General features: G+C 72.7%; 51 protein-coding genes (1 of these 51 only partly in view). 26 read left to right on the forward strand and 25 right to left on the reverse strand.

Going from position 1 to position 56,253, the window contains the following annotated elements; genetic code table 11:
• The first annotated feature begins 126 nt into the window (after positions 1-126).
• Positions 127-732, forward strand: coding sequence for a GTP cyclohydrolase I FolE (gene folE / locus ACZ4V1_RS31565; RefSeq protein WP_468343084.1), 606 nt, complete (start codon positions 127-129; stop codon positions 730-732).
• Positions 733-746: 14 nt separating this feature from the next.
• Here folE and ACZ4V1_RS31570 read toward each other — a convergent pair whose 3' ends face one another.
• The 6 genes from ACZ4V1_RS31570 to ACZ4V1_RS31595 all read right to left on the reverse strand — a co-directional run bounded on the left by ACZ4V1_RS31570 (position 747) and on the right by ACZ4V1_RS31595 (position 5,783).
• Positions 747-1,235, reverse strand: coding sequence for a DUF3180 domain-containing protein (locus tag ACZ4V1_RS31570; RefSeq protein WP_468343087.1), 489 nt, complete (start codon positions 1,233-1,235; stop codon positions 747-749).
• A gap of 59 nt (positions 1,236-1,294) precedes the next feature.
• A complete protein-coding gene (gene folK, locus ACZ4V1_RS31575; protein WP_468343090.1) occupies positions 1,295-1,906 on the reverse strand; it encodes a 2-amino-4-hydroxy-6-hydroxymethyldihydropteridine diphosphokinase in 612 nt (203 codons plus the stop codon).
• Positions 1,903-2,262, reverse strand: coding sequence for a dihydroneopterin aldolase (gene folB / locus ACZ4V1_RS31580; RefSeq protein ID WP_055418628.1), 360 nt, complete (start codon positions 2,260-2,262; stop codon positions 1,903-1,905). The genes folK and folB overlap by 4 nt, the downstream gene beginning before the upstream one ends.
• A 248-nt stretch (positions 2,263-2,510) precedes the next feature.
• A complete protein-coding gene (locus ACZ4V1_RS31585) occupies positions 2,511-3,014 on the reverse strand; it encodes a nuclear transport factor 2 family protein (RefSeq protein WP_468343093.1) in 504 nt (167 codons plus the stop codon).
• Entirely contained in the window at positions 3,011-3,901 is an 891-nt protein-coding gene (gene folP / locus ACZ4V1_RS31590) for a dihydropteroate synthase (protein ID WP_468343096.1), read from the reverse strand. The genes ACZ4V1_RS31585 and folP overlap by 4 nt, the downstream gene beginning before the upstream one ends.
• 70 nt (positions 3,902-3,971) lie before the next feature.
• The gene (locus ACZ4V1_RS31595; RefSeq protein WP_468343099.1) at positions 3,972-5,783 is read right to left on the reverse strand and encodes a phosphatidylglycerol lysyltransferase domain-containing protein; all 1,812 of its coding nucleotides are present in this window, start codon (positions 5,781-5,783) and stop codon (positions 3,972-3,974) included.
• A gap of 231 nt (positions 5,784-6,014) precedes the next feature.
• On the opposite strand from ACZ4V1_RS31595, the gene ACZ4V1_RS31600 reads away from it, so the two are divergent.
• Positions 6,015-7,211 (forward strand): alpha/beta hydrolase, encoded by a 1,197-nt coding sequence (locus ACZ4V1_RS31600; RefSeq protein WP_468343102.1) that lies wholly within the window; start codon positions 6,015-6,017, stop codon positions 7,209-7,211.
• Positions 7,212-7,378: 167 nt separating this feature from the next.
• The gene (locus ACZ4V1_RS31605) at positions 7,379-8,668 is read left to right on the forward strand and encodes a hypothetical protein (RefSeq protein ID WP_468343105.1); all 1,290 of its coding nucleotides are present in this window, start codon (positions 7,379-7,381) and stop codon (positions 8,666-8,668) included.
• Between the two features lie 39 nt (positions 8,669-8,707).
• Here the strand turns inward: ACZ4V1_RS31605 and ACZ4V1_RS31610 are convergent, their stop codons facing one another.
• Positions 8,708-9,982, reverse strand: a complete 1,275-nt coding sequence (locus tag ACZ4V1_RS31610; RefSeq protein ID WP_468343108.1) for a PH domain-containing protein — start codon at positions 9,980-9,982, stop codon at positions 8,708-8,710.
• Between the two features lie 302 nt (positions 9,983-10,284).
• Positions 10,285-10,815, reverse strand: coding sequence for a PH domain-containing protein (locus tag ACZ4V1_RS31615; protein WP_468343111.1), 531 nt, complete (start codon positions 10,813-10,815; stop codon positions 10,285-10,287).
• A gap of 31 nt (positions 10,816-10,846) precedes the next feature.
• Between ACZ4V1_RS31615 and ACZ4V1_RS31620 the strand changes: the two genes are divergently transcribed.
• A complete protein-coding gene (locus ACZ4V1_RS31620) occupies positions 10,847-11,998 on the forward strand; it encodes an NADH-quinone oxidoreductase subunit D (RefSeq protein ID WP_468343114.1) in 1,152 nt (383 codons plus the stop codon).
• Here the strand turns inward: ACZ4V1_RS31620 and ACZ4V1_RS31625 are convergent.
• Positions 11,963-13,051 carry an SAM-dependent methyltransferase gene (locus tag ACZ4V1_RS31625; RefSeq protein ID WP_468343117.1) on the reverse strand — a complete coding sequence of 363 codons (1,089 nt, stop codon included), beginning with the start codon at positions 13,049-13,051 and terminating at the stop codon, positions 11,963-11,965. The two genes, ACZ4V1_RS31620 and ACZ4V1_RS31625, sit on opposite strands and share 36 nt — an antisense overlap.
• A gap of 118 nt (positions 13,052-13,169) precedes the next feature.
• Between ACZ4V1_RS31625 and ACZ4V1_RS31630 the strand changes: the two genes are divergently transcribed.
• The 3 genes from ACZ4V1_RS31630 to ACZ4V1_RS31640 are packed head-to-tail and all read left to right on the forward strand — an operon-like array spanning position 13,170 to position 15,800.
• Entirely contained in the window at positions 13,170-14,372 is a 1,203-nt protein-coding gene (locus ACZ4V1_RS31630) for a sensor histidine kinase (protein WP_468343119.1), read from the forward strand.
• 53 nt (positions 14,373-14,425) lie between these two features.
• Entirely contained in the window at positions 14,426-15,100 is a 675-nt protein-coding gene (locus ACZ4V1_RS31635) for a response regulator transcription factor (RefSeq protein WP_310871979.1), read from the forward strand.
• Positions 15,101-15,140: 40 nt separating this feature from the next.
• Positions 15,141-15,800, forward strand: coding sequence for an AAA family ATPase (locus ACZ4V1_RS31640; protein ID WP_468343122.1), 660 nt, complete (start codon positions 15,141-15,143; stop codon positions 15,798-15,800).
• Positions 15,801-15,873: 73 nt separating this feature from the next.
• On the opposite strand, the gene ACZ4V1_RS31645 is transcribed toward ACZ4V1_RS31640, so the two are convergent.
• Positions 15,874-16,980 (reverse strand): DUF5937 family protein, encoded by a 1,107-nt coding sequence (locus tag ACZ4V1_RS31645; RefSeq protein ID WP_468343125.1) that lies wholly within the window; start codon positions 16,978-16,980, stop codon positions 15,874-15,876.
• 161 nt (positions 16,981-17,141) lie between these two features.
• Here ACZ4V1_RS31645 and ACZ4V1_RS31650 point away from each other — a divergent pair, with 161 nt between their 5' ends.
• Entirely contained in the window at positions 17,142-17,357 is a 216-nt protein-coding gene (locus tag ACZ4V1_RS31650) for a hypothetical protein (protein ID WP_468343128.1), read from the forward strand.
• A 41-nt stretch (positions 17,358-17,398) separates the two neighbouring features.
• On the opposite strand, the gene ACZ4V1_RS31655 is transcribed toward ACZ4V1_RS31650, so the two are convergent.
• Complete coding sequence (locus ACZ4V1_RS31655; protein ID WP_468343259.1) at positions 17,399-18,574, reverse strand: threonine aldolase family protein; 1,176 nt, start codon at positions 18,572-18,574, stop codon at positions 17,399-17,401.
• A gap of 249 nt (positions 18,575-18,823) precedes the next feature.
• Between ACZ4V1_RS31655 and ACZ4V1_RS31660 the strand changes: the two genes are divergently transcribed.
• The 10 genes from ACZ4V1_RS31660 to ACZ4V1_RS31705 all read left to right on the forward strand — a co-directional run bounded on the left by ACZ4V1_RS31660 (position 18,824) and on the right by ACZ4V1_RS31705 (position 27,235).
• A complete protein-coding gene (locus tag ACZ4V1_RS31660) occupies positions 18,824-19,888 on the forward strand; it encodes a Rossmann-like and DUF2520 domain-containing protein (RefSeq protein WP_468343131.1) in 1,065 nt (354 codons plus the stop codon).
• On the forward strand, positions 19,885-20,886 hold the full coding sequence (gene panC / locus ACZ4V1_RS31665; RefSeq protein ID WP_468343134.1) for a pantoate--beta-alanine ligase: 1,002 nt from the start codon (positions 19,885-19,887) through the stop codon (positions 20,884-20,886). The genes ACZ4V1_RS31660 and panC overlap by 4 nt, the downstream gene beginning before the upstream one ends.
• Positions 20,883-22,616, forward strand: a complete 1,734-nt coding sequence (locus ACZ4V1_RS31670; protein ID WP_468343137.1) for an L-aspartate oxidase — start codon at positions 20,883-20,885, stop codon at positions 22,614-22,616. Before panC ends, ACZ4V1_RS31670 begins: the two co-directional genes overlap by 4 nt.
• A 5-nt stretch (positions 22,617-22,621) precedes the next feature.
• On the forward strand, positions 22,622-23,602 hold the full coding sequence (gene nadC, locus ACZ4V1_RS31675; protein ID WP_468343262.1) for a carboxylating nicotinate-nucleotide diphosphorylase: 981 nt from the start codon (positions 22,622-22,624) through the stop codon (positions 23,600-23,602).
• 5 nt (positions 23,603-23,607) lie between these two features.
• On the forward strand, positions 23,608-24,405 hold the full coding sequence (locus ACZ4V1_RS31680; protein WP_468343140.1) for a type III pantothenate kinase: 798 nt from the start codon (positions 23,608-23,610) through the stop codon (positions 24,403-24,405).
• 328 nt (positions 24,406-24,733) lie between these two features.
• Positions 24,734-25,348 carry a hypothetical protein gene (locus tag ACZ4V1_RS31685; RefSeq protein WP_468343143.1) on the forward strand — a complete coding sequence of 205 codons (615 nt, stop codon included), beginning with the start codon at positions 24,734-24,736 and terminating at the stop codon, positions 25,346-25,348.
• 23 nt (positions 25,349-25,371) lie between these two features.
• Positions 25,372-25,551, forward strand: a complete 180-nt coding sequence (locus ACZ4V1_RS31690) for a hypothetical protein (protein ID WP_055418607.1) — start codon at positions 25,372-25,374, stop codon at positions 25,549-25,551.
• Between the two features lie 144 nt (positions 25,552-25,695).
• On the forward strand, positions 25,696-26,106 hold the full coding sequence (locus ACZ4V1_RS31695; protein WP_375920559.1) for a BlaI/MecI/CopY family transcriptional regulator: 411 nt from the start codon (positions 25,696-25,698) through the stop codon (positions 26,104-26,106).
• A gap of 9 nt (positions 26,107-26,115) precedes the next feature.
• Positions 26,116-26,625: an amino-acid N-acetyltransferase gene (locus ACZ4V1_RS31700; protein WP_468343148.1), complete on the forward strand. Its 510-nt coding sequence runs from the start codon at positions 26,116-26,118 to the stop codon at positions 26,623-26,625.
• Positions 26,626-26,899: 274 nt separating this feature from the next.
• Positions 26,900-27,235: a histone-like nucleoid-structuring protein Lsr2 gene (locus ACZ4V1_RS31705; protein WP_055418604.1), complete on the forward strand. Its 336-nt coding sequence runs from the start codon at positions 26,900-26,902 to the stop codon at positions 27,233-27,235.
• A 56-nt stretch (positions 27,236-27,291) separates the two neighbouring features.
• Here the strand turns inward: ACZ4V1_RS31705 and ACZ4V1_RS31710 are convergent, their stop codons facing one another.
• Positions 27,292-28,050 carry an SCO3374 family protein gene (locus ACZ4V1_RS31710; RefSeq protein ID WP_468343152.1) on the reverse strand — a complete coding sequence of 253 codons (759 nt, stop codon included), beginning with the start codon at positions 28,048-28,050 and terminating at the stop codon, positions 27,292-27,294.
• Positions 28,051-28,480: 430 nt separating this feature from the next.
• Between ACZ4V1_RS31710 and ACZ4V1_RS31715 the strand changes: the two genes are divergently transcribed.
• Positions 28,481-31,006 (forward strand): ATP-dependent Clp protease ATP-binding subunit, encoded by a 2,526-nt coding sequence (locus ACZ4V1_RS31715; RefSeq protein WP_468343155.1) that lies wholly within the window; start codon positions 28,481-28,483, stop codon positions 31,004-31,006.
• A gap of 73 nt (positions 31,007-31,079) precedes the next feature.
• On the opposite strand, the gene ACZ4V1_RS31720 is transcribed toward ACZ4V1_RS31715, so the two are convergent.
• From ACZ4V1_RS31720 to ACZ4V1_RS31730, 3 genes are all read right to left on the reverse strand, one after another.
• On the reverse strand, positions 31,080-34,118 hold the full coding sequence (locus tag ACZ4V1_RS31720; protein WP_468343158.1) for an NACHT domain-containing protein: 3,039 nt from the start codon (positions 34,116-34,118) through the stop codon (positions 31,080-31,082).
• A gap of 43 nt (positions 34,119-34,161) precedes the next feature.
• Positions 34,162-34,857: an HAD family acid phosphatase gene (locus ACZ4V1_RS31725; protein ID WP_468343162.1), complete on the reverse strand. Its 696-nt coding sequence runs from the start codon at positions 34,855-34,857 to the stop codon at positions 34,162-34,164.
• A gap of 133 nt (positions 34,858-34,990) precedes the next feature.
• Entirely contained in the window at positions 34,991-37,897 is a 2,907-nt protein-coding gene (locus tag ACZ4V1_RS31730; protein ID WP_468343165.1) for an NACHT domain-containing protein, read from the reverse strand.
• 399 nt (positions 37,898-38,296) lie between these two features.
• On the opposite strand from ACZ4V1_RS31730, the gene ACZ4V1_RS31735 reads away from it, so the two are divergent.
• On the forward strand, positions 38,297-38,977 hold the full coding sequence (locus tag ACZ4V1_RS31735; RefSeq protein ID WP_468343168.1) for a M23 family metallopeptidase: 681 nt from the start codon (positions 38,297-38,299) through the stop codon (positions 38,975-38,977).
• Here ACZ4V1_RS31735 and ACZ4V1_RS31740 read toward each other — a convergent pair.
• A complete protein-coding gene (locus tag ACZ4V1_RS31740) occupies positions 38,974-39,588 on the reverse strand; it encodes a TetR/AcrR family transcriptional regulator (protein WP_468343171.1) in 615 nt (204 codons plus the stop codon). The two genes, ACZ4V1_RS31735 and ACZ4V1_RS31740, sit on opposite strands and share 4 nt — an antisense overlap.
• Before the next feature lie 170 nt (positions 39,589-39,758).
• Here ACZ4V1_RS31740 and ACZ4V1_RS31745 point away from each other — a divergent pair, with 170 nt between their 5' ends.
• The gene (locus ACZ4V1_RS31745; RefSeq protein WP_468343174.1) at positions 39,759-41,441 is read left to right on the forward strand and encodes an MDR family MFS transporter; all 1,683 of its coding nucleotides are present in this window, start codon (positions 39,759-39,761) and stop codon (positions 41,439-41,441) included.
• Between the two features lie 93 nt (positions 41,442-41,534).
• Here ACZ4V1_RS31745 and ACZ4V1_RS31750 read toward each other — a convergent pair whose 3' ends face one another.
• Positions 41,535-42,302 carry a methyltransferase domain-containing protein gene (locus ACZ4V1_RS31750; protein WP_468343176.1) on the reverse strand — a complete coding sequence of 256 codons (768 nt, stop codon included), beginning with the start codon at positions 42,300-42,302 and terminating at the stop codon, positions 41,535-41,537.
• Positions 42,303-42,413: 111 nt separating this feature from the next.
• Here ACZ4V1_RS31750 and ACZ4V1_RS31755 point away from each other — a divergent pair, with 111 nt between their 5' ends.
• The gene (locus ACZ4V1_RS31755; protein WP_468343179.1) at positions 42,414-42,923 is read left to right on the forward strand and encodes a hypothetical protein; all 510 of its coding nucleotides are present in this window, start codon (positions 42,414-42,416) and stop codon (positions 42,921-42,923) included.
• 328 nt (positions 42,924-43,251) lie between these two features.
• Here ACZ4V1_RS31755 and cseC read toward each other — a convergent pair whose 3' ends face one another.
• From cseC to ACZ4V1_RS31780, 5 genes are all read right to left on the reverse strand, one after another.
• The gene (gene cseC, locus ACZ4V1_RS31760) at positions 43,252-44,727 is read right to left on the reverse strand and encodes a two-component system sensor histidine kinase CseC (protein WP_468343182.1); all 1,476 of its coding nucleotides are present in this window, start codon (positions 44,725-44,727) and stop codon (positions 43,252-43,254) included.
• A gap of 23 nt (positions 44,728-44,750) precedes the next feature.
• Complete coding sequence (gene cseB / locus ACZ4V1_RS31765) at positions 44,751-45,455, reverse strand: two-component system response regulator CseB (protein ID WP_468343185.1); 705 nt, start codon at positions 45,453-45,455, stop codon at positions 44,751-44,753.
• A 164-nt stretch (positions 45,456-45,619) separates the two neighbouring features.
• Entirely contained in the window at positions 45,620-46,285 is a 666-nt protein-coding gene (locus ACZ4V1_RS31770) for a hypothetical protein (RefSeq protein ID WP_468343188.1), read from the reverse strand.
• A complete protein-coding gene (locus tag ACZ4V1_RS31775; protein WP_468343191.1) occupies positions 46,273-46,806 on the reverse strand; it encodes a SigE family RNA polymerase sigma factor in 534 nt (177 codons plus the stop codon). Before ACZ4V1_RS31775 ends, ACZ4V1_RS31770 begins: the two co-directional genes overlap by 13 nt.
• Before the next feature lie 360 nt (positions 46,807-47,166).
• Complete coding sequence (locus ACZ4V1_RS31780) at positions 47,167-48,135, reverse strand: HhH-GPD family protein (protein ID WP_468343194.1); 969 nt, start codon at positions 48,133-48,135, stop codon at positions 47,167-47,169.
• Between the two features lie 119 nt (positions 48,136-48,254).
• Between ACZ4V1_RS31780 and ACZ4V1_RS31785 the strand changes: the two genes are divergently transcribed.
• Positions 48,255-49,967: a sensor histidine kinase gene (locus ACZ4V1_RS31785; RefSeq protein WP_468343197.1), complete on the forward strand. Its 1,713-nt coding sequence runs from the start codon at positions 48,255-48,257 to the stop codon at positions 49,965-49,967.
• Complete coding sequence (locus ACZ4V1_RS31790) at positions 49,964-50,635, forward strand: response regulator transcription factor (RefSeq protein ID WP_468343200.1); 672 nt, start codon at positions 49,964-49,966, stop codon at positions 50,633-50,635. Before ACZ4V1_RS31785 ends, ACZ4V1_RS31790 begins: the two co-directional genes overlap by 4 nt.
• A gap of 6 nt (positions 50,636-50,641) precedes the next feature.
• Here the strand turns inward: ACZ4V1_RS31790 and ACZ4V1_RS31795 are convergent, their stop codons facing one another.
• Complete coding sequence (locus ACZ4V1_RS31795; protein ID WP_468343203.1) at positions 50,642-51,292, reverse strand: phosphatase PAP2 family protein; 651 nt, start codon at positions 51,290-51,292, stop codon at positions 50,642-50,644.
• Positions 51,293-51,466: 174 nt separating this feature from the next.
• Here ACZ4V1_RS31795 and ACZ4V1_RS31800 point away from each other — a divergent pair, with 174 nt between their 5' ends.
• Positions 51,467-52,324, forward strand: coding sequence for a hypothetical protein (locus ACZ4V1_RS31800; protein ID WP_468343206.1), 858 nt, complete (start codon positions 51,467-51,469; stop codon positions 52,322-52,324).
• Between the two features lie 99 nt (positions 52,325-52,423).
• On the opposite strand, the gene disA is transcribed toward ACZ4V1_RS31800, so the two are convergent.
• Both disA and radA read right to left on the reverse strand, forming a co-directional pair.
• The gene (gene disA, locus ACZ4V1_RS31805) at positions 52,424-53,548 is read right to left on the reverse strand and encodes a DNA integrity scanning diadenylate cyclase DisA (protein ID WP_121748391.1); all 1,125 of its coding nucleotides are present in this window, start codon (positions 53,546-53,548) and stop codon (positions 52,424-52,426) included.
• Between the two features lie 81 nt (positions 53,549-53,629).
• Entirely contained in the window at positions 53,630-55,039 is a 1,410-nt protein-coding gene (gene radA, locus ACZ4V1_RS31810) for a DNA repair protein RadA (protein ID WP_468343210.1), read from the reverse strand.
• Between the two features lie 348 nt (positions 55,040-55,387).
• Between radA and ACZ4V1_RS31815 the strand changes: the two genes are divergently transcribed.
• Positions 55,388-56,253, forward strand: partial view of a BACON domain-containing protein gene (locus tag ACZ4V1_RS31815; RefSeq protein WP_468343213.1) — the start only. 958 nt of this gene lie beyond the right edge of the window; 866 of the gene's 1,824 nt are visible here — the first part of the coding sequence; it begins with the start codon at positions 55,388-55,390; its stop codon lies off the right edge, out of view.

Below are 56,253 nucleotides of genomic sequence, written 5' to 3' on the forward strand. Positions count from 1 at the left end.
GCTCCGGCCCCGGCTCCGGAACGAGCCCCGGAGGACCGCCCGGAGAGCTGACTCAGCCCCTCCCGGTGGCCCCACCAGGCCCGGAATGTATGCCGACCGCAGGACAGTACAGGAACGAGGCATCAGATGACCGACCCCGTGACGCTGGACGGCGAGGGCCAGATCGGCGAGTTCGACGAGAAGCGGGCCGAGAACGCCGTACGCGAACTGCTCATCGCGGTCGGTGAGGACCCGGACCGCGAGGGCCTGAGGGAGACGCCGGCGCGGGTGGCGCGGGCGTATCGGGAGATATTCGCGGGGTTGTGGCAGGAGCCGGGGGACGTGCTGACGACGACGTTCGACCTCGGACACGACGAGATGGTCCTGGTGAAGGACATCGAGGTTTTCTCGACCTGCGAGCACCACCTCGTCCCCTTCAGGGGTGTCGCGCACGTCGGCTACATCCCGTCGACCAACGGCAAGATCACCGGCCTGTCCAAGCTGGCTCGCCTGGTGGACGTCTACGCCCGCCGCCCGCAGGTGCAGGAACGTCTCACCACGCAGGTCGCGGACTCCCTGATGGAGATCCTGGAGCCGCGTGGCGTGATCGTCGTCGTGGAGTGCGAGCACATGTGCATGTCGATGCGCGGTATCCGCAAGCCCGGCGCGAAGACCATCACGTCGGCGGTGCGCGGCCAGTTGCGGGACGTCGCCACGCGCAACGAGGCGATGAGCCTGATCATGGCGCGCTGACGCCCGTCGGCGGGTCAGGCCGCCGTGGCCGCGCCCGGGTGGTCGTCGTCCTCGTCCTCCGGAAGCTTGCAGACGCGTTCCAGGAAGATCGCGGCCGCTATCACGCCGATGCCCGCCACGACCGAGAGGCCGGCGTAGACGGCCTGGTCGCGGCGGGCCGGGATGTCGAGGTACTCCAGCAGGAAGACGCCCGTGCCGCCGTACATACCGGCGACCAGGGCGGCCACCAGGGCGCTGGCCTGGCCGAAGACGACCGCCCGGGCCGCCATCATCGGGTCGACGCCCTTGGCGTCCGGGACACGGTCTCGCTGGGCCTTCAGGCGGGCGCGGATCGACAGCGCCGTCGCCAGCAGGATCACGGCGATCAGCGCGAGGACGATGGGGGCGGCCAGGGGAACGCTCGGGAGAGTCCCGATCGAGTTCCACAGGCGGGCGCCCGCCCAGGACAGGATCCCGGCGACGACGAACACGGCGGCCAGCACCCTGATGCGCAACTCTTTCACGGTGTCCCGGTGTCCCTTCGGTTCCCTGCGCGGCCGTCTGACCCTGTCGACCTTAACGACTACTCGGGCAGCCGGAGTTCCAGGTCGGCGCGGGGCGCGACGCCGGCCCGCGTGACGGCGTCCAGGAGGTCGGCGACCGGGCCGTGTCCCGGCAGGTGGGCCCCGGGGTCCACGTCGTGCCAGGGGGCGAGCACGAAGGCGCGTTCGTGGGCGCGCGGGTGGGGCAGGGTGAGCTGCGGGTCGTCGGAGACCACGTCGGCGTAGGCGACGATGTCGACGTCGAGGGTGCGGGGGCCCCAGCGCTCGTCGCGGACGCGGTGGAAGGCCTCCTCCACGGCGTGCGCCCGCTCCAGCAGGGAGGACGGGGGCAGGGTGGTCTTGAGGACCACGACCGCGTTGAAGTACGACGGCTGGCTGCCGGGGTCGACGCCCCACGGCTCCGTCTCGTACACCGGCGAGACGCCCTTGACGCGCACGCCCGGAGTGTCCTCCAGGGCGTCGATGGCGCCCTGGAGGGTCTCCAGGCGGTTGCCGAGGTTGGCGCCGAGGGCGATCACCGCGCGCTTGGGGTTGGACAGCGTGATGTCCGCGGCGTCGACCTTCTCGATGACGGAGGCGGGCACCGGCTGTACGGTCGGGTCGCTGGGACCCCTGGTGAACGGGGCGCTCATACACGGCTCCGGATGATGGTGACGGTCACGTCGTCGAAGGGGACGGTGATCGGTGCGTCCGGCTTGTGGACGCAGACCTCGACCTCCTCGACCCCTTCGTGCTTCAGACAGACCTGGGCGATGCGCTCGGCGAGCGTCTCGACCAGGTTGACGGGCTCGCCCTCGACCACGGCCACGACCTCCTCGGCCACGATGCCGTAGTGCACGGTCTTCGCCAGGTCGTCGTCGGCCGCGGCCGGTCGGGTGTCCAGGCCGAGGACGATGTCCACGAGGAAGGTCTGGCCCTCCGCGCGTTCCTTGGGGAACACACCGTGGTGCCCGCGGGCCTTCAGGCCGCGCAGCGCGACACGATCCACGCGAATCACTCCTGCAGTCGTCGGTCTCGGCCGGTCCTCACCACGTGCGGGCGGTAGGCCGGCCTCAGTCGAATCTACCCGCGGGCACCGACAGCGCCGGGCCACGGGGGGTGTGGGGCGGGGCGGAGGCCAGGAGGTTTCACCGTGCGTTTTCCCTGGCGGCCCCGGTGGATCACGGGTTGGTAGCCGCCCATACCCGGCGGCCCGTGATTCCAACCACTTCTTGGCCCCCCGGATACCTCCCCGGTTCAGGGAGGGGTGTCCTCGCCCTCCTCGTCCTCGGTCTCGGCCAGCACGGGGGAGGCGTGGTGCGACCAGAGCTTCCAGCCGGAGGGCGTGCGCCGGAAGGCGTTGGTGGCGACCACGAGCTGGCCGACGAGCGGACCGAGCTCGTCGCCGCCCTCGGGGGCGGGGCCACCGCTGAGGATGTTCTCGGTGCAGGTCACCACGGCGGTGTCGCCGGTCACGGAGACGTGCACGTCGGTGAGGAAGAACTGGATGTAGTCCGTGTTCGCCATGATCAGCGCGTAGGAGCGGAGGACCTCGCCGCGGCCGGTGAGCACCGGCCAGCCCGGGTGCACGCAGGAGACCACGCCGGCGTCGGCCGGGTCGTGGTACGACTCGTCGATGCCGAGGTCGGACGGGGTGAGCCAGAACTCGGACACCTTTTCGAAGTCGCCCTGTTCCAGTGCCTCGTAGAAGGCGGTGTTGGCGGCCTCGACCTGTTCGACGTCGAGGTGGGGCGCGTTCACCGGGCTCCTTCCGGTCCGCTGTCCGCCGTCCGCGCCCCTTCGACGGCGCGCGCGACCCGTACGGCGTCGGCGGTGGCGCGTACCTCGTGCACGCGTACGGCCCACGCGCCGGCGTGCGCCGCGAGCGCGGAGACGGCGGCCGTGGCCGCGTCGCGCTCGCGTGCGGGCGGCGGAGCGGCCCCCGGTCCGGCGAGGACCCGGCCGAGGAACCGCTTGCGGGAGGCGGCGACGAGCAGCGGGTGGCCGAGGCCGTGGAGGCGGTCGAGGTGGGCCAGCAGCACCAGGTCGTGCTCGGCGTCCTTGGAGAATCCGAGCCCCGGGTCGACGACGACGCGGTCGGGGGCGACGCCGCCCTCGACGACCGCCTGCACGCGCGCGTGGAGCTCGTCCACGACCTCGGTGACGACGTCGTCGTAGGCGCCCCTGACGTTGCCGCCCTCCAGGAGGCCACGCCAGTGCATGACGACGAAGGGCGCGTCGGCGTCGGCGACGACGGGGATCATCCGGGGGTCGGCGAGGCCGCCGCTGACGTCGTTGACCAGGGCGGCGCCCGCCGCGAGGGCCTGCTCGGCGACCGAGGCGCGCATCGTGTCGACGGAGATCGTGACGCCCTCGGAGGCCAGGCCGCGCACGACCGGGACCACGCGCCTGAGCTCCTCGTCCTCGTCGACGCGGGTCGCGCCGGGACGGGTGGACTCGCCGCCGACGTCCACCAGGTCGGCGCCTTCGGCGACCAGGTCGAGGCCGTGCTTGATGGCCGCGGTGGTGTCGAAGAAGCGGCCGCCGTCGGAGAAGGAGTCGGGGGTCACGTTGACGACCCCCATGACCGCGCAGCGGTCCCATGCGGTCAGTCCCGCCAGGTGGCGGCGGCCGGTCTGCTTGCTCATGTGTTCAGCGTAGGCCCCGCAGGTGGCGGCCTTCCCGCGCGGCCCGGCCCCGGGGTGCGGACGGGTTTCCTCACGCCGTCCGGGCGTCCTGCTCCACCACCCGGTGGGCGCACGGGCGGCGCGTGCCGGTGCGGCGGCGCAGGAAGCGGGGGAGGGGCGGGGCGAGGGTGACGAAGCCCTCGGCCTGCATGGCGGCGAAGCCGATGCGCGGCAGGTCGGCGGAGGCGCGGTAGACCACGAACCGGGGCTCCCACCGGGGGCGGAACTTGGCGTTGAACTTGTACAGGGACTCGATCTGGAACCACCGGGAGAGGAACACCAGCAGTCCGCGCCAGGCCCGCAGCACCGGCCCCGCGCCGATCTTCTCGCCGCGGGCGAGCGCCGCGCGGAACATGGCGAAGTTCAGCGAGACGCGCGCGATGCCGAGCTTCGGGGCGCCCTGGAGCGCGGCCACGATCAGCAGTTCGTTCATGCCGGGGTCGGCCGAGCGGTCGCGCCGCATCAGGTCGAGCGACACCCCGTCGGTGCCCCAGGGCACGAAGTGCAGGATCGCCTTCAGGTCGCCGTACTCGCCGGGCTCGGCGTCCTGCTTGTGCGCGGTGGCTATCAGGCAGTCCCCGTCGGAGGGGTCGCCGATGCGGCCCAGCGCCATGGAGAAGCCCCGCTCGGTGTCGGTGCCGCGCCAGCCGTCGGCGGCGCGGCGCACGCGGTCCAGCTCGGCGTCGCCGAGGTCAGCCACGCGCCGTACCCGGGTCTCGTAACCGGCGCGCTCGATGCGCTTGACCATCTGGCGCACGTTGCGCATCGCGCGGCCGGCGAGGGAGAAATCCGCGACGTCCACCACCGCCTCGTCCCCCAGTTCGAGGGCGTCGAGCCCCGTCTCGCGGGTCCACACCTCGCCGCCGGTCTCGGAGCAGCCCATGACGGCGGGCGTCCAGGAGTGGGCGCGGGCCTCGTCCATGAAGCGTTCGATGGCGCCGGGCCAGGCCTCGACGTCGCCGATCGGGTCGCCGCTGGCCAGCATCACCCCGGAGACGACGCGGTAGGTGACGGCGGCCTTGCCGCTGGGGGAGAAGACCACGGCCTTGTCGCGGCGCAGCGCGAAGTGGCCGAGGGAGTCGCGGCGGCCGTGTCTGGCGAGCAGGGCGCGCAGGCGGGTCTCGTCGTCCTCGGTGAGGCGCGCGGCTGGGTGTTCGGGGCGGAAGGCCAGGTAGATGGTGGTGATGGCGGTGATCAGACCGAGCGCGCCGAGGGAGAAGGCCACCGTCCAGGAGGTGTTGCCGCGGTAGCCGACCGGGCCCTCGACGCCGAACAGGCCGTAGAGGACGTGGGTGATGCGGTCGGCCAGGCTCGGGGCGCCGACCATGCGGTGCGGGTGGGCGTTGACGACGAGGAGCCCGAGGGCGAGGGAACCGGCGCCCATGAGGACGAAGTTGGTGAGCGCCCGCCACCGGCTGCGCGGGTCGGGCAGCGCCGCGAACTGGTCCCGGTGCCGGAGCAGGGGCAGGAGCAGCGCGAGGGAGATCAGCACCCCGACGAGGGAGTGCCGGTACGTGAACTGCGCGACGGCGCCGAGCGGGAGCAGGGCCACGGCCGCCCGCCACGCCCGGCGTTTTCGGCGCTTGAGTCCGTGGGCGAGCAGCAGCAACAGCACTCCGGCGCTGAGCGAGAGCGCCGCCGCGAACGGACCGAGCGCGCCGGGCAGTACCTCGGCGAGGGAGTGCATGCGGCTGTGCCGGAACCGTGGGAAGACGCCGGCGGCGATGTCCAGCAGGCCCACGAGCGCGCAGGCGCGGCCGACGAGGAGGGGCACGGCCTCCGGACGAGGGCCGCGCGGCAACCGACGTACGCTGGTGGGCTTCGTCGGAACCCCACCCGACATTTCCTCATCTGTCCTGACAGACATCGCACCCGTAGTTCTGCGAGAGACCGTGGATCCGGGCCCGTTTCGGGCATCCGGCGACATTGCGCCCTCTAGGACGGTCTCTTGGCGGGAGAGGTTCACTCCGCCCGATCGGAAAGCCCGCGGGGGCGCGACGGGGGTGCGAACGGTTGGTGGTCCGGGCGGACGGTCCGCACGGACGCATGGAAAACGCAGGGCGGGTAGCAACGCATGGGTCTCACAAGCAACACGGTGCTGGCGCTGGCGGTCCTGTCCGGCGTGCTGCTCTTCACCGGCACGGTGTGGCTGTGGCCGCGGCTGGCCGGGCGGACCTGGCGGGCGGTCCTCGGGCGGGTGGGTCTGCTGTTCGCCACCCAGTCGGCGGTCTTCGCCGCGGTCGGCCTGGTCGCCAACCAGTCCTTCGGCTTCTACGCCAGCTGGGCGGACCTGTTCGGCCGGGAGAACGGCCGTGGCGTGGTCGTCGACCACTCGGCCGACGAGGCCGACGGTCCGCTGCGGGTCGTCGGCGACCGTCGGGTCACCCGGACGGGCGGGGCGCGGCCGGAGGTCACCGGCCGGATCCAGGAGATACGGGTCGTCGGCCGTACGACACGGATCGCGTCGCCCGCCTACGTGTATCTGCCGCCGGAGTACTTCCAGGCGCGGCACCGCGCCCGTACGTTCCCCGCGGCCGTCGTCCTGACCGGGTACCCGGGCACGGCGTCAGCGCTGGTGGACAAGCTCGAGTACCCGCGTACGGCGCTCGACCTGGCCGGGGCGGGCCGGATGCGCCCGATGATCCTGGTGATGCTGCGGCCCACGGTGGCGCCGCCGCGGGACACGGAGTGCGTGGACGTGCCGGGCGGTCCGCAGACGGAGTCGTTCTTCGCCGAGGACCTGCCCGAGGCCGTGAGCGCCCACTACCGCGTGGACCGCGGGCCGGGCGGCTGGGGCGTCGTCGGCAACTCGACCGGCGGCTACTGCGCCCTGAAACTCGCCATGCACCATCCCGAGGTGTACGGCGCGGGGGCCGGGCTCTCCGCCTACTACGACGCGCCCAGCGATCCCACCACGGGCGATCTCTTCCAGGGCGACGAGGGACGGCGGAACCGGGCCGACCTGTGGTGGTGCCTCGAGAACACGCCCGCGCCCGACACTTCACTGCTCGTCACCAGCAGCAGGTCCGGCGAGACGAACTACAAGGACACGCTGAAGTTCATCGAGCGAGTGAAGGACAAGAAGCCGACGCGCATCTCGTCGATCATCCTGGAAAGCGGCGGGCACAACTTCAATACGTGGCGGCGCGAGATTCCCGCGACCCTGGAGTGGCTCGGCGAGCGGCTCGGCGAGCGGCTCGACGGGCGTCCCCAAGGGCGTCCCGATGAGCGTCCCCACGAGCGCCCCGATGGGCGTCCCGACGGGCGGTGACGGACGGCGTGGTGGGTGGTGGCGGGCGGTTCACTGGAAATGATCTTGGAGTAATTCGCTTGCCGCCGGGCATGTGGATTCCTGACGCCGTGTGAATGCGCCGGAGATGGCTGTGTTTTTACGGGGCGGGGCGCCAAGATTCGCCTACGCGCGGTAAGTTTCTGGCCATGCCACGTGGACGTCACCGCCATTCCCCGCCCCTGCACAGGCTGCTTCCTCCGTCGGCGATCGCAGGCGTCTCCGTCGTCTGCGCCCTCGGCCCCTGGGTGTTCAGCGAAGCGATGATCCTGCGCTCACTGGCCGCGGCCGCCGCGGTGACGGCCGTCGTCGGCGCGGTCGTCATGCGGCATTGGGACGCGCAGGCGGGCAGGCGGGTTGCCGACCTCACGCGCGCGCGGGCGAGCGACGAGTGGCGCTACGAGGAACGGGTCGCCGAACTGGAGTCCGACCTGGAGGAGTCGCGCGAGCTGCGCGTGAAGCTGGAGCACCGGCTGCGTGCGAAGCGCACCGAACTGGCGGGACTGCGCAACGAGCACGCCGCCCTGCTGCGGCGCTACGCCACGGCGGAGACCGAGCGGGCCACCGCGCTGGAGGGCCGCCGCCTGCTGGAGATAGAGGCCGTGCCGCAGGCGCCCGCGCTGCCGGCGGCACGCACGGCAGCGGTGGAGGAGACGCTCCCCGAAGGCGCCGCGACCGCCGGGGAGGCCCCCGAGGAGGCCGCTGCGACCACGGAGACCACGGAGACCACGGAGACCACCGAGGCTGACGAGGAGGCCCCCGCGGTCTTCTCTCCCGAGGGCTCCCGGCTGTTCCTGCGGGCGAGCGCGGCACTGGCGCGTTTCGACGAGGACCCGCCCGCCGCACCGGACGGCGGCGACCGTGACGGCGGCGCGGGCCCCGACGGCGGCGGTGACTCCGACGACGACGGTGGCGGCGGCAACGGCGGCGGCGAGAGCGTGGAGGCGGCCGAGTCCGCGCGGGAGGGCGAGGCGCAGGGGCGGCCCGAGGCGGCCGGCGAGCACGAGCAGCCCGCCGCCTCCCCGACGACTCGGTCCGGTCGGTCCGGCCAACCCGGTCGGCCCGACCAGGCCCACGAGCGGCCCGCGCAGCCCACCCAGGCCACCCGGCAGGCCGCCGGGCACTTCACGGTGCCGACCGCGGTGGCCGTCGCACCGACGGCTCCCGCGCGGCGTCCGACGGCCGAGGGCGGCTTCGACTTCTTCGGCACGAAGAACGCCGAGGACGGCACGTCGCCCGACGTCCTGGAGGCCGTGCAGAACGAGGACCTCGCCGACGTGGTCGGCCAGGAGGCCCTCGCCCTGCACAAGGCCGAGGCGGAGGCGGCCTTCAAGCCGGCCGGCGAGGAGTCCCGCGGCGTGGGCCAGGTGATCGACCTGACGGCCCACGACGAGACGGAGCAGATCGACGTACAGCGGCTGCGCAGCGCGGTGTCCTGACGACGGCCGGCTCCCCGGCCGGCTCCGGTCGGCCGGGCCTCAGGCCATCCACCGGTCCGGCAGCGCGTCCCGCCGTCCGGTCCGGGACCGCTCCGCCTGCGCCCGCAGCAGCCGAGCCGCCTCGTCGGCGTCGCGCAGCCGCGCGGTCACGGTCTTGTTCGCCCCCGTGTCCACCCGTACGTCGGCCAGCCGCAGCGCTCGCTGCCACGGCCCCTGGGTGAGCCGGACACTTTGCACCTTGGCGTGCGGCACCAGCGCCAGGCTGCGGCGCAGCAGCCCGTACCGGGCGGCGAAGACCGCGTCGGTGACGGCGAGCCCGTAGCCGCGCCACCACAGCGGCCGGCAACGCGCCGCCCGCCGCGGCGGGCGCGACAGCACCGCGTCCGCCGGCACGGTCACCCCGGGCAGCACGCGCGCCACGACCGACTCGGCGATCTCGCGCGGGGCCACCGGCAGCAGCACGGAGTTCGACGACCCGGCCACGTCCAGCTCCACCCGCACCCACCCGCGCCGCCGCCACAGCACCGGCTCCACGATCCGCACGGTCTGCACCCGGCCCGGCGGCACGGTCTCGTGGGCGCGGTCCAGCAGCCCGTGGTCGAGGCGCAGCCCGTCCGGGGACTCGGCCACCGTCCAGTCGTACTCCCCGACGAACCGGCCCGCGCTGCTCGCGCCCGCCGCGCCCAGCAGGGGCAGGGCGGTCGCCAGGACTGTCCACAGGTTGTGGGTGGCCAGCCACAGCAGCGTCGGTACGACGACGGCGGCGATCAGCGTGCCCCAGGTCGCGCCGGTCAGCAGCAGTGAGACGGCGAGGACGCCGGGCGGCACGCGCAGCAACTGCCGCGAGGGTGCCTCGCCGACCTCGTGCGCGGTCTCGGGCGCGAGTCCGGCGGCGCGCGCGAGCAGCTCGGCCCGTAGCGCGCGTGCCTCGTCCGCGCCCAGGAAGGCCAGTTCGTCCTTCTTGCCGGTGCCTATGACGTCGAGTTTCAGCTTGGCGACCCCCGCGACGCGGGCGAGCAGCGGCTGGGTGACGTCGACGGCCTGGATGCGTTCGAGCCGGATGTGCGCGGTGCGCCGGAACAGCAGGCCGGTACGGATGCGCAGTTCGGTGTCGGTCACCGCGAAGTGCGTGAACCACCAGGTCAGGAAGCCGTACAGGGCGGCGGCCGGGATCAGCACGGCGAGCCCGATCAGCAGCGTGGTCGTGGTCAGCCGCGACAGCTGGCGCTGCGCCTGATCGGGGTCGTGCACGGCCCACCCGACGATCACGGCGACCGGCGCCCACGCTCGGCGCAACGGTGTGACGGGGTGCAACCGCCGTTCGACGACACCGCTTCCGGGCCCGGTGCCACCGTTTCCGGGCCCGGTGCCACCGTTTCCGGGCCCGGTGCCACCGTTTCCGGATCCGATGCCACCCTTTCCGGGCCCGGCGACGTCCTTCTCGGCCCCGTTCACGCGCTCCTCTGTCCGGCTCCCGCCCCCGCTCGTGCCGTCCCCGCCCCCGCTCGTGCCGTCCCTGGCCCCGCTCGTGCCGTTCCCCGCCCCGGCAACGCGGTCCTCTGCCCCGGTCGCGGTGTCTCCGGTCCCCGCCGGGCCGTCCGCGGCCCCGGGCCCCGTCACAGCCCCGCCGATCGGGCCTCGCCCAGCTCGGTGAGCCGGTCGCGGAGGCGTTCCGCCTCGGCCGGGTCGAGGCCGGGGATGGTCGCGTCGGTCGCCGCGGCGGCCGTGTGGAGCTGCACGCTGGCCAGGCCGAAGTGGCGCTCGACCGGGCCCGAGGTCACCTCGACCAGCTGCATCCGCCCGTACGGGACGACGGTCTCCTCCTGCCACAGCACGCCTCGGCTGATCAGCAGGTCGTCGGCGCGCTCGGCGTACCGCCAGGATCGCCAGTTGCGCTCCAGCATCATCCAGCCCCACGCCAGCAGGGCCGCCGGCAGCAGCGCCAGGGCCGCCCAGAAGGGGCCCAGGAACAGTCCGGGCAGCAGACCCGCGGCGAGCGTCAGCAGGCCCAGCCACACCACCAGCGACAGCCGCCGCATGCGTAGCAGCCCCGGCGGCAGGCCGGTCCACACCGGCTGGTCCCGCACCGGCTCCGTCGGCTCCGTCGGCTCCGCCGTGCCCGTGTCGTCAGGGCTCCCCGTCTCCATGGAGCCAGCGTACGTAGGGGACACTGTGCGCATGACTCCTACGACGGAGACCACGGTCGGTATCGGCGGTGCCGCGGAGAGCACCGACATGGTGCTCAACATCGGGCCCCAGCATCCGTCCACGCACGGCGTGCTGCGGCTGCGGCTCGTCCTGGACGGCGAGCGCATCACGAGCGCGGAGCCCGTGATCGGCTACATGCACCGCGGCGCGGAGAAGCTGTTCGAGGCCCGTGACTACCGTCAGATCATCGTGCTCGCCAACCGCCACGACTGGCTCTCGGCGTTCTCCAACGAGCTGGGCGTGGTCCTCGCGGTGGAGCGGATGCTCGGCATGGAGGTCCCCACGCGCGCCGTGTGGACGCGGACGCTGCTCGCGGAGCTGAACCGGGTCCTCAACCACCTGATGTTCCTCGGGTCGTACCCGCTGGAACTGGGCGGCATCACCCCGGTCTTCTACGCCTTCCGGGAGCGGGAGGTCCTCCAGAACGTCATGGAGGAGGTCTCCGGCGGGCGCATGCACTACATGTTCAACCGCGTCGGCGGCCTCAAGGAGGACCTGCCGGCCGGCTGGCCCACGCGCGCGCGGGGCGCCGTCGCCGCCGTGCGTTCGCGCATGGACGTCTTCGACGACCTGGTGCTCGGCAACGAGATCTTCCGGGGGCGCACACGCGGGGTCGGTGCCCTGTCGCCCGAGGCCGTGCACGCCTACGGCGTCAGCGGGCCGATCGCCCGCGCCTCGGGCGTCGACTTCGACCTGCGCCGCGACGAGCCGTACCTCGCCTACGGCGAACTCCAGGACACCCTGAAGGTCGTCACCCGCACCGACGGCGACTGCCTCGCCCGCTTCGAGTGCCTCCTGGAGCAGACGCACAACGCCCTCGCCCTGGCCGACGCCTGCCTGGACCGCCTGGCCGAGCTGCCGCCCGGGCCGGTCAACCAGCGGCTCCCGAAGGTGCTGAAGGCGCCCGAGGGCCACACGTACGCGTGGACCGAGAACCCACTCGGCATCAACGGCTACTACCTGGTCAGCAAGGGCGAGAAGACCCCGTACCGGCTCAAGCTCCGCTCGGCGTCGTACAACAACATCCAGGCGCTCGCGGAGCTGCTGCCCGGGACGCTCGTCTCGGACATGGTGGCGATCCTCGGCTCACTCTTCTTCGTGGTCGGGGACATCGACAAGTAGTGCGGCGGCGTCGACGGGGCCCACCGGCTGGAGCAGCCACACGAAGTCGCCCAACCCGCCCGGCGCGAGCAGTTCGGCGGCCTGCGAGGCGCCCGCGAGAGCGCGTACGTACGCCGCCGGGTCGGTGGAGGCCAGCGCGAGCGGGGGGCGTGCGCCCGTGACACCCAGGGCGCGCAGGGCATCGCGCTGGGGGCGCAGCAGCGCAGCCGGGGGCGTGTGCTCCGGAGCGCACCTCGCCGCGTGGGCCGCCGCGCACGCGTCCAGCGCGACGTGCGCGGTGATGTCGCACGACCCGTCCGGCACCGGTGCCGTCTCCCGCCCCTCGCGGAAGCCGGTGAGCGTCCCGAACGGCGGGCGGGTGTCCACGGTGTGGGCGTAGTCGGCGGCCACGGCCAGTCCCTCGTCCAGGGCCGACACGGCGGACGCCCAGGCGGCGTCCCTGGGGAGCCCGATCTCGGCCCGCAGTCCCGCCTCTGCGGGCAGCGGCCACCACCGCGCCAGCCACTCGGCCTCCGCCCCGTCCACCGGGTCCCCGAGCCGTTCGGACCCGTCGTCCCGGACGAGGATCCGCCGCGCCACGCCCGCGGAGTCCACCTCCGCCACCTCCACCGGTACGTTGTCCAGCCACTCGTTGGCGAAGAGCAGTCCCGTCAGCCCGCCGCCCGGCGGCTCGGCGAGCCACTCGATCCGGTGATCCAGCCCTTCCGGGCGGCCGGCCACCTCGACGGCGTACGCGCGCGTGCGGGCGGCCACGTCGGCGGGCAGCACGGCCAGTACGCCGGTGACGAGCTCCCCCCGGCCGGCCGCCATGTCCACGAAGTCCAGCGAGGCGGGCCGCCCCAGCGCCTCGTCGACCCGGCACAGCAGCCGTGCCACGGCTCCGGCGAACAGCGGCGACGCGTGCACGGACGTCCGGAAGTGCCCGGCCGGCCCCTCGGACGCGCGGTAGAAACCGGCCGGTCCGTAGAGGGCGTCGTGCGTCGCTTCCCTCCAACCCCGCCAGTCCTGCTGCGCCCCTGAAGCCCCTCTGACCCCTCTTGTCCCTCGTCTCACAGGGCCAGGCTAGGCGCACGGGAGAACGGAGCCTCCACCTTGCGGAGTATGCGCGGAGGATGCGGATCGGCCCTCCGGTTGACCCCTGCACCTATCTCCCTTCCCTACGCTTGGTTACGTGCAGCGCCTCTACGACTTCCTCCGCAGACACCCGATCGGGGTCGACTGCTTCTGGGCCCTCGTCCTGCTCGGGGTCTCCGTCATGTCCATGGCTCCGCAGGAGGAAGCGCGGGGGACGGACGCGACGCCGCTGATCGTTCCCTTCGTCCTGCTGCTGTGCGTGGTGATCGCGCTGCGCAGGCTGATGCCGGAGAAGATGCTGCTGCTGGCCGCCGCGCTGGGCCTGGGGCAGCTGGTGCTGGACGTGTCGACCATGCCGGCCGACTTCGCCCTCCTGGTGATCGTCTACACCGTGGCCGCGACCGGCGCCCGCTGGGCCTCCCGGACCGCGCTGGCCACGGGGCTGTGCGCCGCCCCCGTCGCCCAGCTCCGCTGGCCCATGGAGGACGCGGGCATAGCGAGCAATATCGCCGTAACGGTCTTCCAGGCGGTGCCCTTCGCCCTCGCCTGGGTCCTCGGCGACTCCATCCGCACCCGCCGCGCCTACTTCGCGCAGCTGGAGGAACGGGCCGCGCGGCTGGAGAGGGAACGCGAGGCGCAGTCCAAGGTCGCGGTCGCCGCGGAACGCGCCCGGATCGCGCGCGAGCTGCACGACGTCGTCGCGCACAACGTCTCGGTGATGGTGGTCCAGGCCGACGGCGCCGCCTACGTCCTGGACGCCGCCCCCGACCAGGCGAAGAAGGCACTGGAGACCATCTCCTCCACCGGCCGCCAGGCCCTCGCCGAGATGCGCCGCCTGCTTGGCGTGCTCCGTACCGGCGAGCACCAGGAGGCCGGCGAGTACGTCCCGCAGCCCGACGTCCGGCAGATCGAGGACCTCGTCGAGGAATGCCGCGGCTCCGGGCTCCCCGTCGACTTCAAGGTCGAGGGCACCCCGCGCGAGCTGCCCAGCGGTGTCGAGCTCACCGCGTACCGGATCGTGCAGGAGGCGCTGACCAACACGCGCAAGCACGGCGGCCCCAACGCGGGCGCGAGCGTGCGCCTGGTCTACTTCGACGACGGGCTCGGGCTGCTCATCGAGGACGACGGCAAGGGCGCCCCGCACGAGCTCTACGAGGAGGGCGGCTTCGACGGCCAGGGCCACGGCCTGATCGGCATGCGCGAGCGGGTCGGCATGGTCGGCGGCACCCTGGACGCGGGCCCGCGGCAGGGCGGAGGATTCCGCATCAGTGCGCTGCTGCCCCTGAAACCCGCACACTGACACCCGCCCCCATACGCACGTACCGCGTTGACACCTGTAAGGAAGAGGCCCCGATGGCTATCCGCGTAATGCTCGTCGACGACCAGGTGCTGCTGCGCACCGGGTTCCGGATGGTGCTGGCGGCCCAGCCGGACATGGAGGTCGTCGCGGAGGCGGGGGACGGTGTCGAGGCCCTCCAGGTACTGCGGTCCACAGCGGTGGACGTCGTCCTGATGGACGTCCGCATGCCCAAGCTCGACGGCGTCGAGACCACCAGCCGGATCTGCGTGGACCCGGCCGCGCCCAAGGTGCTGATCCTGACCACCTTCGACCTCGACGAGTACGCCTTCTCGGCGCTGAAGGCGGGTGCCTCCGGCTTCATGCTCAAGGACGTGCCGCCGGGCGAACTGCTCGCCGCGATCCGCTCCGTGCACAGCGGCGACGCGGTGGTCGCCCCCTCGACCACCCGCCGGCTCCTGGACCGGTTCGCGCCGATGCTGCCGGCCACTGGCCAGGAGCCCCGGCACAAGGAGCTCCAGCGGCTCACCGAGCGCGAGCGCGAGGTGATGGTGCTGGTCGCGCAGGGCCTGTCCAACGGGGAGATCGCGGCCCGGCTCGTGCTGTCGGAGGCGACCGTCAAGACGCACGTGGGCCGCATCCTGACCAAGCTCGGGCTGCGGGACCGGGTGCAGGTGGTGGTCCTCGCCTACGAGACCGGACTGGTGCGGGCGGGCGGCGGACAGGGCTGACCGCGCCCCGTGACGGGCCCGCGTCGGTAAGGTGCCCCGCATGCTCCTGTGGATCAACGGCCCCTTCGGGGGCGGCAAGACACAGACCGCACACGAGATACGGCGCCGGCTCCCCGGCAGTGTGATCTGCGACCCCGAGCACGCCGGCTTCGGCCTGCGCCGCGTGCTGCCGCCCGAGCTGCGCGGGGCCCGCGGGCGGAGCCCGCTGATAGACGACTTCCAGGATCTGGCCTCCTGGCGGCAGGGCGTGGTGGAGGTCCTCGACCTGGCCCTCACCCGGCAGGACGGTGTGGTGATCGCACCCATGACGGTGACGGACTCCGGCTATTTCGCCGAGACCGTCGGCCGGCTGCGCGAACTGGGCCACGACGTCCGCCATTTCACCCTCCTCGCGGAACGCGAGACCGTACTGCGACGGCTGCACGAGCGGGGTCTCGGACAGGTCCTGCGGTACGTCGCCGGGAAGGACGCCGGACTGCGCCGCGAGAGCTGGGCCGTGCGGCGGCTCGACCACTGCCTGGAGCGGCTGGCCGAGCCGGAGTTCGCCGAGCACCTGTGGACGGACCACGCCACCGTCCCGAAGACCGCTGACCGGATCGCCGTGCTGGCGGGGCTCACCCTCGAGCCCAACCGCGAGGGCGCGCTGCGGACACGGCTGCGGCAGGCGGGCGTGGGGCTGCGCCACATCCGTTTCGACTGACCGCGTTCCCGCGGTGGTTCAGCGGTGGTTCAGCGATGGTTCAGCGGTGGTTCAGCGGTGGTTGTGCGGTGGGTCAGCGGAGTATGCCCTCCAGGAAGTCGCTGCCCAGCCGGGCCACCACCGTCACGTCCAACTGGTGCAGGACGTACCGGCCGCGGCGGCGGGTGGTGATCAGACCCGCCTTCTTCAGCACGCCCAGGTGCCGGGATATCTCCGGGGGCGTCACGCCGTGCGCCTGCGCCAGCTCGCTGGTGGTGTACGCGCTGCGGGCCAGGTGGCGGCAGATCCGCATCCGCACCGGGTGGGACAGCGCGGTCATCCGCAGCGTGAGCTGCTCGACCGACGGCGGTGAGGCCAGCTCGGGAGAGCCGACGGGGTAGTGCAGCACCGGCTGCCAGTCGTGCCGGTGCAGGACCATCAGATGCGGCCAGCCCAGGCTCGTCGGGACGAGCAGCAGCCCGCCGTCCGCCGTCGCCGAACGGCCGTCGCCCAGCTTGTCGACCGTGATCCGCGCGGCGCCCTCGTCCAGCGTGACCGCCGGGGACACGGCGGCCAGCGCCTCGGCGAGGCCCTTGCGGTGCAGCAGGTCCGTCTTGTGGCGGGCGTCCGCCGTGAGCTGGTGGCGCAGGCGCGCCCAGGCCTCCGCGAAGAACGCGTCGTCGCAGTCCCGCGCGAACTGCCGCAGCCAGCCCCGGATGAGCGGCGGGTCGGCCAGCAGCCGCTCGCTGAAGCGCAGTTGCTGCGGTCCGCGCGCGGCGGCCAGGTCCAGTGCGCGCCGGCGCACCTCGGCGTCGGTGAGCGCGGAGGTGCCACCGGTGCTGTACGGCAGGGCGCAGGTGAACTCCAGCGCCGCGTCCACGAACTGCTCGTCGGACAGTTTGTCGAGCAGGTCCAGATCCTCGGCGAGGGTGGCGCCGGGCAGCGTGCTGCGGCCCGGCACGCCGGCGAACGGCATGAACAGGTCCGAGAAGGTCGTCCGCCACAGGAAGTCGGCCTCGCACATCCGGTCGGCCAGATGCGAGTCCAGCCGGGCGGTCACGCCCGTCGCCCAGCCCTGCAGGCCCGGGTGGTGTCCCGGCTCGGACAGCGCGTGCAGCGCCATGCCCAGCTCGGCCAGCGGTGAGGGCACGACGGCGATCCTCTCCGGCCGCAGCCCCGTGATGTCGATGCGCACGCTCATGTCCTCATGGTGCACCCCGCCACCGACAACGCCGCCGCCGATTGACCGTCGCCGTCAATCGGCGCGACCGCGGAGCCGTACCGGAGCAGCCTGGAGTCACCAGGGCAGCCGCGGAGCCCGTTCCCTCTTCAGCCGCTACGTCTCCCGAGAAGGCGATCCCCATGAGCATCACGCAGCAGTACCTCCTCGACACCTACCGTGCCCGGCAGCTCGGCGAGCAGGCGCCGCCCGCACCCGGCGCCAACGACTGGCAGGTCGTGCGCGAGTGGCACGACCGCCGCCAGTTCCAGGCCGCGCTCGCCGGCCGCCCGGCGCACGGGCGCGTGCGGCGGGCCCTGCACCGGTGGCGGTCCCTCCGGCCGCGGGCTCTCGGCTGACACGAGCCGTTGGCCGGGGCGGGCGGCCGGCGCGCTGCCGTTCAGCCCGCCAGCCGGGCCGCGAAGTCGGCGACCGCCGCCTTGACGTCGTCGGACGTCCAGTCCAGGCCCGCCTCGTCCACCCCGACCTCGGTGACGGCGAGCCCGGGGCCGGGGGTGTCCCACCCCCGCGAGAAGAGCAGGGTCCCCGTCTCCTCGCCCTGCCGGACCGCGGCCTCGCCGACGACCTCGGCGTCGTACGGCAGCCAGACCTGGAACTCGTGGGTGTGCGGCTCCTCGGGGTGCACCCGCGCCCACGGCAGCCCGGCCGCCGCGAAGCCCTCCCGCAGCGCGGCGGCCACCACACGCGCGTGCGCCACGTACTCCGGCAGCCGGGGCAGCTCGCGCTCCAGGCCGGCCAGGGCCGACAGCACCGTGGGGAACTGCTGGAACACCGCGCCGCCGTACCGGTGCCGCCAGGCCTTCGTCTCCTCGATCAGCGTCCGGGGGCCGGCCAGGGCGGCGCCGCCGTAGCCCTTGAGGGACTTGTAGAACGAGACGTACACGCTGTCCGCCAGGCCCGCGATCGGGGCCAGTGGACGGCCGAAGTGGACGGTGGTCTCCCACAGGCGGGCCCCGTCGAAGTGGACCACCGCGTCGCGCTCCCGCGCGGCCTCGACGACCTCGGTGAGCTCCTCCCAGGTGGGCAGTACGAAACCGGCCTCCCTGAGCGGCAGCTCCAGCATCAGCGCCCCGAACGGCTCGTCGAAGTCGCGCACCTCGTCGGCGGTCGGCAGCCGGGGCTCGCTGGTCACCCGCACCGGGCGCAGCCCGCTGACCAGGCTGAAGGCGTCGCGCTCGTGCAGCTCGGGATGGCTGAGCCCGTGCAGGGCGACGACCGGGTTGCCGGTGCGGCCCGCCCAGCAGCGCAGGGCCACCTGCTGGGCCATGGTGCCGGTCGGGAAGAAGGCGGCGGCCTCGGCGCCGAGCAGGGCGGCGACCTTCTCCTCCAGCGCCTCCACGACACCGTTGCCGTACACGTCGGCCGGCGCGGCGAGGTCGTACAGCTCGGCGGCCCCGTCCAGCAGGGCGAGCCGTTCGCGCAGGGTGGTGGCGAACCCCGGGCCGACGAGTACGCGCCGGGCGCCGCGGTGGGCGGTCACGCGCCGCTCCCGGAGCCGCCCGGCGCGCTCCTGGGCCGATTCCGCTTGCTCTGCTTGCTCTGCCGTATCGCTCATGCCGGTGTCGCTCATGCCGGGATCATGCCGTGCGGACGCCGGCGCGGGCACCCGGGTTTCCCCACAGGTTCCGCCACCGGTTCCGCCACGCGTTCCCGCGCGCGGTGAACGCGTGGTGAAGGTGTGCCGCGCCCCCGCACGGAAACCCACAGCCTGTGGACGACCGGACGTCCCCCGAACCAATCGCGTTAACATGACGAGAAATCGTCCGGTACCCCGAGCGGACTGGAACGGGAAGGCCGCCGTCGCGTGAACACAACCCCACAGCCAGACCCCAAGGACCGCCCCGCGCGGCTCACCGTAGGCGTCGTCGGCGCCGGACGCGTGGGCCCCGCGCTGGCCGCGTCCCTCCAGCTCGCCGGGCACCGCCCGGTGGCCGTCTCCGGCGTCTCCGACGCCTCGAGACGGCGCGCCGCGGCGCTCCTGCCCGACGTGCCGCTCATGCGGCCCGCCGAGGTCCTCGAGCGCGCCGAGCTGGTGCTGCTGACGGTCCCGGACGACGCCCTGCCCGGCCTGGTGACCGGGCTCGCCGAGACCGGCGCGGTGCGGCCGGGCCAGCTGCTCGTGCACACCTCCGGGCGGTACGGCGCGAGGGTCCTGGACCCCGCGCTGCGGGCCGGCGCCCTGCCGCTGGCCCTGCACCCGGCGATGACCTTCACCGGTACCCCCGTGGACGTCCAGCGCCTGGCCGGCTGCTCCTTCGGCGTCACCGCGCCCGAGGAACTGAGGCTGGCCGCCGAGGCCCTGGTCATCGAGATGGGCGGCGAGCCGGAATGGATCGCCGAGGACAAGCGCCCGCTCTACCACGCCGCGCTCGCCCTGGGCGCCAACCACCTGGTCACCCTGGTCGCCCAGTCCATGGAGCTGCTGCGCACGGCCGGCGTCGAGGCCCCCGACCGGATGCTCGGCCCGCTGCTGGGCGCCTCCCTCGACAACGCCCTGCGCTCTGGTGACGCGGCCCTCACCGGCCCCGTCGCGCGCGGGGACGCGGGCACGGTCGCCGCGCACATCGTGGAACTGCGGGCCCACGCCCCGCAGGCCGTCGCCGGCTACCTGGCGATGGCCCGCGCGACCGCCGACCGGGCACTGGACCACGGGCTGCTGAAAGCCGAACTCGCCGAGGACCTGCTCGGAGTGCTCGCCGACGGCACGGGGGGCGCGGGCGGCACGGGTGCCACCGGCGGCGGCCACCGCACGGACCGCACAGACCGCACGGACCGCTCGGACCGCTCGGACGGCCCCGATGGCACGAACGGCACCGACGGCACCGACGGCACCGACGGCACCGACGGCCCCGGGGGAGACGCCCGATGACCACCGCCCCGCCCGCCCTGCTGCGCACCGCCGACGAGCTGCACGCACGCGTGCGTCACGGCCGCCGGGCCGTCGTGATGACCATGGGCGCCCTGCACGAGGGCCACGCCACCCTGATCCGCACGGCCCGCGACCTCGCCGGCCCGGACGGCGAGGTCGTCGTCACCGTCTTCGTCAACCCGCTCCAGTTCGGCGCCGGCGAGGACCTCGACCGCTACCCGCGCACTCTGGACGCCGACCTGAGGATCGCCGGACAGGCGGGCGCGGACGCCGTCTTCGCCCCTGCCGTCGACGAGGTCTACCCGGGCGGCGAACCCCAGGTGCGCGTCACGGCGGGCCCCATGGGCGAACGCCTGGAGGGCGCATCCCGCCCCGGCCACTTCGACGGCATGCTCACCGTCGTCGCCAAGCTGCTGCACCTCACCCGCCCCGACCTCGCCCTCTACGGCCAGAAGGACGCCCAGCAGCTAGCCCTGATCCGCCGCATGGTCCGCGACCTGAACTTCGGCGTGGAGATCGTCGGCGTCCCCACCGTCCGGGAGGAGGACGGCCTGGCCCTGTCCAGCCGCAACCGCTACCTCTCCACCCGGGAGCGCCGCACCGCCCTCGCGCTCTCCCAGGCGCTGTTCGCCGGGCTGGACCGGCACGCCGCCCAGGAGGCGCTGCGCGCGCGGGCCCGCGAGGTACCCGCCACGCACGAGCGTGCCGAGGCGCTCAGCGCCCTGGGCGAGTCCCGCGCGGCGGCCGACGCCCACGCCGTCGCCACGTCCGCTCCGGGCAGCGTCACGGCCGTCCGGGCCGCCGCCCGCCTGGTGCTGGACGACGCGGCCCGCGCCAATCCGCCGCTGGAGCTGGACTACCTCGCCCTGGTGGACCCGTCCGACTTCACCGAGGTCGGCGACGACCACACCGGCGAGGCCGTCCTCGCCGTCGCCGCCCGGGTCGGCGCGACCCGGCTGATCGACAACGTCCCCCTCACCTTCGGAGCCGCCTCGTGACCAGCACAGGCATACGACTGCACGCACCCGCGCCCGGCTGGGCCATCGCCGCGGACGTGGTGGTCGTCGGCTCCGGCGTCGCCGGCCTCACCGCCGCCCTGCGCTGCGAGGCGGCCGGCCTGCGGACGGTCGTCGTCACCAAGGCCCGCCTCGACGACGGTTCCACCCGCTGGGCCCAGGGCGGCATCGCGGCGGCCCTCGGCGAGGGCGACACCCCCGCGCAGCACCTGGACGACACCCTGGTCGCGGGCGCGGGCCTGTGCGACGAGGAAGCGGTCCGCATCCTGGTCACGGAGGGCCCCGACGCCGTACGCCGCCTCATCGCGACCGGCGCGCACTTCGACGAGTCCACCGAGGGCGGCCTGGCCCTCACCCGCGAGGGCGGCCACCACCGCCGCCGCATCGCCCACGCCGGAGGCGACGCCACGGGCGCGGAGATCTCCCGTGCCCTGGTCGAGGCGGTACGCGCACGCGGCATCCGCACCGTCGAGAACGCCCTCGTCCTCGACCTCCTCACGGACACCGACGGCCGCACCGCCGGCGTCACCCTGCACGTCATGGGAGAGGGCCAGCACGACGGTGTCGGGGCGGTGCACGCCCCGGCCGTCGTCCTCGCCACCGGCGGTATGGGGCAGGTCTTCTCGGCGACGACGAACCCGTCCGTCTCCACGGGCGACGGCGTCGCGCTCGCCCTGCGCGCGGGCGCCGAGGTGAGCGACCTCGAATTCGTCCAGTTCCACCCCACCGTCCTCTTCCTCGGCCCGGACGCCGAGGGCCAGCAGCCCCTGGTCTCGGAGGCGGTACGAGGCGAGGGCGCCCACCTGGTGGACGCCGACGGCGTGCGCTTCATGCAAGGTCAGCACGAACTCGCGGAACTCGCCCCCCGGGACATCGTCGCCAAGGGCATCACGCGCCGCATGCAGGAGCGGGACGCCGAGCACATGTACCTGGACGCCCGCCACTTCGGCGCGGCGATGTGGGAGCACCGCTTCCCCACGATCCTCGCCGCCTGCCGGGCGCACGGCATCGACCCGGTCACCGAGCCCGTCCCGGTCGCCCCGGCCGCCCACTACGCCTCCGGCGGCGTCCGCACCGACGCCCGCGGCCGTACGACGGTCCCGGGCCTGTACGCGTGCGGCGAGGTCGCCTGCACCGGCGTACACGGCGCCAACCGCCTGGCCTCGAACTCACTCCTCGAAGGCCTGGTCTACGCCGAACGCATCGCCACCGACGTCGCTGCGGGCCACGCGGACGGCACCCTCCACGCGCGCGTGCCCGCGCCGCTCCCGCAACCCGCCCACCCGGCACACCCCCTGCTCCCGCCCGAGTCCCGCCTCACCATCCAGCGGATCATGACCGAGGGCGCCGGCGTCCTGCGCTCCGCGAGCTCCCTCACCCGGGCCGCCGACCAGCTCCACCGCCTGCACACCGAGGCCCGCGAAGCCCTGCACGAGAACGGCAAGACGTCCGAGCCGGGCGTCGACACCTGGGAGGCCACCAATCTCCTCTGTGTGGCCCGCGTCCTGGTGGCCGCGGCGGCACAGCGCGAGGAGACCCGCGGCTGCCACTGGCGCGAGGACCACGCGGACCGCGACGACACGGCGTGGCGCCGCCACATCGTCGTACGCCTGAACCCGGACCGATCCCTCGCCGTGCACACCACGGACACGCCAGAATTCCCCCCGACCACCCACGGCCCCCAGCCGGCGCAGCGTCCCCAGGAGCAGTGACAGCAGTGAACACCCCCGACCTTCCCCTCGCCTCCACCGGAGGCTGCGGCGACGGCTGCGCCTGCGGCGCGGACACCGAAGAAGAGGCCTTCATGGAGTGCGGTCTCGATCCCGCGCTCGCGGCCCTGATGCTGGACTCCGGACTCGACCCCGTGGAGGTCGAGGACCTCGCGAACCTCGCCATCCAGGAGGACCTGGCGGGCGGCGTGGACGTGACGACGGTCGCGACCATTCCCGAGGAGGCCGTGGCCACCGCCGACTTCACCGCGCGCGAGGCGGGCGTGGTGGCCGGCCTCAGGGTCGCCGAGGCGGTGATGTCGGTCGTCTGCACGGACGAGTTCGAGGTGGAACGCCACGTGGAGGACGGCGACCGCGTCGAAACCGGCCAGAAGCTCCTCTCCGTCACCACCCGCACCCGCGACATCCTCACCGCCGAGCGCAGCGCGCTGAACCTCCTGTGCCGCCTGTCGGGCATCGCGACGGCCACGCGCGCGTGGGCGGACGTCCTGGAGGACACGAAGGCGAAGGTCCGGGACACCCGCAAGACGACCCCCGGGCTGCGCAGCCTCGAGAAGTTCGCGGTCCGCTGCGGCGGCGGCGTCAACCACCGCATGTCCCTCTCGGACGCGGCCCTGGTCAAGGACAACCACGTGGTGGCCGCCGGCGGCGTGGCGGCGGCCTTCCAGGCCGTCCGCGAGCGCTTCCCCGAGGTCCCCATCGAGGTCGAGGTCGACACCCTGCACCAGCTCCGCGAGGTCGTGGACGCGGGCGCCGACCTGATCCTCCTGGACAACTTCACCCCGGAGGCGTGCGAGGAAGCGGTGGCCCTGGTCGCCGGCCGGGCCGCCCTGGAGGCCTCGGGCCGCCTGACCCTCGCCAACGCCAAGGCGTACGCGGCCACGGGCGTCGACTACCTGGCCGTGGGCGCCCTCACCCACAGCTCCCCGATCCTGGACATCGGCCTGGACCTGCGAGCGGCGGAGTAGAGCCCATGCTGCTGACGATCGACGTAGGCAACACCCACACCGTCCTGGGCCTCTTCGACGGCGAGGACATCGTCGAACACTGGCGCATCTCCACCGACTCGCGCCGCACCGCCGACGAGCTGGCGGTCCTCCTCCAGGGCCTGATGGGCATGCACCCGCTCCTCGGCGACGAGCTGGGCGACGGCATCGACGGCATCGCCATCTGCGCGACGGTCCCCTCGGTCCTGCACGAGCTCCGCGAGGTCACCCGCCGCTACTACGGCGACGTCCCCGCGGTCCTGGTCGAACCGGGCGTCAAGACGGGCGTCCCGATCCTCACGGACCACCCCAAGGAGGTCGGCGCCGACCGCATCATCAACGCGGTCGCGGCCGTCGAGCTCTACGGCGGCCCGGCGATCGTCGTGGACTTCGGTACGGCGACGACGTTCGACGCGGTCAGCGCGCGCGGGGAGTACATCGGCGGGGTCATCGCCCCCGGCATCGAGATCTCGGTCGAGGCACTCGGCGTCAAGGGTGCCCAGCTGCGCAAGATCGAGGTGGCCCGGCCGCGGAGCGTGATCGGCAAGAACACGGTGGAGGCGATGCAGTCCGGCATCGTGTACGGCTTCGCAGGCCAGGTCGACGGCGTCGTCAGCCGCATGGCCCGTGAGCTGGCCGACGATCCCGACGACGTCACGGTCATCGCGACGGGCGGGCTGGCGCCGATGGTCCTCGGCGAGTCCTCGGTCATCGACGAACACGAGCCGTGGCTGACGCTGATGGGGCTCCGCCTGGTGTACGAGCGGAACGTATCCCGCATGTAGCGGCCGGCGCGGGTGTGGGCCGGGGGCGGGGGCGGGGGCGCCGGGTTGCGCGTACCTCCCCCGGAGGGGGGCAGGCCGGGGCCAGGCACTGGGGGAGGGCACGACTGCCCGCGGCGGGGCGGCGTACGACTGCCGGAGGCCACGCGGACGGATGGCCGCGTACGGTCTCCGACCCACCGAGCACCGAACGCGCCACCCGCGCCTCGGTGAGCCACCCGCGTCCCCGGTGAGCCGCGCAGGCCGCCGCGGGCGCCCGCATACGGGTGGCCCCCCACGCCACACCCGCCCCCTATGCCGAGTTTGTCTGATTAGCGCGTATCGTCGCCGCATGCCCACGCCCTACGGATCCCGCGGCGGCATGGCGTTCGGTGCTCAGGAGCTGCGTGTGCTCCGGCGCGCCCTCGCCCTCGCCCTGAACCCCAGCCCCGTCTCGGCGGAGGAGGCCCAGGACTGTCTCCGCCTCGCAGAGTCGCTCGACGAGGCGACGCGGGAGAGCGCCCGGCTGCGCGCCTTCCTGGTGGCCGACCTCGCCCGGTACCGCGCCGCCCTCCCCGGCACCGCCACCGGCTACCTCGCTCTCCTGGACGAGGCGCTGGGCGCCGGGCACCGCCCGGACGCGGACGACCTGGCCGCCCTCGGAGCCCTGCGCGGCAACCCCGCCGCGGCCGCCCTCCTGGCCCGCTGGGGACCCCCGGCGCCGACCGCGGCCACGGTCGCCACCGGGGCCACGGTCGTCCTCCCCGCCGCACGCACCCGCCTCCACGCCCTCCCCGGCGGCCGGCAGCCCGACAAGAAACCCGCGCAGAAGCCCGCCGAGAAGCCGTCCCCCAGCCCGGCCCCGGCCACCCCCAAGCGCCCCGTCCCCACCCCGGGCGAGGTCTTCCCCCGCCGCAGGCCGGCCCCGCCCGCCCCCGGCTCCCGGCACCACCTGGCCGCCGGCTGACACGGCCTGGCTACCCTGGATCCATGGACTACGTCTCCGCGCTCCTGCCCCCGGCCGTCATGGCCGTGTTCTTCATCGGCGTGATCAGGGTGATCGTGAAGACCCAGGGCGGCGCCAACAAGGCCAAGGAGGACGCGGCCGTCGACGCCGCCCTCGCGCGAGCGGAGGGTGCCCGCCAGACGCCCGCGCATCCCGAGGCCTGACCGAACCCGGACCGCCCCCGGCACCACACCGCGTACGGCTCCCCGCACCACTGCGAGGAGCCGTACGCACCTTTTGTGCCCATTTGTCAGCAAAAGCGCACGTCCGGCACGCCTTCGCCGGGATCTCCCACTATCGTGCAGAGCGTGCCTCGCCCATTGGGAGAACTCGAAGACGCGGTCATGACGAGGGTGTGGAAGTGGAACCGCCCCGTGACCGTTCGAGAAGTCCTGGAAGATCTGCAGCAGGAACGGTCCATCGCGTACACCACTGTGATGACCGTTTTGGACAATCTCCATCAGAAGGGCTGGGTGCGTCGCGAGTCGGAAGGCCGGGCCTATCGATATGAGGCGGTCTCCACCCGCGCCGCCTACGCCGCCGCGCTGATGAACGACGCATGGTCTCAGAGCGACAACCCCGCCGCCGCCCTCATCGCCTTCTTCGGCATGATGAGCGAGGAACAGCGCGAGGCACTCAGAGACGCCATCCGCATCGTGCAGGGACCGGAAACCCCCGCGCCCAACCCCGGCTCGGTACCGGACGCGGGCGAGCGATAGCGTCCCCACATGTCAAAAGCCATCACCGTCCGGCGGGCCCGCACCAGCGATGTCCCGGACGTACGCCGGCTCCTCGACACGTACGTCCGTGACCGCATCCTGCTCGACAAAGCGATGGTGACGCTTTACGAGAGCATCCAGGAGTTCTGGGTCGCCGAACGGGACGACAACGCCGAGGTGGTCGGCTGCGGCGCCCTGCACGTGATGTGGGAAGACCTCGCGGAAGTACGCACTCTCGCGGTGAAGCCCGGCCTGAAGGGCTACGGCGTCGGCCACAAGCTGCTGGAGAAGTTGCTGGAGACCGCGCGCTGGCTCGGCGTTCGCCGCGTATTCTGCCTGACCTTCGAAGTGGACTTCTTCGGCAAGCACGGCTTCGTAGAGATCGGGGAGACGCCCGTCGACACCGATGTCTACGCGGAGCTGCTGCGTTCCTATGACGAGGGCGTAGCGGAGTTCCTGGGTCTCGAACGAGTGAAACCGAACACCCTGGGCAACAGCCGGATGCTTCTACATCTGTGATCATCGGGCAACGGCAGGATCGGTAGCTCTTCGCAGCCCTTCGCCAGGTTTATTCCACCGACGGGCCGCTCGCGGGTTCGCGCGGGTTCCCTATGTCCGAAACGCGCACCTTTTCGGGTCGGTGGCGGGCTACCGGTCTCCGCCCGGGGTTTGTGTTTTTCCGGCAAAAGCGGTTTGCTTTCCGACGTACTGCAGTACTGCATATAACAAGGGGCGGCGATACGGCGGACGCCGACGACCCCCGGCCCTCAAGATATCGATGAAAGGAAATCCGGTGGCACAGAAGGTTCAGGTCCTTCTTGTCGATGACCTCGACGGCGGCGAGGCAGACGAGACCGTGACGTTCGCGCTGGACGGCAAGACGTACGAGATCGATCTCACCACCGCCAATGCGGACAAACTCCGTGGTCTCCTCGAGCCTTACCTCAAGGGCGGTCGTCGTACCGGTGGCCGTGCTTCGGGCGGACGCGGCAAGGCGCGCGCTTCCTCCGGCGGCAGCCAGGACACCGCGGCGATCCGCGCGTGGGCGAAGGAGAACGGCTACGAGGTCAACGACCGCGGCCGTGTTCCCGCGATGATCCGTGAGGCGTACGAGAAGGCCAACGGCTGATCACCCGACCCGCGCCACTCACCCGACCCGCGCCACGGACTCCGTCCCGAACGCCCTCAGCGCGTCGCCCGGCAGGACCGGGCAGGCCCGGGGGGCCGGGGGAGCCCAGTAGTCCTGGGAGGCCGGGAGGACCGGGACAGCCGGGAGAGCCGGACCCGGTGGCACTGAGTCGCCAAGGTGTGGACCAGTCGCGCGAGATCGGGGGCGGTTCCCGCGCCCCCCATGGCCGACAGCGTCGGCAGCGAGGCCTCGACCTCGCGCCCCGGCTCCGGGGGGCGCAGCCAGACGGCGGCCCCCTGCAGGCCGTCGCGACCCGGGGGACGCGGCGGCAGCCAGGCCGGGCCGGACTCGGGCGAGCCGGGCTCGGAAGCCAGGGGCGCCTCCATGAGGCCGCCCGCGCCGACCGCCGACAGGTCGAGCGGCAGCGAGCCCCACTCCAGCCACTCCAGCAGTCCGGGCACCTCCTGCGCGCCGCCGGCCGCCACGAGCAGCAGCATCCGCTCGCCCCGGACGGCCACCGGAAAGCCGGGCCGCCGCGGCAGTCCGAGCCGCTCCAGCGCCACCCGGCCGGCCTCGGCCGGCGCGTCCAGTACGTCGAAGCGGACGCCCACGTGGAGCCGCACCGGGTCCCCGGGCGCCGTCGGCCAGCCGAGCCCGCTCTCGTACCACCACCGCACCCGCTCCCACATGCCGCCCACGTCGAGCGGCCGACGGGGGAAGGGAACCGAAGGCGCAGAGGCTCTCTGGGGCAAAGGGACCGAAGAGGCCACAGGAGCCGGAGTGACCGCAGGGACCGAAGACGGGTCGCCGACCATGCCAAGTGCAACAGCCGCAAGGGCGCCCGGGTTACGCTGGGTGGCGCGTTGAACGCGGTGAGTATGGAAAGAGGGGGCACTCGGGGGTGCGGCGAGGCGCAAGGTTGTTCGCCCGTAGCGGAGGGAACCGGTGCGCGCGGCATGGAGTGTCAGTCCCAGCGGGTAAGACATCCCTAGTGGGAGGGGGCGACACGCAGATTGGGCCGTCTCACGTTCGCCATCGGCGTACTGGCGAGTGGGGTAAGTGCCTGGCCTGCGGGAACATCGTCTCGCACCATCGGGTTGTGGCAGATGTCGGCGTCAGGGGTCAGGAGGCCATCGACGGTGTCGGCAGTTGGAATGAGCGGTCCCCGCTTGCGGGACTAAGCTGCGGAAGGACAGGGAGGGGAAGTTCCCCTTACTGCCTGACCGCTCTGAGGAGCGATTAACGATGTTCGAGAGGTTCACCGACCGCGCGCGGCGGGTTGTCGTCCTGGCTCAGGAAGAAGCCCGGATGCTCAACCACAACTACATCGGCACCGAGCACATCCTCCTGGGCCTGATCCACGAGGGTGAGGGTGTCGCCGCCAAGGCCCTTGAGAGCCTCGGGATTTCGCTCGAGGCGGTCCGCCAGCAGGTGGAGGAGATCATCGGGCAGGGCCAGCAGGCCCCGTCGGGTCACATCCCCTTCACCCCCCGTGCCAAGAAGGTCCTGGAGCTTTCGCTCCGCGAGGCCCTCCAGCTGGGTCACAACTACATCGGCACGGAGCACATCCTGCTCGGCCTGATCCGTGAGGGCGAGGGCGTCGCCGCCCAGGTCCTGGTCAAGCTGGGCGCAGATCTGAACCGGGTGCGGCAGCAGGTCATCCAGCTGCTCTCCGGCTACCAGGGCAAGGAGACCGCCACCGCCGGCGGTCCTGCGGAGGGCACGCCTTCCACGTCCCTGGTCCTCGACCAGTTCGGCCGGAATCTCACCCAGGCCGCTCGTGAGTCCAAGCTCGACCCGGTCATCGGGCGCGAGAAGGAGATCGAGCGGGTCATGCAGGTGCTGTCCCGCCGTACCAAGAACAACCCGGTCCTCATCGGTGAGCCCGGCGTCGGCAAGACCGCCGTCGTCGAGGGCCTCGCGCAGGCCATCGTCAAGGGCGAGGTGCCCGAGACCCTCAAGGACAAGCACCTCTACACCCTGGACCTCGGCGCGCTGGTCGCCGGTTCCCGCTACCGCGGTGACTTCGAGGAGCGCCTGAAGAAGGTGCTCAAGGAGATCCGCACCCGCGGCGACATCATCCTGTTCATCGACGAGCTGCACACGCTGGTCGGTGCGGGTGCCGCCGAGGGCGCCATCGACGCCGCGAGCATCCTCAAGCCGATGCTGGCCCGCGGCGAGCTGCAGACCATCGGTGCGACCACGCTGGACGAGTACCGCAAGCACCTGGAGAAGGACGCGGCCCTCGAGCGCCGTTTCCAGCCCATCCAGGTCGCGGAGCCGTCGTTGCCGCACACGATCGAGATCCTCAAGGGTCTGCGCGACCGCTACGAGGCCCACCACCGTGTCTCCATCACGGACGAGGCCCTCGTCCAGGCGGCGACGCTTGCCGACCGCTACATCTCGGACCGCTTCCTGCCGGACAAGGCGATCGACCTGATCGACGAGGCCGGTTCCCGGATGCGTATCCGCCGGATGACCGCGCCGCCGGACCTGCGCGAGTTCGACGAGAAGATCGCCGGCGTCCGCCGCGACAAGGAGTCCGCGATCGACTCGCAGGACTTCGAGAAGGCCGCCTCCCTCCGCGACAAGGAGAAGCAGCTCCTGGCCGCCAAGGCCAAGCGGGAGAAGGAGTGGAAGGCCGGCGACATGGACGTCGTCGCCGAGGTCGACGGCGAGCTGATCGCCGAGGTCCTCGCCACGGCGACCGGCATCCCGGTCTTCAAGCTCACGGAGGAGGAGTCGTCCCGCCTGCTGCGCATGGAGGACGAGCTCCACAAGCGGGTCATCGGCCAGGTCGACGCCGTCAAGGCGCTGTCCAAGGCGATCCGCCGTACCCGTGCCGGTCTGAAGGACCCGAAGCGTCCCGGCGGCTCGTTCATCTTCGCCGGTCCGTCCGGTGTCGGTAAGACCGAGCTGTCCAAGGCGCTCGCGGAGTTCCTCTTCGGTGACGAGGACGCGCTGATCTCCCTCGACATGTCGGAGTTCAGCGAGAAGCACACGGTCTCCCGCCTCTTCGGTTCGCCCCCCGGTTACGTGGGCTACGAGGAGGGCGGTCAGCTGACGGAGAAGGTCCGCCGCAAGCCGTTCTCGGTCGTCCTCTTCGACGAGGTCGAGAAGGCCCACCCGGACATCTTCAACTCGCTGCTGCAGATCCTGGAGGACGGTCGCCTGACCGACTCCCAGGGCCGGGTCGTGGACTTCAAGAACACGGTCATCATCATGACGACCAACCTCGGCACCCGGGACATCTCCAAGGGCTTCAACCTCGGCTTCGCGGCCTCGGGTGACAAGAAGACCAACTACGAGCGCATGAAGAACAAGGTCCAGGACGAGCTCAAGCAGCACTTCCGGCCCGAGTTCCTCAATCGCGTCGACGACGTGGTCGTCTTCCCGCAGCTGAGCCAGGAGGACATCCTGCGGATCGTCGACCTGATGATCGACAAGGTCGACGAGCGCCTCAAGGACCGGGACATGGGCATCGAGCTCTCTCAGTCCGCCAAGGAGCTGCTGTCCAGGAAGGGCTACGACCCGGTGCTGGGCGCGCGTCCGCTGCGTCGCACGATCCAGCGCGAGGTCGAGGACACGCTGTCGGAGAAGATCCTCTTCGGCGAGCTGCGCCCCGGTCACATCGTGGTCGTGGACACCGAGGGCGAGGGCGAGGCCCAGATCTTCACCTTCCGGGGTGAGGAGAAGTCGGCGCTCCCCGACGTGCCGCCGATCGAGCAGGCGGCCGGCGGTGCCGGTCCGAACCTGAGCAAGGAGGCGTAGCCCTCCGGGGGTGAGCCTTGTAAAGGGGCTGTCCGGGACTTCGGTCCCGGGCAGCCCCTTTCTTTCGGCTGTGTCAGCGTTCGTCCAGGATCACCTGGGCGTTCGGGAAGAGCGCCTCGTACCGGGCGGTGCTGAAGCGAGCACCGTGGGCGGTCTTGAGGGTGACGGTGCGTACGCCGGGGAAGCGGGCCGGGAGAGCGGAGAAGTCCTCGTCGCCGAGGACGTCCGAGAGACTCAGTTCGGTGACGTTGGGGACGGCGACTGCCGCCTCGAGGCCGTCCGGGAAGAGCGACGCTCCCAGGCTCAGCCTGGTCAGCAGTGGTAGCCGAGCCATTTCGGCCCAGTCTTCAGGGGTGAGGGGCGTCTCGACAGGCAGGACCAGGCACTCCAGAGCACTCCAGTGGGACAAGCCCAGAAGTCCGGTCTCCGCGGTGGTGTCCTGGCCGAGGAACAGGTACTGCAGGGGAGCGGAGGTGGGGAGGACGTCAGTCAGCCGCGTGCCGGGGAGCCGCTGCACCACGGACAGCATGTTCAGTGAGCCCAGCGTTCGAAGACCGCTGAGGTCGGGGATCTGGACCATCGCGAGCTCCTCGAGTGACAGCGCCGTGAGCTGCCCGACGCCCCCTGCCAGCCCGGAGTGGAACAGACCAAGGCGCCGCAGAGACCCAAAAGCAGGCAGCACACTGGCATCGATGGGTTCCGGGTTGTCCGCTACGTGCAGTTCCTCGACCGCGTGCGGCTCCGCCACGCAGGCGAGGACGTCGGACAACCCGTGCGCTCCGATGAACTGCAGCCCGCGCCACGGCCTCATCCCGGCGATCGCCGCGCGTTGCTCGTCCGACGAGCAGCTCAGGAACAGGTCTGTCCGGTCGAGGTGGTCCAGTACCTCGGCGGCGTACTCCCGCGCGTCGAACCGCTCCCACGTCCCCACCAGTTGCCGCCGCACATCGAACGCCGGATGCTCCCGGAACCGGCGCAGCACGGCGAGTGCCCCGCCCGGTTCGCGTTCGGCCAGGAGCGAGGCCGTCACCGTCACCCCGTGCGCCTCCGCGTCCGTGAGCCCATCCGGCCCCGGCAGCAGCTCCAGCACCAGTGGCCCGGCCTCCGCCAGCGCCTTCGCGTCCTCCTTCGAGCCCGGCGGGATCAGCGCCCCCGCCCGCGCCTCGACCTCCGCCCGCACCGCCGGATCCAGCGCGGTGGCATGCTCCAGGCACGCCAGTGCCAGCAGCGTCAGCCGCGGGGTGTCCTCCGCGAGGAGCCGCCGTAGCAGTACCGCCCGCTCACCGGGCCGGGCGTGGGCCACGGCCATGCGGATCACGTCCTCCCACTGGGTGTCGTCCGCGTGGCCCGCGATGACGTCGAGGTGGCCTTCCTCGACCGCGTACCGCGCGCCCAGGTAGTCCTGGAAGGTGCGGTGGACGAAATCCAGCACCCCCTCGGCGGGCCGCCGGAGCAGCCCGCTGCGCAGGACCAGTGCCCGCAGGACCGCCGCCGCGTCACCCTGCCCCGCCGCCGAGGCGACCGACGGCAGCGCGCGCTCCACGATGCCCTCGGCCGTCCCCGCCTCCATCTCCGTACGACCGCTCAGCACCAGTGCGTACGCCAGCCGCTGGAGCAGCTCCAGTTGGGCCTCCTCGCTCAGCTCCACCGCCTCCATGCCACGCTCCCGGTCCCGGCGGGCGAGCAGCATCGTGAGGGCGGCGTCGTACAACTCCTTGCGTCCCGTGGGGAGGTAGCCGCGGCGTTCGCGGTGCAGGGCGCAGATCAGGCCGCACATCAGCGGATTGGTGGCGAGGCGGGCGAGGTCGCGCTTGGTGCGCAGGGCGTCCAGCAGTTTCCCCTCGTACTCGGGCGCCTGGGCGGCCGCGTGCCAGCGCTGTACGAAGGTCGCGACGTCGTCCTGGCGCATCGGGGTGAGGGTCAGTTCCCGGAAGCCCTCGGTGGCCAGCCAGTCGGGGCGTACGGCGGTGGGGCGGGAGGTCAGCAGCCAGCGGTTGCCGGGGAAGGCGCGGATGAGGGCGAGCAACCAGTCGCGGGTGCGGTGCCGTTCGGCGGCGGGGATCTCGTCCAGGCCGTCGACGAGGACCAGGCCCCGGCCGGCCGTGAGGACGAGCTCGGCCCAGCCCTCGGGCGGGGTGAGCGGGCAGCCCACGGCGGTGAGGAAGGCCGCCGGGGGAGGAAGGGCGCCCGCGCGGATCAGGGTGCGCAGCGGCAGGACGTAGGGGACCCGGTCGCCGTCCCCGGCGGCGGTCACCGCCAGCCACTGCACGAGGGTCGTCTTGCCGGAGCCCGCGTCGCCGCGCAGCAGCACGCGGTCGTGGGTGAGGAGGGCGTCCTCGGCGGACAGGCGGACGGTGCGTTCCGGTTCGGTGTGCTCCCCCGGGAGGGTGGCGCGCTCCTCGGTGCCGGTCGCCTCCAGGCTCAGGTAGGCGACCTCCAGGGGCCACCTGTCCGGGGAGTCGCGCAGGTCGATGCCGTAGATGGTGATGCGGTTGTGCTGCTCGGCGGCGTAGGGCAGATAGCGGCGTTCGAAGGCGGTGTCGCGGGCGTCGGGGCGCGGGGTGCGGGAGATCAGTACGTCGACCTTGGCGATCAGCTCCGCGTGCCACCGGGACTGCTCCACCAGGGTCCGTGCGACGAAGGTGGAGCGCCGGGTGAAGAACTCCAGGATGTGCAGGCAGGCCCACTCCGTCACCGAGTCGAGGAAGTAGCAGGCGTCGGCGGACAGACCTCCGGTGGCCGAGGGCGCCCGGTACTGCAATTGCTTGGCCAGCTCCTGGTGGCCCAGCCGGACGGCCTGGACGTCGTCCATGTCCAGGTCGCCGAGGGCCAGCAGACGTGCCGTCAGGGCGTCGGTGACGGCCTCCGTCTCGTCCGGCGGGAAGGGCGGCTCGCCGGGGGAGTCCAGGGACGCCTCGACCAGCCGCCCGGCAAGCCTGCGCACCTCCGCCTCACCGAGGTGGCGCTGCTCGCCCCGGAAGGAGACCAGCCGGGTCAGCCGGACCGGTCTGTCGACCAGTCCGGCGCCGGGGCCGCCCGTGACGAAGAGCTTCCTCACCAGCGGGGCGATCAGGCTGGACGCCAACTTCCCGCCGAGTACCGCCGGTTCCATGCGCCACCCCCGTGGTTGTTCGACGGGGGGAGCCTATCGGGCGTCAGGACAGCTGGCCGTCGTAGTCCGGGAGCTTGAAGGTCCTCTCGGCGTGGCCGCCGGACAGGTCGGTGGCGCTGTTGCCGATGTTCGCGATGATCGTGTAGCCCTTGGACTCGATCTCGGCGCGCTGTTCGGTCTTGTACTCGGCGACGTCCCGGAACAGGTCGAGGAAGCCGCGGACGTGGAGGCCGGAGGACTCGTAGCCGGCGTGGGCGAGGTTCCACTCGGTGGGCGCCTCGATGATGCCCGGGCGGGCGGTCACGAAGAACAGGGCTACGCCGCGCTCCTGGGCGTACCGGGCGGCCTCCAGGACCGGCCGGTTGGCGGGCTGCGGGTAGCTGAAGCCGAAGTCGGTCTCCAGGGAGGTGTTGTCGATGTCGAGGACGATCGCCTGCTTCTCGCCGGGGGCGGCGTCGGCGATCCGCTCCTTCAGGTAGGGCAGGGCCTTGTCCATCACGGCCCGGCAGTCCTTCTGCCAGGTGTCGTAGTCGACGTCCGCGGCCGCAGCGGTCGCAGTCGCGGTCGCAGCGGTCGCGGACGCGGCGGTCGCGGTCGCCGTGGCGCGCGGCGTCTCGGCCGGGGCGGCGACGGCCGGTGTGACCGTCGCGGTGAGCGCCGCCGCGGTGACGGCGGCCGTGCCCGCGGCCCGCTTCCAGGTGCGCCGGGTCTGTCTGGTCTGTCCGGTCTGTTCGGTCATGGGGGGTTGGGGTCCTCTCATGCCTGCGCGGATGCCTGACGGCACAAAGTTGTCGCGTGCATGCTTGCCCCAACAAGTGGCGGGACGGCAACGATTGGGTTACTGAGCAGTAGTCACCTGGCCCGAGCCGGCCTCACGCCGTGATCTCCACCCCGTTCGGCACGTTCCGCACCCGTGGCAGGCGCGGGTTGACCCGCAGCACCCGCAGCCGGGGGAAGCCGGACAGCCATGACATGTCCGTGTCGGGAAGCTCCGCGTTGAGCCAGAGGTGGGTCAGCTGCTCGCGGGACAGGCCCGCCAGCAGTTCCTCGGCGCGCATCACACCGGCCACCTGGATGCGCGGGCGTCCGCCGAGTTCGCGCAGGGCCGCCAGTTCGGCGGCGTCGGCGACGGGGAAGTGGAGGCCGTCCGGATCCAGGTGGGCGATGATCTCGTGGGCATACCGCTCGGTGTCGAAGTGCCGCCAGCCCCGGGCGAGTTCGGCGCGGACCGGCAGCGCGGAGCGGGAACGGAGGCGGGCCAGGTAGTCGATGGCGGCGTCGTCCCGGACACGCGTCGCGGTGATGGCGAGCAGCAGTGCCTGCCGGTCGTCGGGGACCTGCCCGGGGTCCGGCAGCAACTCCAGGACGATGGGACCGACCCAGCCCAGCCCTCGGGCGGCCGGCTCGGTCGACGGGCGCACCAGGTTCTTCGTGCGCTCGTGGACGAGTCGCTGCACGGCCGGGTCGAGCTCGGTGACGTGGTCCAGGCAGGCCGCGGCCATCAGGCGGCGGTGGTTGATCTGCGGGCGGCGCAGTCCGGGCGCCGCCGCGAGCAGCCGCTCCAGGAACTGGGAGCACTCCTCGGGGCGGGCGTGGGCGGCGGCCATGCGGATGACCTCCTCCCACTCGGACTGGTGGGCGTGGTCCACCAGCGTGGGGAACCGGCCGCGCGCCACGATCTCCTTGGCGGCCAGGTAGTCCTGGAAGGTGCGGTGCACGAAGTCGACCGACTCTCCGGACCGTTCGCGCAGCAGGCCGGTGCGGTGCAGCAGATGGCGGAAGATCTTCGCGCCGTCCCCCTGCGCGCGGGCGGCGGGCATGGCGGGCAGGGCGGCGTCCAGGATGCCGACCGCCCGCTCGCTCGTCAGCTCGGACGCGTCCTCCTCCAGCATCGCGTGGGCCAGCTTCTGCAGCAGCCGCTCCCGGGTGCTCTGCTGGAGCCGCACGTCGTCGGCGTACAGCACGTCCCGTTCCGGGTCGCGGCGCTGGAGCAGCATCTCCAGGGCGGCGTCGTAGAGCTCCTTGCGGCCGCTGGGCAGGGAGCCGGCGCGGTCCCGGTTGAGTGCGCATATCAGGCCGCACATCAGCGGGTTGGTGGCGAGCTGGCGCAGCTCGCGGTAGATCCGTACGGAGTGCAGCAGCCGCTGCTCGTACTCGTCGAGCGCGCCCCTCTCCCGAGGCCCGGGGGAGCGGCTCTGCTCGTCCAGCCGGGCCGCCGAGTGCCAGTCCCGGATGAACCGCGTCACCTGGTCCCGCGACATGGGCGCGAGGGACAGCTCGGCGAAGTCCTCCTCGGCCAGCCCGCCCCCCGAGAGCCCTCGTACAGGGACTTGCGGTCCTGCGGCAGGAAGCCGCGCCGGTCGCGGGGCAGGGCGCACAGCATTCCGCACATGAGCGGGTTGGTGGCCAGCCGGTTCAGCTCGGACGTGCTCCGCACGGACCGCAGCAGCGACTCGCCGGTCGCCCGGTCCGCGCCGGCCGCGCGGTGCCAGCGCCGTACGAAGGTGGCGACGTCGTACGAAGGCGGCGACGTCGTCCTGGGACATCCGGGCGAGCACGCGCTCACCGAAGCCCTCGGCGGCCAGCCAGTCCTCCGGTACGGCCGAGGGGCGGGAGGTGACCAGCCACAGGTTCCCGGGGAAGGCCCGCACCAGCTCGCGCAGCCAGCGCCGGGCGGCGGCGCGGCGGTCGCCGGCGATCTCGTCGATGCCGTCGACCAGCAGTACCCCGCGCCGGGCCCGCAGGACGCGCTCCGCCCACCCCGGCGGCTGCTCCCCGGCGACGGGACAGCCGACCGCCCGCAGGAAGTCGCCGGGAAAGGGCAGCTCGGCGCCCGGCCGGACGATCCGCCGCATCGGCAGCACGAACGGCACCCGTCCGATGAGGTGGGTCAGCCCGTGGTCGTAGGCGCGGCTCGCCGCCGTCACCGCGAGCCACTGCACCAGGGTGGTCTTGCCGGAACCGGCGACGCCGCGCAGGAACACCTGGTCCCGGCCGGCGAGCACCTGCTCGGCGGCCACGGTCAGGTACTCCGCGTCCCGGCGGCCCTCCTCCCGCCCGGCCTGCGACCGGGTCGCCTCCAGGCTCAGGTAGGCCGTGTCCAGCGGCCACTCGCGGGTCCCGGCGTCCAGCCCGTAGATGGTGAGCGTGCCGTACCGGCCGGCTATGTGGTCCGCGTAACGCTCCTCGAACCCGGCGTCCTCGGCCGACTGGGACGGCAGCCGTTCCAGCAGGACGTCGACGGCCTGGACCAGCTTGGCGAGCTGCTGGGTCTGGACGGTCTGCTGGCGGGCCACGTAGGTGGAGCGCTGGGTGAGGAAGTTCAGGATGTGCAGCGAGGCGGTGTGCAGCAGCCGCTCGTACAGCAGCAGGCCGTCCTCGCCCAGGCCGTACGGGGACAGCGGCACGTTCGCGCGCAGTTCCCGGGCGAAGCGTTCCGGTCCGAGCCCGACGGCCTCGTAGTCCTCGATGGTGATCTCGCCGAGCCGGGCGAGGGTGCGGGCCAGGGCGGCCTGGACGGCCGGTGCCTCGGCGGCGTCGACGGGCCGCTCCGAGGGGCCGGCCGCCCTCAGCGCCCTGCGGACCAGCTCCCCGGCGACCTTGTCGACGTCCCTGGGGCTGACGCTGCGCTTCTCGCTCCGGAAGGACACCAGCGCCGATATCCGCACCGGCCGGTCGACGAGCCCGGCCCCGGGCCCGTCCCGGACGAAGAGCCTGCGGACGAGCGGTGCGACCGCGCCGGACGCGACACGGGCCCCGACCGCTGTGACGTCGACCATGCTCCGAGCCTAGGTGAACCCCCTTGAGCGGGGGGCGGGTTAGCCGGGACGGGAGTAGCCCCCGTCACATTCACCGGCCCTTCGACCAGGGCCGCCGGTGACATGCCGCACAGGGGATTCGGCCTGTACTACGAGGAATAGTGGAAGCCGCAAGAACTACGAAAACGGACACATCGGGCCAGGAGGGTGGTCGTTTTCCGGGGCCCTGAGCTGGTTTTGTCCAAAATGAGGGCTCTGTCGAGAGTCGTGAAGTTTCACGCTGAAGTACTAAATAGGGTCGTAGGTCACACCTTTGTGCGGTTCGGGGCCGCCGGGTTACCAAGGTGGAGCCCGCCCGACGAGCGCCCTGTGCGTCCCGCCGGAGGGGCTTTCCTCTGCTCCCGTCCCCATGAGGTTCGAATGTTCCCGCGTGTCACGTCCCGTTCTTCCCGTACGACCATCCGCACCCGCGCCGCGGTGATGGCCGCAGGCCTCGGAGCCTCGGTCGCACTGGGAGCCGGGGTCGCGGCCGCCACCGGCACCACGGCGGCTTCCAGCACCTCCACCGCCGCGAGCGCCGTCGAGGCCCAGGCCGCGGCGCAGGCCAAGGCGGCCAAGGCCGAGAAGGCCACCAGCGCCAAGACCGTCGCCGCCAAGAAGACGGCCACCAAGAAGAAGGCCGCCTCCTGGGTGGACCCGGTGAAGAAGTACAAGCTCACCGCGAGCTTCGCCCAGAACGGCGGCATGTGGGCGAGCAAGCACAGCGGCCAGGACTTCGCCGTGCCGATCGGCACCAACGTCGTCGCCACCCACGGCGGCACCGTCGTCAAGGCCGGCGGCAACGGCGCCGGTGACGGCCCCGCCTACGGCAACGCGATCGTGATCAAGCACGGCAACGGCACGTACTCCCAGTACGCGCACCTGTCCAAGATCAACGTGAAGATCGGCCAGATCGTGAAGACCGGCCAGTCCATCGCCAAGTCCGGCAACACCGGCAACTCCAGCGGCCCGCACCTGCACTTCGAGATCCGTACGACCGCGAACTACGGCTCGGCCGTCGACCCGGTCTCCTTCCTGCGCTCCAAGGGCGTGACCGTCTAAGGAGCGGGGGACTGGGCGCCGCCGGAGCCCCGGTGCGCCTGGGTCACCAGATCGGTGGCGACCTCGAGAACGGCCGCGCGCTGTTCCTCGGGGTCGCCTTCCAGGCCCTGCAGGACGAATATCCCGGCGTGCAGCGTGAACAGCGCACTGACACAGCGGACCTGGTCCACCAGGTCCGCTTCCGGGTCGATGAGGCTGTCGCGCAGTCCGAGCATGCGGGTCTTGAACATCTCGCCGATGCGCAGGTCCCGGACCGTCGCCTGGTTCTCCTGCATGAAGCGGAACAGCGGCGCCGCGCCCGCCAGCGCCTCGCTGTAGCGACGGACGATCTCCTGCTTCGTCTCCAGGGTGTGCGGCTGCTCCCGTGCCCAGGCGATCAGGTCCTCCATGGGCCGGGAGAGGTCCTCGAAGATGCTGACCAGGATCTCTTCCTTGGTCTTGAAGTGGTAGTAGAGCGCGGCCTTGGTGACGTCCAGGAGCTCGGCGATCTCGCGTAGCGAGGTCTTCTCGTACCCCTGCTCGGCGAAGAGGTCGAGCGCCACGTCCTGGATGCGCTGGCGGGTGTTCCCGCGGCGTCGCTGCTGCTTGGTGCCGTCCATCGTGCCGCCCATCCTCCTACGCACCTCCTGTTCCGCGCACTTTCCCGAAAACTTACTTGACGCCCGGCTAGTTACGCGTCTACCTTCCCGAGTGTAGTCAACTTGCCGGGCGGCAAGTAAGCATCGGCAGGCAAGCAGGCAAGCAGCGAGCGGAACAGCGGTGGCTGGGGGGAATGGGAGCGATGGCGGACATACCGGGAGCAGGGGCGGACGCGCCGGGAGGACAAGCAGGCGACGCCGGCGGTGACAAGCGGCCGAAGAGCGTACGGGTGGTCCTGCTCGCGCTCATGATCGCGATGATGCTCGCGATGCTCGACAACATGATCATCGGCACGGCGATGCCGACGATCGTGGGCGAACTGGGCGGCCTGGAGCACCTCTCCTGGGTGGTCACCGCCTACACCCTCGCGACCGCGGCCTCCACCCCGCTGTGGGGCAAGCTCGGCGACATGTACGGGCGCAAGGGCGTCTTCATGACGTCGATCGTGATCTTCCTGATCGGCTCGGCGCTCAGCGGCATGGCCCAGGACATGGGCCAGCTCATCGGCTTCCGCGCCGTCCAGGGCCTCGGGGCCGGCGGTCTGATGGTCGGCGTCATGGCCATCATCGGCGACCTGATACCGCCGCGGGAGCGGGGCAAGTACCAGGGCATGATGGCCGGCGTCATGGCGCTGGCGATGATCGGCGGACCGCTGGTCGGCGGCACCATCACCGACCACTGGGGCTGGCGCTGGTCCTTCTACATCAACATCCCGCTCGGCGCGGTCGCGCTGGTCGCCGTCAGCGCCGTACTGCACCTGCCGAAGAAGCGCAGCGAGGCGCGCATCGACTATCTCGGCGCCGCGCTGCTGACCGTCGGCATCACCGCGATCGTGCTCGTCACCACCTGGGGCGGCACCGAGTACGCCTGGACCTCCGCGCGGATCATGGAGCTGATCGGCATCGGCGTCGCCGCGCTGGTCGGGTTCGTGTTCTGGCAGACCAGGGCCGCCGAGCCGGTCGTGCCGCTGCACATCTTCCGCAACCGCAACTTCACGCTGATGTCCCTCATCGGCTTCATCACCGGCTTCGTGATGTTCGGCGCCACCCTCTTCCTGCCGCTCTACCAGCAGGCGGTGCAGGGCGCGTCCGCCACCAACTCGGGACTGCTGCTCCTGCCGATGCTGGGCGCGATGCTCGTCACGTCGATGGTCGCGGGGCGGGTGACGACCAACACCGGCCGCTACAAGATCTTCCCGGTGGCCGGCGGCGCCCTGATGACCGTCGGGCTGTACCTGTTGTCGCTGATGGACACCGACACCAGCCGCCTCACCTCCGGGCTGTACATGGCCGTCGTCGGTCTCGGCATGGGCTGTCTGATGCAGATCACCATGCTGGTGGCGCAGAACAGCGTGGAGATGAAGGACATGGGCGTCGCGTCCTCGTCCACGACCCTCTTCCGCACCCTCGGCTCCTCCTTCGGCGTCGCGATCATGGGCGCCCTGTTCAACCACCGCGTCCAGGACGTCATGGCGGAGAAGGCCGGCGCGCTGGGCACCAAGGTGACCGAGCAGTCGGCCCAGCTGGACGCGGCGAGCCTGGCCGAGCTGCCGGAGGCGGCGCGCGTGGCGTACCAGGACGCGGTGTCCTCCGGGACGCACGGCGCGTTCCTGCTCGGCGCCGCGGTGGCGGTGGTCGCACTGATCGCGGCGGTCTTCGTGAAGGAGGTGCCGCTGAAGGGGGCGGGCCCGAAGGAGGCCGACCTCCCGGCCGACGGCGGTGACGGTGACGGCGGTGACGGCGGCGGTGACGGAGACGGTGACGGCGGCGGCGGTGACGACAAGGCCACGGCCACGGCCAAGGCGCCGGTGACCGAGGCGGTGTGACGCCCCTGCCTGCCACAAGGGCCACAAGGGCCACAAGGGCCACAAGGGCCTCCGGCCGGTTCCGACCACCCGGAGGCCCTCGGCGTGGGTCCCTCACCTCCTGCGCGCGGTGACCAGGGCGAAGGAGAGGAACTCCCCGCCGTCGGCGGTGAGCATGTCGATGACGGCCCGGTCGTCCGCGCTCCGCCTGTCCGCCCGGAACCCGGCTCCCGCCCGGGCCCACAGCAGCCAGTCCCGCCAGGCGTCCGCCTGCAGCCGCGCGGAGGTGACGTCCACCAGCTCGGTGGTGCCCCACTGGAAGCGCCACCACTCGGCGGTGTGCCAGGCCATCGCCTCCCAGCCGACCACGGCCTTGATGTGCGGCGGGATGGCCCCCAGCTCGCGCACCTCCCGCGTCAGGGCGGGCGTCGCCATGGCCAACTGCCCGCCGCGACGCAGGAACCGGACGAGATACGGCAGGTACCCGTCCGCCGTGCCGAAGTACTCGAACGCGTCGACGCTGACGACGGCGTCGAAGCTCCCCTCCTCGAAGGGCAGGGCGTGCGCCTCCGCCCGTACGGCCGTCACCCGGTCGTCGACCCCCGCTGCGGCGAAGACGGCCGCGGCCTCCTCGGGGGCGATCCACCAGTCGGCCGCGACGACCTCGGCGCCGTACTCACGGGCCAGGAACACCGACGTGGCGCCCTTGCCGGAGCCGAGGTCGAGGATCCGCATCCCCGGCCGCAGATCGAGGTCCAGGGCGAGGTCTTCGAGCAGCCACAGGGGATTGGGGCCCATGTCGAGGCCGAGCAGCCAGGCGGGGTCGTAGCGGGAGGAGCGCGGATAGCGGTCGGGACGTATTAGATCACTCAGGACGGTCACGACCACGGACCCAAGCCGATCACCGCCCCCGGGCACAACCCGTTTTCCCCGAGCCCGTGGATAGGGTGGGGGCGGAGACGCCGGTGGCGAGCGCGGACTGGGAGGGCGTCGGTGGACGGAAGCGGTGCGAGACCTCTCCATCGGTCGATCGTCGTCGGCGCCGCCGGGACCGCGGTCCTCCCGGTCGCCGTGGTCGTCCTGGCGGGCGTGCAGGCCTCGCTGCCCTGGTGGGCGGTGGCCGGTCCGGCCGTGCTGACGGCCGGACTCGCGGGCTGGGCCGGGGCGCGGACCGGCCGGCGACGCGCTGTGCGCAGCGCGGCCCTGGAACCGGGGGAGGAGATCCTCGGCACCTACACCGTCCGGCCTCCGTACCGCGAGCACACGCCGCCCGCGGCCCACGAGGGACCGCAGTACCAACTCCTGGTGACGAGCCGGGGCCTGCAACTGTGGGAGCGTTCCACCCTGCTGTGGCGCCACCCCTGGCCGGAACTGCGCGTACTCGTCGACGGCCCGCGCCTGCGCGTGCACCACGAGGGACGCGAGGCCGGACACATGCTGCTGGAGCCGGCGGGCGCCGCCCAGGAGGTACGCCTCGCCGCCACCCGGCACGCGGCCGGCTGAGGGGGGCGCCCGGCCGCCCCCTCCTTCACGGACGCGTTGCCCGCGGAGCCGCGCGGCCGGCGCACTCGAACCACACCGTCTTTCCCGGCCCGCGGGCGTACGGGATGACCCCCACCGGTCGGCCACGGCCGCGACGATCACGGCCCGCGCCCGCGCCCGCGCCCGCCGTCGTCCAGCCTGCCGGCGGCTGCCGGGACCGGCAGCTCCGGGCAGCCGTCGGCGACCTCCACCCGTACTCCGCCGGCCTGAAGCAGGAAGCACCCGCGGCAGCGGCGGCTCATTCGTGCGGCCCGAGGACAGTCGGCCCCGAGTTGTTCACGTAATCCCTTCAGGACCGCGGGGGTCGGGCTCCCCCAGAGGACTTCGCCTGCCAGGACGCGTCCCGGGCCGGAACGTTCCGCGACGGCGCGCCCTGGGACGACCGGTCCGGCAGCATCGGATAACTCCCGGTGTTCGTCGGCGCGTGCTCCGGCAGCCACAGCACGGCGACCGCGCCCTCGGCCCGTACCCGCTCCGGCGCCCCGGCGGGCCGCACGTTGCGGAAGGTGAGCCGGGCTCCCAGTACCCGGGCCTGGCCGGCCGCGATGGTCAGGCCCAGCCCGTGTCCGCGGCCCGCCCGGTCCGTGCTGCCGGTGCGGAAGCGGCTCGGGCCCTCGGCGAGGAGGGCCTCGGGGAAGCCGGGTCCGTGGTCGCGGACCCGGATCACCCGGCCCTCGACGCTGACCTCGACGGGGGGCCGGCCGTGCCGGGCGGCGTTGGCGAGCAGGTTGAACAGCACGCGCTCCAGGCGTCGGGGGTCGGTGGTGACCTCCGACTCGTGGATCACCCGCACCTCCACGTCCGGGTCCTTGGCCGCCACCCGCCGGGTCACGAAGTCGCCCAGCATGATGTCCTGCAGCTCCGCCCGCTCCGAGGCCCCGTCCAGCCGGGCCACCTCCAGGACGTCCTCGACGAGCGTGCGCATCGCCTTCGCCCGGTCCAGCACCAGCTCGGTCGGCCGGCCCGGCGGCAGCAGCTCGGCGGCGGTGAGCAGACCGGTCACCGGGGTGCGCAGCTCGTGCGCGATGTCCGCGGTGACCCGGCGCTCGGCCTCCAGCCGCTTCTGCAAGGCGTCCGCCATCGCGTCCACCGCACTCGCGAGGTCGTCGGTCTCGTCCCGCACGACCCCGCCGATGGCGTCCCTCACCCGCACGTCCGGCTCACCGTTGGCGACCTGGTGCGCGGCGGCGGCCGCCTTGCGCAGCCGGCGCGACAGCTGGCCGCCGATGAGCACGCCGAGCGCGCTGCCACCGAGGACGACCGCGATGGAGCCGATGACCAGGGCCTGATCGAGGTCCTTGAGGATGTCCGCGCTGCGGTCCGTGAACCCGGAGTGCAGGGACATCACGTGCCCGTCCTTGAGCGGCACGGCGGCCCAGATGTCCGTCACCCCGTCGGCCCGCTCGGAGACGTACGTCGCCCGCCGCCCGGCCTCGACCTTGCGGCGCAGCTCCGCGGGCAGCTCGGGATCGTCGATCTTGGCGTTCGGGAAGTTCTGCCGCCCGGACAGCTCGTAGTTGCGCTGGGCGATCAGGACCCGGTCGTCCGCGAGGTCACGCGCGTTGTCCAGCATCGACACCCGGGCCGCGTTGTGCACGACCAGGCTCAGCACGATCGCCACCAGCGCGCCGACCAGCGCGATGGCCGCGCTGAGCTTCCAGCGCAGCCCGGTACGGATGCTCAGCCTCGAGCGGACGCCCGGCGCCGCGCGGCTGTCCGGGCGCCCCGGTGACGAGGCGGTCAGGCGTCGGAGGAACCCCCGCATGTCCGTGTATCCCCGTATCCCCGTCAGGGCTTCAGCTTGTAGCCGAAGCCACGGACGGTCTCGATGCGGTCCTGTCCGATCTTGGTGCGCAGCCGCTGCACATGGACGTCGACGACGCGGGTGTCACCGCCCCAGCCGTAGTCCCACACGCGCTCCAGGAGCTTGTCGCGCGAGAGGACCGTGCCCGGTGCGGAGGAGAACTCCAGCAGCAGCCGCATCTCGGTCGGGGTGAGCGCCACCGGCCGCCCGGCCCGGCGCACCTCCATGCCCTCGGTGTCGACCTCGAGCTCACCGAAGGCGAGCACACCCCCGGTGTCCGCGGCGCTCCCCGCGTCCCCCCGGTCGCCGCCGCCGGCGTGCCCGAAGCGGCGCAGCACCGCGCGGATCCGGGCGACCAGCACAGCCCCGTCGAACGGCTTGGTGACGTAGTCGTCGGCGCCGGCCTCCAGCCCCAGAACGACGTCGATGGAGTCCGCCCGCGCCGACAGCATGATCACCGGCACGGTGGACTCGTCCCGGATCCGGCGGCACAGGCTGACGCCGTCGAGGCCGGGGACCATGACGTCGAGGAGCGCGATGTCGGGGCGGTCGGCGCGGAACGCCTCCAGGCCCGACAGTCCGTCGGGCATCGCGGTGACCGCGAAGCCGTCCCGCTCCAGGGCGAGCTGCGTGGCCTCGCGGATGACGTCGTCGTCCTCGACGAACAGAACGTGGGTCTGGTCTGCCATCCGGGTGCTCTCAGTCCTCGTGTGCGTTCACTCGGTAGACGCGGGGGGCGCGCGCCGCGTTCATTTCTCCGCCGGTGCTCATGTCCCGGCCGGGTTTCATGTCTCCATCGGTCCGAGCGGCCCGGTCGGTTCACGCGGCCCGGTCGGTTCACTCGCCGCGGGCGTCAGCTGTCCGGTTCGGGGGCCGGGGTCGGCACGTTCCCGGCGGCGTTGCTGTAGTCGTTGTGGGTGCGGAACTCCTCGGTGAAGCGGCCCGAGGCCCAGCGGTACGTGATCACGTTCTCGCCGGACGGACTGGACACCGGATCGCCCTTCTCGTACACCTGCTTGGTCACCACCAGGTCGCCGCGGTCGATCTCCGCGTAGACCGGCGGCTCCTCGGCCCTGAACACATTCTGGTACGCGCCGTCTTCCTCGCGGTACACGTAACTGCCCACACCCACCGCGTCACCGCACGTCAGCACGTTGACGACGACGTCCTCGGCGGGCCCCCCGGTCAGCTCCCCGTACGACACGTCGACGGGGTACTCGTCGGCGACGCACGGCTTCAGCTCGCGCTTGACCTCCGCGGAGACCCTGGGGTCGGCCTTGACCAGCCGGACCGGGTCCACCCGGTCGGGGGCCTTGGAGGGAGAGGCCGCGGGCGACGACGAGGCGGCGCCGCCCACCGCGTCCGCGTGGGCCGGCCCCTCGTCACGGGCGCCGGTGCCGCCCGCGCCGCAGCCGGAGAGGGAAACGCCGAGGGCGACGAACACGGCCACCGCCGTACTCGCCGCCTGCACGCTCTTCCGGGCCTCCCCGGGTGATCGACCGACGGTCAGGCCGCGCAACGCTCCCGCTCCTCACGCTCCAGCGCCCGTGCGTCCAGATCGCGGGCGACCAGCTCCTCGCGGAGCCGGGCGAGCGCCCGGTGCAGCGTGCTCTTGACCGTTCCGGCCGACATGCCGAGGGCGGCGGCCGTCTCCTCCGTTGACATCTGCTCCCAGTGTCGCAGCACCACGACGCTGCGCTGCTTCGGGGCGAGCACCTTCATGACGTCCATCAGCAGGGCGCGGTCCGCGTGCTGCTGGGTGGAGTCGTCCACGCAGGACTCCGGGAGCTGCTCGGTCGGCACCTCCTCCAGCTTCCGCGCCCGCCACCACTCGGTCCGCGTGTTGATCATCACCCGGCGCAGATAGGCGTCCGCGAGCCGCTTGTCCTCGATGGTCGACCAGCGGCGGTACGTCCGCGCCAGCGCGGTCTGCAGCAGGTCCTGGGCGTCGACGGGGTCCGGGACCAGGCGCCGTGCGCTGCGCAGCAGCGCGTCCTGCCGGGTGCGGACGTACTCCTCGAACTCGAGCACCTCGCCCATGTCAACCGCCTTCCGATCCCCGTACTCCGGCGGTCTGGTCGCCGCCGGCCCACTGCCTGTGGTCCGTAGTCCTGCCGTGCCCCGGGGGCACAAAACGAAGGTAGGGAAGCGTTGTCACGGCGCTGTGCGATGCAGCCTGCGGGGGGCCCTCGGCTGTCCGTCGGTTGTGTAACGGACGGGGGAACCGGCTGAAACGACAGACCACTTGGGGGTGACAAGGGGTGATTTGCCGGATATGCGAGCTGTCACAGAAGCACCCGCCGCCGCTGTGCTCCGGTTGTACGTCGGTCAGCGGTACGTCGTCAGCGGTACGTCGGTCAGCGGTACGTCGGGTCAGCGGTACATCAGGTCAGCGGTACGTCAGGTCAGCGGCAGCCGGTACAGCCCGTCCGCCAGCGGCTCCACCAGGCCGTCGGCGACGAGGCCGTCCAGGGCCCGGGCGCGCTGGACCGGTTCGTGCCACACCTGGTCGAGGGCCGCCTGTGGCACCGGCCCGTGCGCCTCCCGCAACACGGCGAGCAGCCGGCCGCGCACCTGCCGGTCGGTACCCGCGTACGTCTGGCCGCGCCGCGGCGGCCCGTCGTGCGCGGGCTTGCCGGCCAGCCGCCAGGCGCACCGGTCCGCGATCGGGCAGCGGTGACACGACTCGTTCTTCGCCGTGCAGACGAGCGCGCCCAGCTCCATGGAGGCGGCCGCCCAGCGGGCCGCGCGCGCCTCGTCGTCGGGCAGCAGCGCACGCGCCAGCTTCCGCTCGGCCGCGGTGGTCGCGTTCGGCGGGTACTGAGCACCGGCGACCGCCCGGGCGAACACCCGCCGGACGTTGGTGTCCAGCACGGCGTGCCGCTGGCCGTAGGCGAAGGAGGCGACCGCGGCGGCCGTGTACTCGCCGATGCCGGGCAGCGCCAGCAGCTGGGCGTGGTCCGCCGGTACGTCGCCGCCGTGCCGTTCCGTTATGGCCGCGGCGGCGCCGTGCAGGCGCAGGGCGCGGCGCGGGTAGCCGAGCCGGCCCCAGGCGCGGACGGCCTCGCCGGGCGCCTCCGCGGCGAGGTCGGCGGGGCGCGGCCAGCGGGCCAGCCACTGCTCGTAGACGGGCAGGACACGGCTCACCGGCGTCTGCTGGAGCATGAACTCACTGACCATCACACCCCACGCGCCGGCCTCCGGGCGCCGCCACGGCAGATCGCGGGCGTGCTCGTCGAACCAGTCGATGACGGGGGCGTGCAGCGGTACACCGGAGGCGGCCCGCTCACCGGCCGGGCCGGCGGCGGAGGCCGGGGGCGCGGCGGGGTCGGAGGGGCCGTTGTGCGAGGGCTTCGTGGGCGCAGTCATGACTGTCCGATCCTGCCACGGGAGGACCACCACCCGGGCGCTCCGCCACCCGGTATCGGCCACGACCCCTGACGATCGGCAGGGGCGCGGCCCTGCCCGCCGCTTGTAGCGTCGGCCTCATGGAAGGTACGCGTCCGGCCGACGACGCCGGGGCCGGTGGTGGTGCGGCTCCCGGCGCGGGCGCCGGACGAGGCGGCCGCATGGGGCACGGCGGCGATCCGGGAGCCCCCGCCCGACTCGTCCCCCTCGGCAGAGGCGCCCTCCTCTGGGCCGCCCTCGCTCTCCCCGCGGTCACCGCGGACCGGCTCGGGATGAACGAGCCGCGTCCCCTCTGGCAGCAGCTGGCCGGCCTGGGCGTGCTCGCCGTGGCCGTCGCGTTCTCCCGGCGGCAGCCGCTCGTCGCCTTCGTGCTGACCGCGGGCCTGAGCCTGGCCGCGGCCCCGGCCCTGTTCAGCGTCTCCTACGGCCCTGCCCTCGGCACCTTCGCCCTGCTGCTCGGCCTGCGTGCGCGGCGGCCCCGCCCCTCGGTGGCCGGCTTCGTCGGTGTGGGCGCCGCCGGCACGGCGCGGATCGCGCTGGTCGGAGTCGATCCGGCGCCCGAGTGGCTGGTCCTGACGGGAACGCTCCTCTTCGGCTGCGTCTTCCCCTGGCTCGGCGGGCGCTACTGGCGGCAGAGCAGGGCGCTCGCCGAGGCCGGCTGGCTCCGGGCGGCCCGTCTGGAGGACGAACAACGGCACGCGGAGGAACGGGCCAGACTGCGCGAGCGGGCCCGGATCGCCCAGGACATGCACGACTCCCTCGGTCACGAACTGAGCCTGCTCGCCCTGCGCGCCGCCGCCCTCCAGGTCGCACCGGGTCTCGCCGCCGACCACCGCACCGCAGCGGCCGGCCTGCGCGTCGCCGCCGCCGACGCCACCGACCACCTGCACCGCATCATCGGCGTACTGCGCGAAGTGTCCGTCGGCGACGAACCCGCCCCGCTGACCCCGGCGGGCGAGAGCGTCGAGGACCTCGTCGCCCGGGCGGCGGAGTCGGGCCTCCCCGTCCGCTGGGAACCGCGGGACGACGCAGCCGCCCCGGTTCCGGAACCCGGCGGCATCGCCGAACGCCTGCTGTACCGGGTGGTGCGCGAGGCGCTGACCAACGCGGCCCGGCACGCGCCGGGCGCCCCCGTCGTCGTGGCGGTCACCGGGCAGGTCCGCGGCACGACGGTCACCGTCACCAACGGGCCGGCCGTACGGGAGGCCTCCCGCTCGTCGGGCGGTTCGGGTCTGCTCGGGCTGCGCGCCGCCGTCACCTCGGTCGGCGGCGACTTCGGCGCGGGCCCGCACGAGGACGGCTTCCGCGTCCGGGCGTACGTCCCCGCACAGCGGACACCCGCCCCCGCTTCCCGGCCGGCCCCGTCGGCGCCCTTCGCCCGCGCCCGACGCCGCGTCGCCCTCGGCCTGGGCGCCGCGGCCGGTGCGGGCGTCGTCCTGGTCGGCACGGCCTTCGGCTGGTACGCGTACACCGAGACCCACTCGGTGCTCAGCCCCGCCGCGTACGCGGACCTGCGCCCGGGCACCCCGTACGACGAGATCGCCCCCGTACTGCCGGACCGCGCGGTCAACGATCCGCCCGTCGAACGCGCCCCGGCGCCCCCGAAGGACGCCGACTGCCGCTACTACCGGTCGAGCGGGGAACTCCTCGTCTCGGTCGACCACTTCCGGCTCTGCTTCGACGAAGCCGGCGGAGCGGGGCACCTGGTGGCCAAGGACGTCATCCCCCGCGCCGGACCGCCGTCCGGCGCGGGACACGAGCCGACCGAGCAACACGAGGAGTCCGTACGGTGATCCGGGTACTGCTGGCCGACGACGAGGCGATGGTGCGGGCCGGCGTGCGCGCCATCCTGGCGAGCGGCGGGGAGAGCGAGGTCGTCGCCGAGGCGGGCGACGGCCGCGCGGCGGTCGAACTCGCCCTCGCCCACCGCCCCGACGTCGCCCTGCTGGACATCCGCATGCCCCGCCTGGACGGCCTCACGGCGGCCGAGGAGATCGTCCGGACCGCCCCCGGCACCGCCGTCGCGATGCTGACCACGTTCTCCGAACAGGCCTACGTCGCCCGCGCGCTGGCCGCCGGTGCCACCGGCTTCCTGCTGAAGTCCGGGGACCCCTACGAACTGATGGCGGGCGTACGGGCCGTGGCCGAGGGCGCCGCCTTCCTGTCCCCGAAGGTCGCCCGGTACGTCGTCGAGGACCTCGGCAGGGGCGGTGGCGGCGGCCGGCTCGCCCGCGAGGAACACGCACGCGCCCGTGTGGCGCGGCTCAGCCCCCGCGAACGCGAGGTGCTCGGCCTCGTCGGCGCCGGTCTGTCCAACCCGGAGATCGCCGCCCGGCTGCACCTCGTCGAGGGCACCGTCAAGGCGTACGTGAGCGCGGTCCTGGACCGGCTGGAGGTACGCAACCGGGTCCAGGCCGCGATCGTGGCGTACGAGGCGGGACTGGTCGAGACGGACGCCTGAGGCGCCTCAGCGCCGCCGGTGCGAGGTGGCGTACGCGGCGGCGGGAGCGGCGGCCGGGCCAGGACCGGTCAGCCACCGCACCGCGGGCGCCGACGACGCGCGCATCGCCTCGGCCAGCCGGGTCGCCGGACTCCTGCCCAGACGTACGGCCGTGGCGGCGACCACGGCGCCGAGCAGCAGCCCGGCGGCGACGTCGTGCGGGTAGTGCACGCCGACGAAGACCCGGGAGAAGGCCATCAGCAGGGCGAGCGGGGCCGTCATCCAGACGACCGCCCGCCGGACCAGGGCCAGGGCGACGGCCGAAGCGCCCGCTATCGTCGCGTGGTTGCTGGGGAAGGACCAGTCACCGGCCGGCGGGCACGCGGCCAGGGAGGGCACCGATTCGGCGGCGGCCCGGCACGGACGCTCCTGCGTGAAACCGGACTTGAGCAGCTCACTGCACACGTACGCCACAGCCGTGGCCACGGGTGCAAGGGCCGCGATCGCGAACGCGTGAGGGCTGTCGCGGCGTGACCGCCACCAGGCGACGACGAACAGCGCGCCGAACACCAGGATCCCCGCCTCCGTCCACACCTCCGCCGTGTGCTGGACCCATACCGGGGTGTCGTGGGCGAAGTCGGTGATGTCGCGGTACAGCTCGTCGTCCTCGAAGGTCATGCTCACCGACGGTAGGCAGCGGGCTGATTCGGTCACACCCTGCGATCGACACGTGCGGCACCTGACGATCGGCAGGGGTCAGGAGCGGTCTCCGGAATGATGATCCGTAAAAGTTGCTGCCCTGAACGGCGGGTGGGACAAGGGAACGCGCCGATCTCTCGTACAGTTTGCGCCGTGGGATCTCTGCGCAATCCGGTCGGGCCGCTTCCCTCCTCCATCTACTGGCGACGGAGGGCCGTACTGCTGTCCCTGTTCGCCCTGTTGGCGCTGCTGATCACGTGGATCGTGGTCGGCGGCGGCGGCGGCGGCGGTGGCGGTGGCGGCGGCCGCGAGGACGGCGCCGACGGCAAGAATCCGGCGCCTTCGATCACTCCCGGGCCCTCGGACTCCGGGCCGGCGATCAGTCAGGCGCCCGGAGGCCGCGACGAGTCGGGGAGCGGAGGCTCCGGCGGGCCGGGTTCGGATGCGGGCTCCGGTTCCGGTGACGGTGACGGTTCCGGTTCCGGCGGCGGTGAGTCCGGCGGCGGGACCGGGTCCGGTGGATCGGGCAGTGCCGGCGGAGGCGGTTCCGGTGGCGGTGCGGTGACCGGTGTCGGCGCGGGTGACGTGCTGCCGGGTGGCTCGAGCCTGTCGGACTGCACGCCGGGTGCGGTGAAGTTGAGCCTGCGCAGCGTCCGCAACAACTACTCGCCCGGCCAGACACCGACCTTCGAACTGACCGCGCGGAACACCTCCGGGAGCGACTGCAAGATCGATCTCGGTCCGGAGCACGCGGTGTTGACGATCACTCCGGCCGAAGGCGACGACGCCTACTGGTCGTCCGACGACTGTGTCGAGGGCACGGGCAGTCTGCGGTACCGCGTGGCCGCCGGCAGCGGCATCACCTACACCGTGAAGTGGGACCGCAAGCCGAGCGCCCCCGAGTGCGGGACGCCTCCGGCGGGATCGGCCAAGGCGGGGACGTATCTGGTGGAGGCCAAGGCGGCCGGGTTCGAGAAGGTGCGGACGTCGTTCGTGCTGAAGAGCGACTGAGCCGAGCCGACAGGCCGCCACTCACGAGAGCCCGGAGCCGAGCGAGGCCCCCCGACCGAGGCCGAGTCCGAAGCCTCGGCCTCGGTCTTGGTATCGGTCTCAGACGTACCGCTCGAGAATCGACGACTCCGCCAGCCGGGACAGGCCCTCCCGCACGCTGCGTGCCCGCGCCTCGCCGACCCCGTCCACCGTCTGGAGATCGTCCACGCTGGCGGCGAGCAGCTTCTGCAGGCCGCCGAAGTGCTCCACCAGCCGGTCGATGATCGCGCCGGGCAGCCGCGGCACCTTCGCCAGCAGCCGGAAGCCACGCGGCGACACAGCCGAGTCCAGAGTCTCCGGAGAGCCGGTGTAGCCCAAGGCGCGGGCCACCGTGGACAGTTCGAGCAGCTCGGCGTGGCTGAGCTTGTCCAGCTCGGCGAGCGCCTCCTCGACCGTGCGGGAGCGCTTGGCGGTCGGCTCGGGCACGTAGTCCCGCACGACCAGCTCGCGCTCGGGCTCCACACCGGCGATCAACTCGTCCAGCTGGAGCGCCAGCAGCCGTCCGTCCGTGCCCAGCTCCACCACGTACTCGGCGATCTCGGTCGCGATGCGGCGCACCATCTCCAGCCGCTGCGCGACCGCCGAGACGTCCCGGACGGTGACCAGGTCCTCGATCTCCAGCGCCGACAGCGTGCCCGCGACCTCGTCGAGGCGGAGCTTGTAGCGCTCCAGGGTCGCCAGCGCCTGGTTGGCCCGGGACAGGATCGCCGCCGAGTCCTCCAGCACCCGCCGCTGGCCGTCGACGTAGAGCGCGATCAGCCGCATCGACTGCGACACGGAGACGACGGGGAAGCCGACCTGCTTGCTGACCCGGTCCGCCGTACGGTGCCGGGTGCCCGTCTCCTCCGTGGGGATCGTCGGATCGGGGAGCAGCTGCACCCCGGCGCGCAGGATCTTGGACAGGTCCGAGGACAGCACGATGCCGCCGTCGAGCTTGCACAGCTCGCGCAGCCGGGTCGCGGTGAACTCCACGTCCAGTACGAAACCGCCGGTGCACATCGACTCGACGGTCTTGTCGGATCCCAGCACCATCAGGCCGCCGGTATTGCCGCGAAGGACCCGCTCCAGGCCGTCCCGAAGGAGCGTGCCGGGCGCCACCGCGCTCAGGGAAGCGCGCATCAGGCCATCGGCACCGGCACTCCCACCGGACTTTCCGGGAGCTGCTGCCCGGTCGTTGGCTGCCACTGCACTCCTCCGGTCGCAGGTTCTTCAGGTGCTCCCCTGTCGCACACTCGGTCGTACGGACGGGCGAGACCAGGGCAAAGTCTACCGGCGGTCCTCGTCCTCCCGTGGGGCCTCTCGCCGACGCGAGCGCGGAAGCACCCGCAGGGCGTCCCCTATGTCCGCGACTTCCAGGACCTTCATGCCGTCGGGAACCCTGCCGGGGTCGGTCGGCACCAGCGCGTGCGTGAAGCCCAGACGGTGCGCCTCGGAAAGCCTGCGCTGCACGCCGGTGACCCGTCTCACCTCACCGGCGAGGCCGACCTCGCCGATCGCGACGAGGTTCTTGGGCAGCGGGGTGTCGCTGGCGGCCGACGCGAGGGCGAGCGCGACGGCGAGGTCGGCGGCCGGCTCGGACAGCTTCACACCACCGACCGTCGCGCTGTAAATATCCCTTTTGCCCAGGGCGCTGATGCGACCGCGCTGCTCCAGTACGGCCAGCATCATGGACACGCGGGAGGTCTCCAGACCGGACGTGGTGCGCCGCGGGGACGGGATCTGGGAGTCGACGGTCAACGCCTGCACCTCGGCCACCAGCGGGCGTCGGCCTTCCAGGGTGACGGTCAGGCAGGTACCGGGCACGGGCTCCGCGCGGCGGGTGAGGAACAGTCCGCTGGGGTCGGTGAGGCCGGTGATGCCCTCGTCGTGCAGCTCGAAGCAGCCGACCTCGTCGGTGGTGCCGTACCGGTTCTTGACGCCGCGCACCAGCCGCAGGCGGGCGTGCCGGTCGCCCTCGAAATGAAGCACGACGTCGACGAGGTGCTCCAGCAGCCGTGGACCGGCGATGGCTCCGTCCTTCGTGACATGCCCCACCAGCAGGGTGGACATGCCGCGGTCCTTGGAGGCGCGGATCAGGGCGCCCGCCACCTCCCGCACCTGCGCCATGCCGCCGGGGGCACCGTCGATCTCGGGCGAGGCCACCGTCTGCACGGAGTCGAGGATCAACAGCGACGGCTTCACCGCGTCCAGATGCCCCAGCACCGCCGCGAGGTCGGTCTCGGCCGCGAGGTACAGATGGTCGTCGATGGCCTTGATGCGGTCGGCGCGCAGCCGCACCTGGCTGGCCGACTCCTCACCGGTGACGTAGAGGGTCTTGTGCTCCTCGCTCGCCGACTTGGCCGCCACGTCCAGCAGCAGCGTGGACTTGCCGACGCCGGGCTCACCCGCGACGAGCACCACGGCGCCGGGCACCAGTCCGCCGCCGAGCACCCGGTCCAGCTCGGGCACGCCGGTCGAGCGGGCGGTCGCCTGGCGGCCGTCGACCTGGCCGATGGGCAGCGCGGAGGTGGTGACGCGCCCCGGCGTCGTCGTACGGACCGCGGGCGCGCCGTACTCCTCGACCGTGCCCCAGGCCTGGCATTCGGGGCAGCGGCCGAGCCACTTGGCCGTCTGCCAGCCGCACTCGGTGCAGCGGTAGGACGGCCGTTCCTTGGTGGACTTCGTACGGGCAGCCATGCACGAACCGTAACCGCCCCCACTGACAACCCGTGCCACGGCGAGGGACCGGCCGGCCCTTCCGCGGCCGGCCGATTCCGCGCGCCGTTCCGGGGACGGACGCCCGCGGGACGGCCCCGACCCATGACGAGACGAACCGCGCTGAGCGCACCCCACCGAACCCGCGCCGGTCGCCGCAGGCACCCCCGTCGCGCGGCGGCACCACCCCGAACGGAGCACCCGGCACCCTGAACCGGCCGCGGAACCACACCTTCCTGTCCCCTTATGAGGGATCGTTTCACCCGTACGGATTAAAAGTGTCCAAAGCGCCAGTTCGCGCCACCCATAGCCCCCTACGGTCGCCGAGTGATGAGGAGCAGTCCGGAGACCACGACCCGCACGACCGGCGCACACCGGGCGCACCGGGAAGCGCGTGACCGCACCGCGGCACGCACGCTGGCGCAGCGGCCGCCCGCGCGCTACGACGCGTATCTGGACGGCCTGTTCACATACTGCCTGTCCGTGCTCTGCGACCACGACGCCGCGACCGAAGCCCTGGGCGACGTCCTCGTGCTCGCCGAGCGCCGCGGCCACCGGGCCCCCGGAGCCGCCGGGGACCGCAGGGCCTGGCTGTACGCGCTGGCCCGCTGGGCCTGCCTGCGCAAGCTGGCCGAGGCCAAGCAGAAACGTCCGAGCAGTCACGCGGCGGGCCGCCCCGACACCGCCGCGCGGAACGGACACGGCGGACTCCACGGGCGCGACGCACGCCACGGGCGCGACGGGCGCGACCGACGCGACGGATGGGAAGGAAGGGAAGGGCGCGACGGGAACGACGGGAACGAGGGGGAACAGCAGCGACACCGCCGCGAACTCGCCCTCCTCGCCTGGCCGGAGGCCGCGGGCACCACCCCGGAGCAGCGCGAGGCGCTCGAACTCGCCGTGCGCCACCACCTGGCCGCCCACGAGGTCGCCGCCGTCCTCGGCATGGACCTGGCCGCCGCCCGCGAGCTCCTCGCCTCCGCCGCCTGCGAGGTCGAGCGCACCCGCGCCGCCCTCGCCGTCGTCGAGACGGGCACCTGCCCGGGCGTCGCCCGCCTCACCGGCGACAACCAGTACGTGCTGAGCACCGCGCTGCGCCGCGAGCTGGTCCGGCACGTCGACGACTGCCCCCGCTGCCGCCGCACCGCCGAGCGCGCCATCCCCGGCCGCTGGCCCGGCACCAGCGTGACCCCCGC

This window comes from Streptomyces sp. NPDC028991 (assembly GCF_055564775.1).

What these genes read in the sequence shown, in the direction of transcription:
- folE (WP_468343084.1), top strand. Translation starts at nt 127, where the DNA reads ATGACCGACCCCGTGACGCTGGACGGCGAGGGCCAGATCGGCGAGTTC.
- folK (WP_468343090.1), bottom strand. Translation starts at nt 1,906, where the DNA reads ATGAGCGCCCCGTTCACCAGGGGTCCCAGCGACCCGACCGTACAGCCG.
- folP (WP_468343096.1), bottom strand. Translation starts at nt 3,901, where the DNA reads ATGAGCAAGCAGACCGGCCGCCGCCACCTGGCGGGACTGACCGCATGG.
- ACZ4V1_RS31595 (WP_468343099.1), bottom strand. Translation starts at nt 5,783, where the DNA reads ATGTCGGGTGGGGTTCCGACGAAGCCCACCAGCGTACGTCGGTTGCCG.
- ACZ4V1_RS31600 (WP_468343102.1), top strand. Translation starts at nt 6,015, where the DNA reads ATGGGTCTCACAAGCAACACGGTGCTGGCGCTGGCGGTCCTGTCCGGC.
- ACZ4V1_RS31605 (WP_468343105.1), top strand. Translation starts at nt 7,379, where the DNA reads ATGCCACGTGGACGTCACCGCCATTCCCCGCCCCTGCACAGGCTGCTT.
- ACZ4V1_RS31615 (WP_468343111.1), bottom strand. Translation starts at nt 10,815, where the DNA reads ATGGAGACGGGGAGCCCTGACGACACGGGCACGGCGGAGCCGACGGAG.
- ACZ4V1_RS31620 (WP_468343114.1), top strand. Translation starts at nt 10,847, where the DNA reads ATGACTCCTACGACGGAGACCACGGTCGGTATCGGCGGTGCCGCGGAG.
- ACZ4V1_RS31635 (WP_310871979.1), top strand. Translation starts at nt 14,426, where the DNA reads ATGGCTATCCGCGTAATGCTCGTCGACGACCAGGTGCTGCTGCGCACC.
- ACZ4V1_RS31640 (WP_468343122.1), top strand. Translation starts at nt 15,141, where the DNA reads ATGCTCCTGTGGATCAACGGCCCCTTCGGGGGCGGCAAGACACAGACC.
- ACZ4V1_RS31645 (WP_468343125.1), bottom strand. Translation starts at nt 16,980, where the DNA reads ATGAGCGTGCGCATCGACATCACGGGGCTGCGGCCGGAGAGGATCGCC.
- ACZ4V1_RS31650 (WP_468343128.1), top strand. Translation starts at nt 17,142, where the DNA reads ATGAGCATCACGCAGCAGTACCTCCTCGACACCTACCGTGCCCGGCAG.
- ACZ4V1_RS31655 (WP_468343259.1), bottom strand. Translation starts at nt 18,574, where the DNA reads ATGAGCGATACGGCAGAGCAAGCAGAGCAAGCGGAATCGGCCCAGGAG.
- panC (WP_468343134.1), top strand. Translation starts at nt 19,885, where the DNA reads ATGACCACCGCCCCGCCCGCCCTGCTGCGCACCGCCGACGAGCTGCAC.
- ACZ4V1_RS31680 (WP_468343140.1), top strand. Translation starts at nt 23,608, where the DNA reads ATGCTGCTGACGATCGACGTAGGCAACACCCACACCGTCCTGGGCCTC.
- ACZ4V1_RS31685 (WP_468343143.1), top strand. Translation starts at nt 24,734, where the DNA reads ATGCCCACGCCCTACGGATCCCGCGGCGGCATGGCGTTCGGTGCTCAG.
- ACZ4V1_RS31690 (WP_055418607.1), top strand. Translation starts at nt 25,372, where the DNA reads ATGGACTACGTCTCCGCGCTCCTGCCCCCGGCCGTCATGGCCGTGTTC.
- ACZ4V1_RS31700 (WP_468343148.1), top strand. Translation starts at nt 26,116, where the DNA reads ATGTCAAAAGCCATCACCGTCCGGCGGGCCCGCACCAGCGATGTCCCG.
- ACZ4V1_RS31710 (WP_468343152.1), bottom strand. Translation starts at nt 28,050, where the DNA reads ATGGTCGGCGACCCGTCTTCGGTCCCTGCGGTCACTCCGGCTCCTGTG.
- ACZ4V1_RS31715 (WP_468343155.1), top strand. Translation starts at nt 28,481, where the DNA reads ATGTTCGAGAGGTTCACCGACCGCGCGCGGCGGGTTGTCGTCCTGGCT.
- ACZ4V1_RS31720 (WP_468343158.1), bottom strand. Translation starts at nt 34,118, where the DNA reads ATGGAACCGGCGGTACTCGGCGGGAAGTTGGCGTCCAGCCTGATCGCC.
- ACZ4V1_RS31725 (WP_468343162.1), bottom strand. Translation starts at nt 34,857, where the DNA reads ATGACCGAACAGACCGGACAGACCAGACAGACCCGGCGCACCTGGAAG.
- ACZ4V1_RS31730 (WP_468343165.1), bottom strand. Translation starts at nt 37,897, where the DNA reads ATGGTCGACGTCACAGCGGTCGGGGCCCGTGTCGCGTCCGGCGCGGTC.
- ACZ4V1_RS31735 (WP_468343168.1), top strand. Translation starts at nt 38,297, where the DNA reads ATGTTCCCGCGTGTCACGTCCCGTTCTTCCCGTACGACCATCCGCACC.
- ACZ4V1_RS31740 (WP_468343171.1), bottom strand. Translation starts at nt 39,588, where the DNA reads ATGGGCGGCACGATGGACGGCACCAAGCAGCAGCGACGCCGCGGGAAC.
- ACZ4V1_RS31745 (WP_468343174.1), top strand. Translation starts at nt 39,759, where the DNA reads ATGGCGGACATACCGGGAGCAGGGGCGGACGCGCCGGGAGGACAAGCA.
- cseC (WP_468343182.1), bottom strand. Translation starts at nt 44,727, where the DNA reads ATGCGGGGGTTCCTCCGACGCCTGACCGCCTCGTCACCGGGGCGCCCG.
- cseB (WP_468343185.1), bottom strand. Translation starts at nt 45,455, where the DNA reads ATGGCAGACCAGACCCACGTTCTGTTCGTCGAGGACGACGACGTCATC.
- ACZ4V1_RS31775 (WP_468343191.1), bottom strand. Translation starts at nt 46,806, where the DNA reads ATGGGCGAGGTGCTCGAGTTCGAGGAGTACGTCCGCACCCGGCAGGAC.
- ACZ4V1_RS31780 (WP_468343194.1), bottom strand. Translation starts at nt 48,135, where the DNA reads ATGACTGCGCCCACGAAGCCCTCGCACAACGGCCCCTCCGACCCCGCC.
- ACZ4V1_RS31785 (WP_468343197.1), top strand. Translation starts at nt 48,255, where the DNA reads ATGGAAGGTACGCGTCCGGCCGACGACGCCGGGGCCGGTGGTGGTGCG.
- ACZ4V1_RS31795 (WP_468343203.1), bottom strand. Translation starts at nt 51,292, where the DNA reads ATGACCTTCGAGGACGACGAGCTGTACCGCGACATCACCGACTTCGCC.
- radA (WP_468343210.1), bottom strand. Translation starts at nt 55,039, where the DNA reads ATGGCTGCCCGTACGAAGTCCACCAAGGAACGGCCGTCCTACCGCTGC.